Source organism: Pseudoalteromonas sp. APC 3250, from assembly GCF_030407915.1.
In the GTDB taxonomy this organism is placed as follows: Bacteria; Pseudomonadota; Gammaproteobacteria; order Enterobacterales; family Alteromonadaceae; genus Pseudoalteromonas; species Pseudoalteromonas tetraodonis.
In genome coordinates, this window is the sequence record NZ_JASDCM010000013.1 from 1 (window position 1) to 57,671 (window position 57,671).

The 57,671-nt window shown below is 40.5% G+C and carries 46 protein-coding genes and 3 pseudogenes (1 of these 49 running past the window's edge); 22 read left to right on the top strand and 27 right to left on the bottom strand.

The window, feature by feature from the left end:
- Positions 1-10: 10 nt before the first annotated feature.
- On the top strand, positions 11-91 hold the full coding sequence (locus QL986_RS18870) for an IS3 family transposase (RefSeq protein ID WP_356736069.1): 81 nt from the start codon (positions 11-13) through the stop codon (positions 89-91).
- A 138-nt stretch (positions 92-229) separates the two neighbouring features.
- On the opposite strand, the gene QL986_RS18875 is transcribed toward QL986_RS18870, so the two are convergent.
- Positions 230-364 carry a hypothetical protein gene (locus QL986_RS18875; protein ID WP_356742204.1) on the bottom strand — a complete coding sequence of 45 codons (135 nt, stop codon included), beginning with the start codon at positions 362-364 and terminating at the stop codon, positions 230-232.
- A gap of 72 nt (positions 365-436) precedes the next feature.
- Between QL986_RS18875 and QL986_RS13215 the strand changes: the two genes are divergently transcribed.
- The 4 genes from QL986_RS13215 (at position 437) to QL986_RS13230 (ending at position 6,654) form a co-directional block, all read left to right on the top strand.
- A complete protein-coding gene (locus QL986_RS13215) occupies positions 437-1,609 on the top strand; it encodes a DUF1343 domain-containing protein (RefSeq protein ID WP_138764479.1) in 1,173 nt (390 codons plus the stop codon).
- Between the two features lie 30 nt (positions 1,610-1,639).
- Positions 1,640-3,280: a penicillin binding protein PBP4B gene (gene pbp4b, locus QL986_RS13220; protein ID WP_138764478.1), complete on the top strand. Its 1,641-nt coding sequence runs from the start codon at positions 1,640-1,642 to the stop codon at positions 3,278-3,280.
- Between the two features lie 80 nt (positions 3,281-3,360).
- Positions 3,361-4,737, top strand: coding sequence for a Na+/H+ antiporter NhaC family protein (locus QL986_RS13225; protein WP_138764477.1), 1,377 nt, complete (start codon positions 3,361-3,363; stop codon positions 4,735-4,737).
- 174 nt (positions 4,738-4,911) lie between these two features.
- Entirely contained in the window at positions 4,912-6,654 is a 1,743-nt protein-coding gene (locus QL986_RS13230; RefSeq protein ID WP_138764476.1) for a potassium/proton antiporter, read from the top strand.
- A 376-nt stretch (positions 6,655-7,030) separates the two neighbouring features.
- Here the strand turns inward: QL986_RS13230 and QL986_RS13235 are convergent, their stop codons facing one another.
- The 5 genes and pseudogenes from QL986_RS13235 to QL986_RS13255 form a co-directional block, all read right to left on the bottom strand.
- A complete protein-coding gene (locus QL986_RS13235) occupies positions 7,031-7,519 on the bottom strand; it encodes a hypothetical protein (protein ID WP_138764475.1) in 489 nt (162 codons plus the stop codon).
- 168 nt (positions 7,520-7,687) lie between these two features.
- Positions 7,688-8,339 (bottom strand): annotated as a pseudogene (locus QL986_RS13240) (hypothetical protein).
- Positions 8,326-8,517 (bottom strand): annotated as a pseudogene (locus QL986_RS13245) (sigma factor-like helix-turn-helix DNA-binding protein); the annotation flags it as partial. The pseudogenes QL986_RS13245 and QL986_RS13240, both read right to left, overlap by 14 nt.
- Before the next feature lie 272 nt (positions 8,518-8,789).
- The gene (locus QL986_RS13250) at positions 8,790-10,121 is read right to left on the bottom strand and encodes an MFS transporter (protein WP_013465793.1); all 1,332 of its coding nucleotides are present in this window, start codon (positions 10,119-10,121) and stop codon (positions 8,790-8,792) included.
- A 113-nt stretch (positions 10,122-10,234) separates the two neighbouring features.
- The gene (locus QL986_RS13255; protein ID WP_024601439.1) at positions 10,235-11,011 is read right to left on the bottom strand and encodes a hypothetical protein; all 777 of its coding nucleotides are present in this window, start codon (positions 11,009-11,011) and stop codon (positions 10,235-10,237) included.
- Positions 11,012-11,266: 255 nt separating this feature from the next.
- Between QL986_RS13255 and QL986_RS13260 the strand changes: the two genes are divergently transcribed.
- Positions 11,267-11,977 (top strand): VC0807 family protein, encoded by a 711-nt coding sequence (locus QL986_RS13260; RefSeq protein ID WP_016900505.1) that lies wholly within the window; start codon positions 11,267-11,269, stop codon positions 11,975-11,977.
- Positions 11,978-12,048: 71 nt separating this feature from the next.
- Here the strand turns inward: QL986_RS13260 and QL986_RS13265 are convergent, their stop codons facing one another.
- From QL986_RS13265 to dps, 3 genes are all read right to left on the bottom strand, one after another.
- Complete coding sequence (locus QL986_RS13265; RefSeq protein ID WP_024601438.1) at positions 12,049-12,492, bottom strand: c-type cytochrome; 444 nt, start codon at positions 12,490-12,492, stop codon at positions 12,049-12,051.
- A gap of 579 nt (positions 12,493-13,071) precedes the next feature.
- Positions 13,072-14,814, bottom strand: coding sequence for a SulP family inorganic anion transporter (locus QL986_RS13270; protein ID WP_028835689.1), 1,743 nt, complete (start codon positions 14,812-14,814; stop codon positions 13,072-13,074).
- A 185-nt stretch (positions 14,815-14,999) separates the two neighbouring features.
- Positions 15,000-15,524 (bottom strand): DNA starvation/stationary phase protection protein Dps, encoded by a 525-nt coding sequence (gene dps / locus QL986_RS13275; RefSeq protein WP_016900503.1) that lies wholly within the window; start codon positions 15,522-15,524, stop codon positions 15,000-15,002.
- A 348-nt stretch (positions 15,525-15,872) separates the two neighbouring features.
- Here dps and corA point away from each other — a divergent pair, with 348 nt between their 5' ends.
- On the top strand, positions 15,873-16,829 hold the full coding sequence (gene corA, locus QL986_RS13280; protein ID WP_024601436.1) for a magnesium/cobalt transporter CorA: 957 nt from the start codon (positions 15,873-15,875) through the stop codon (positions 16,827-16,829).
- Positions 16,830-16,862: 33 nt separating this feature from the next.
- Here corA and QL986_RS13285 read toward each other — a convergent pair whose 3' ends face one another.
- The 3 genes from QL986_RS13285 to QL986_RS13295 form a co-directional block, all read right to left on the bottom strand.
- On the bottom strand, positions 16,863-17,225 hold the full coding sequence (locus QL986_RS13285) for a DUF2237 domain-containing protein (protein ID WP_016900500.1): 363 nt from the start codon (positions 17,223-17,225) through the stop codon (positions 16,863-16,865).
- 164 nt (positions 17,226-17,389) lie between these two features.
- Positions 17,390-17,809, bottom strand: a complete 420-nt coding sequence (locus QL986_RS13290; protein ID WP_024601435.1) for a CBS domain-containing protein — start codon at positions 17,807-17,809, stop codon at positions 17,390-17,392.
- 177 nt (positions 17,810-17,986) lie between these two features.
- A complete protein-coding gene (locus QL986_RS13295; protein ID WP_290191628.1) occupies positions 17,987-18,766 on the bottom strand; it encodes a DUF2189 domain-containing protein in 780 nt (259 codons plus the stop codon).
- Between the two features lie 226 nt (positions 18,767-18,992).
- On the opposite strand from QL986_RS13295, the gene QL986_RS13300 reads away from it, so the two are divergent.
- On the top strand, positions 18,993-20,873 hold the full coding sequence (locus tag QL986_RS13300; RefSeq protein ID WP_290191629.1) for an MFS transporter: 1,881 nt from the start codon (positions 18,993-18,995) through the stop codon (positions 20,871-20,873).
- 61 nt (positions 20,874-20,934) lie between these two features.
- Here the strand turns inward: QL986_RS13300 and katG are convergent, their stop codons facing one another.
- Positions 20,935-23,202, bottom strand: a complete 2,268-nt coding sequence (katG, locus tag QL986_RS13305; protein ID WP_290191630.1) for a catalase/peroxidase HPI — start codon at positions 23,200-23,202, stop codon at positions 20,935-20,937.
- Between the two features lie 315 nt (positions 23,203-23,517).
- Positions 23,518-24,858 (bottom strand): L-cystine transporter, encoded by a 1,341-nt coding sequence (locus tag QL986_RS13310; protein ID WP_024601432.1) that lies wholly within the window; start codon positions 24,856-24,858, stop codon positions 23,518-23,520.
- 291 nt (positions 24,859-25,149) lie between these two features.
- On the opposite strand from QL986_RS13310, the gene QL986_RS13315 reads away from it, so the two are divergent.
- Positions 25,150-25,677: a hypothetical protein gene (locus QL986_RS13315; protein ID WP_058155204.1), complete on the top strand. Its 528-nt coding sequence runs from the start codon at positions 25,150-25,152 to the stop codon at positions 25,675-25,677.
- A gap of 69 nt (positions 25,678-25,746) precedes the next feature.
- On the opposite strand, the gene QL986_RS13320 is transcribed toward QL986_RS13315, so the two are convergent.
- Positions 25,747-26,934 carry a GGDEF domain-containing protein gene (locus tag QL986_RS13320; protein ID WP_290191631.1) on the bottom strand — a complete coding sequence of 396 codons (1,188 nt, stop codon included), beginning with the start codon at positions 26,932-26,934 and terminating at the stop codon, positions 25,747-25,749.
- Positions 26,935-27,191: 257 nt separating this feature from the next.
- Positions 27,192-28,334 carry an alkene reductase gene (locus tag QL986_RS13325; protein WP_290191632.1) on the bottom strand — a complete coding sequence of 381 codons (1,143 nt, stop codon included), beginning with the start codon at positions 28,332-28,334 and terminating at the stop codon, positions 27,192-27,194.
- A 110-nt stretch (positions 28,335-28,444) separates the two neighbouring features.
- Here QL986_RS13325 and QL986_RS13330 point away from each other — a divergent pair, with 110 nt between their 5' ends.
- Positions 28,445-29,329 carry a LysR family transcriptional regulator gene (locus QL986_RS13330; RefSeq protein WP_290191633.1) on the top strand — a complete coding sequence of 295 codons (885 nt, stop codon included), beginning with the start codon at positions 28,445-28,447 and terminating at the stop codon, positions 29,327-29,329.
- Between the two features lie 3 nt (positions 29,330-29,332).
- On the opposite strand, the gene QL986_RS13335 is transcribed toward QL986_RS13330, so the two are convergent.
- A complete protein-coding gene (locus QL986_RS13335; RefSeq protein ID WP_290191634.1) occupies positions 29,333-30,601 on the bottom strand; it encodes a mechanosensitive ion channel domain-containing protein in 1,269 nt (422 codons plus the stop codon).
- A gap of 119 nt (positions 30,602-30,720) precedes the next feature.
- On the bottom strand, positions 30,721-32,610 hold the full coding sequence (locus QL986_RS13340) for a propionyl-CoA synthetase (protein WP_290191635.1): 1,890 nt from the start codon (positions 32,608-32,610) through the stop codon (positions 30,721-30,723).
- A 203-nt stretch (positions 32,611-32,813) separates the two neighbouring features.
- Between QL986_RS13340 and QL986_RS13345 the strand changes: the two genes are divergently transcribed.
- Positions 32,814-33,224 (top strand): NUDIX hydrolase, encoded by a 411-nt coding sequence (locus QL986_RS13345; protein ID WP_096038737.1) that lies wholly within the window; start codon positions 32,814-32,816, stop codon positions 33,222-33,224.
- Here the strand turns inward: QL986_RS13345 and QL986_RS13350 are convergent.
- Positions 33,221-33,982, bottom strand: coding sequence for a transporter substrate-binding domain-containing protein (locus QL986_RS13350; RefSeq protein WP_024601316.1), 762 nt, complete (start codon positions 33,980-33,982; stop codon positions 33,221-33,223). The genes QL986_RS13345 and QL986_RS13350 overlap by 4 nt on opposite strands.
- Positions 33,983-34,075: 93 nt before the next feature.
- Positions 34,076-35,074, bottom strand: coding sequence for an AraC family transcriptional regulator (locus tag QL986_RS13355; RefSeq protein ID WP_290191636.1), 999 nt, complete (start codon positions 35,072-35,074; stop codon positions 34,076-34,078).
- 96 nt (positions 35,075-35,170) lie between these two features.
- On the opposite strand from QL986_RS13355, the gene QL986_RS13360 reads away from it, so the two are divergent.
- Positions 35,171-35,620 carry an SRPBCC family protein gene (locus QL986_RS13360; protein WP_013465770.1) on the top strand — a complete coding sequence of 150 codons (450 nt, stop codon included), beginning with the start codon at positions 35,171-35,173 and terminating at the stop codon, positions 35,618-35,620.
- Positions 35,610-36,434, top strand: a complete 825-nt coding sequence (locus QL986_RS13365) for a sterol desaturase family protein (RefSeq protein WP_058155200.1) — start codon at positions 35,610-35,612, stop codon at positions 36,432-36,434. Before QL986_RS13360 ends, QL986_RS13365 begins: the two co-directional genes overlap by 11 nt.
- 70 nt (positions 36,435-36,504) lie before the next feature.
- Here QL986_RS13365 and QL986_RS13370 read toward each other — a convergent pair whose 3' ends face one another.
- From QL986_RS13370 to QL986_RS13380, 3 genes are all read right to left on the bottom strand, one after another.
- On the bottom strand, positions 36,505-38,694 hold the full coding sequence (locus tag QL986_RS13370; protein WP_290191637.1) for a fasciclin domain-containing protein: 2,190 nt from the start codon (positions 38,692-38,694) through the stop codon (positions 36,505-36,507).
- A 143-nt stretch (positions 38,695-38,837) separates the two neighbouring features.
- A complete protein-coding gene (locus tag QL986_RS13375; protein ID WP_008111424.1) occupies positions 38,838-39,221 on the bottom strand; it encodes a hypothetical protein in 384 nt (127 codons plus the stop codon).
- Positions 39,218-39,523, bottom strand: coding sequence for a hypothetical protein (locus tag QL986_RS13380; protein ID WP_008111425.1), 306 nt, complete (start codon positions 39,521-39,523; stop codon positions 39,218-39,220). The genes QL986_RS13375 and QL986_RS13380 overlap by 4 nt, the downstream gene beginning before the upstream one ends.
- A 283-nt stretch (positions 39,524-39,806) precedes the next feature.
- On the opposite strand from QL986_RS13380, the gene QL986_RS13385 reads away from it, so the two are divergent.
- Entirely contained in the window at positions 39,807-40,229 is a 423-nt protein-coding gene (locus QL986_RS13385) for a VOC family protein (RefSeq protein WP_024601311.1), read from the top strand.
- Between the two features lie 24 nt (positions 40,230-40,253).
- Here QL986_RS13385 and QL986_RS13390 read toward each other — a convergent pair whose 3' ends face one another.
- Positions 40,254-41,720, bottom strand: a complete 1,467-nt coding sequence (locus tag QL986_RS13390) for a diguanylate cyclase (protein ID WP_290191638.1) — start codon at positions 41,718-41,720, stop codon at positions 40,254-40,256.
- 260 nt (positions 41,721-41,980) lie between these two features.
- On the bottom strand, positions 41,981-42,859 hold the full coding sequence (locus QL986_RS13395; RefSeq protein WP_036956599.1) for an AraC family transcriptional regulator: 879 nt from the start codon (positions 42,857-42,859) through the stop codon (positions 41,981-41,983).
- 183 nt (positions 42,860-43,042) lie between these two features.
- On the opposite strand from QL986_RS13395, the gene QL986_RS13400 reads away from it, so the two are divergent.
- The 5 genes and pseudogenes from QL986_RS13400 (at position 43,043) to QL986_RS13420 (ending at position 50,502) form a co-directional block, all read left to right on the top strand.
- A complete protein-coding gene (locus QL986_RS13400; RefSeq protein ID WP_013465765.1) occupies positions 43,043-44,188 on the top strand; it encodes an iron-containing alcohol dehydrogenase in 1,146 nt (381 codons plus the stop codon).
- Between the two features lie 189 nt (positions 44,189-44,377).
- Positions 44,378-44,703, top strand: a pseudogene (locus tag QL986_RS13405) (hypothetical protein).
- Between the two features lie 173 nt (positions 44,704-44,876).
- Positions 44,877-46,130: a TolC family protein gene (locus tag QL986_RS13410; RefSeq protein WP_036956598.1), complete on the top strand. Its 1,254-nt coding sequence runs from the start codon at positions 44,877-44,879 to the stop codon at positions 46,128-46,130.
- Positions 46,127-47,356 carry an efflux RND transporter periplasmic adaptor subunit gene (locus QL986_RS13415; protein WP_128583330.1) on the top strand — a complete coding sequence of 410 codons (1,230 nt, stop codon included), beginning with the start codon at positions 46,127-46,129 and terminating at the stop codon, positions 47,354-47,356. The genes QL986_RS13410 and QL986_RS13415 overlap by 4 nt, the downstream gene beginning before the upstream one ends.
- Before the next feature lie 8 nt (positions 47,357-47,364).
- A complete protein-coding gene (locus tag QL986_RS13420) occupies positions 47,365-50,502 on the top strand; it encodes a CusA/CzcA family heavy metal efflux RND transporter (RefSeq protein ID WP_290191639.1) in 3,138 nt (1,045 codons plus the stop codon).
- 347 nt (positions 50,503-50,849) lie between these two features.
- On the opposite strand, the gene QL986_RS13425 is transcribed toward QL986_RS13420, so the two are convergent.
- Entirely contained in the window at positions 50,850-52,085 is a 1,236-nt protein-coding gene (locus QL986_RS13425) for a TMEM143 family protein (protein ID WP_013465759.1), read from the bottom strand.
- Positions 52,086-52,273: 188 nt separating this feature from the next.
- Here QL986_RS13425 and QL986_RS13430 point away from each other — a divergent pair, with 188 nt between their 5' ends.
- The 3 genes from QL986_RS13430 (at position 52,274) to QL986_RS13440 (ending at position 56,508) form a co-directional block, all read left to right on the top strand.
- Positions 52,274-52,858: a VTT domain-containing protein gene (locus QL986_RS13430; RefSeq protein ID WP_013465758.1), complete on the top strand. Its 585-nt coding sequence runs from the start codon at positions 52,274-52,276 to the stop codon at positions 52,856-52,858.
- 71 nt (positions 52,859-52,929) lie between these two features.
- The gene (locus tag QL986_RS13435) at positions 52,930-53,829 is read left to right on the top strand and encodes a GGDEF domain-containing protein (RefSeq protein WP_128583331.1); all 900 of its coding nucleotides are present in this window, start codon (positions 52,930-52,932) and stop codon (positions 53,827-53,829) included.
- Positions 53,830-53,904: 75 nt separating this feature from the next.
- Positions 53,905-56,508, top strand: a complete 2,604-nt coding sequence (locus QL986_RS13440) for a DUF2339 domain-containing protein (protein WP_128583332.1) — start codon at positions 53,905-53,907, stop codon at positions 56,506-56,508.
- Positions 56,509-56,550: 42 nt separating this feature from the next.
- On the opposite strand, the gene QL986_RS13445 is transcribed toward QL986_RS13440, so the two are convergent.
- A protein-coding gene (locus QL986_RS13445) for a PAS-domain containing protein (protein ID WP_036956595.1) crosses the window boundary here: on the bottom strand, positions 56,551-57,671 show its final stretch. The gene runs 2,320 nt beyond the window's last position; only the last 1,121 of its 3,441 coding nucleotides appear in the window; its start codon lies beyond the right edge, outside the window — the gene reads right to left on this strand; its stop codon occupies positions 56,551-56,553.

Here is a 57,671-nt window from a genome sequence, read left to right on the forward strand (position 1 = left end):
TCGCTTTTATATCGAAAACTACTACAACTCAGTAAGAATGCATGGCACGCTAGGAAATGTGAGTCCCATGCAATACGAGTTAATGAATTAAAAACCCGTGTCTACTTTATCGGGGTCGTATCAACCTAAAACCTAAAACCTAAAACCTAAAACCTAAAACCTGCGCGAGGTAAACTCCCGCCTACAATATAAAAATTGCGCTTGCAAAAGGCTCGGTGTTTTATTTTTATTACCTGACCGCTGACCGCTGACCGCTGACCGCTGACCGCTGACCGCTGACCGCTGACCGCTGACCGCTGACCGCTGACCGCTGACCGCTGACCGCTGACCGCTGACCGCTGACCGCTGACCGCTGACCGCTAATTCTTAAAACCTAAGCTGCTCTTTAAACTTAGCTGTGTTATTTTAAATGCCTTGTTTAAAAGGATCTTGCTGTATGTTTAAAACCGTGTTTTTTACCTTCTTTTTTATACTAAGTGCACTTTTTACCGTTGCTACACATGCAAATGAGACTAAACATGCAATCGCCGTAGGTGCAGAGCAATTTGCTTTGTATGCACCCCAATTAAAAAACAAACGTGTAGGGCTGGTGGTTAACCAAACCTCTCTTGTGGGGCAAACGCATTTAGTTGATAGCTTGTTGGCTAAAAACATCAACATCACTAAAATTTTTGCACCTGAGCATGGCTTTCGAGGCGATCACGATGCCGGTGCTCATGTACAAAACGCCGTTGATAGCAAAACCGGTATTGCGCTTATTTCTATTTACGGTAAAAACAAAAAACCAACCCCCGAGTCATTGCAAAATGTAGATGTAATTATTTTTGATATTCAAGACGTGGGCGTACGTTTTTATACCTACATAAGCTCTATGCATTACATGATGGAGGCCGCGGCAGAGCAAGGTGTTGAATTTATAGTACTCGATAGACCAAACCCAAATATTGCTTATGTTGACGGCCCATTATTAGAACCAGAATTTAAATCGTTTGTGGGTATGCACCCAATCCCTGTATTGCATGGTATGACGGTAGGCGAGCTTGCTAAAATGATCAAAGGTGAGGGGTGGATCAATCAGGCTCGTGATTTAAAGCTAAACGTGATCCCTGTTGCAGGCTACACCCGCACAACGCCATACAGTTTGCCGGTAAAGCCAAGCCCTAATTTACCCAACGATCAATCAATTGCGCTTTATCCATCACTTTGCTTTTTTGAAGCCACTCCTATTAGCATAGGTAGGGGAACTGACTTTGCCTTTCAGGTCATAGGTTACTCGCCGGTGGCGCTTGGAGAATTTAGTTTTACCCCGCGTTCAATAAAAGGCGCAGCGCTTAATCCAAAGTTTAAAAACCAAATGGTGAAAGGGATTGATTTACGCCATAGTAATATCACAGGTTTAAACTTAAATTATTTAATTAATGCTTACCAGCAGCTTACACAGGCTAAACAGCTGTTTTTTGAACGTGCCGATTTTATGGATAAGCTCGCAGGAACTGATAAATTAAGGCTCGCCATAGAAGCAGGGCACTCAGCTGAGGAAATCAAACAAAGTTGGCAAGCCGGGCTAAAACAGTTTAAACAGCAAAGAGCGCCATATTTGCTGTATTAATAAAAGGGATGCGTGCATTGGGCTTTAAAAATGATAAATAATAAAACGTACTATAAAGTAGTTATATTGCTGCTGAGCATTATTATTGCGGGCTGTAGTCGCTCTACAGCAATTAAATCAGAGCGCCCTTTAACGGTTAATCATATCAACGCGTTAGCTAATGCGCAGGTAATTGCTACCTTTCCTGAGCCCAACCCCAGTAGCAGAGAATATGTAAATAACCGCGGCACTTTTAAAGCCTACCGGGGCCGTGGACAACTATTGCTACAAAATGTCAGTGCGGTTAGCGCCGATATATACATCAATAATAAAAAGCTCTCACTTAATGAGCCTTTACGCGCTAACACCGAGTACGACTTTAATTTAGGGCACTATACGCATAACGGCGTGAACACCTTTAAGGTAGAGAACATTCAACCTGCTGGCGGCAGTTTAACCCTGCGCTTTGCATTTGCTACCTTAGAAAATAGCGCCACAAAAGAAATCGACTTTAGCCAAGTTGATACCTTAATTGAAAACGATATAAAAGCAGGCTTTCCAGGAGCGGTATTAGCGGTTGTTAAAGCGGGTAAGGTATTAAAATTAACTGCGTATGGCGATGCAAAACAATATCAGCAAAGTGATTTAATGCTTCTGCGCCCAGAGCCTATGCAAACCAATACCTTATTTGACTTAGCCTCAAATACTAAAATATTTGCTACTAACTTTGCATTAATGAAGTTGGTCAGCGAGGGGCAGTTAAACATAAATCATACGGTGCATTCATACCTAAAAGAGTATCAGGGTAATGGCCGAGAGCACCGCCAAGTAAAAGACTTACTAACTCATAGTGCCGGTTATCCGCCAGTGTTTGATTTTCATCGAAAAGACACCGCTTACGGCGATGCGTTTTTCTCACAAACAAGCGAAACCACTAAACAGCTATTATTAACAAGTGTGCCATTAACCGCTGAACCTACAGCGCCGCATGTTTACTCTGATATTGATTACATGATTTTAGGGGTTTTAATTGAGCGAATTAGCGGCCAACCTCTCGATGAATACCTAGAGCAGCATATTTACGCGCCTTTAAAACTCAATAACACCTTATTTAATCCGCTTAAAAAAGGTTTTAATCGTCAGCAGTTTGCTGCCACGGAGCTTAGCGGTAATACTCGAGATGGGCGTATTCATTTTGATAATATTCGCACCAATGTACTGCAAGGGCAGGTGCATGACGAACGTGCTTATTATTCGCTTGACGGTGTTGCAGGCCATGCGGGATTATTTAGTAACGCTCCCGATTTAGCTGTGCTGTGCCAAGTTCTACTTAACAAAGGTGGTTATGGCGATACGCAAATTTTTAACGCCAGTAGCTTAGCGCAATTTTTAACGCCACAAAGCAGTGATGAAACCTACGGGTTAGGCTTTCGTCTTGCGGGAAATAACCAAGGGCGGCGCTGGCACTTTGGCCCTTATGCCAGCGCTCAGGCCTATGGCCACACAGGGTGGACAGGCACAGTTACCGTGATTGATCCGGCTTACGATTTGGCCATTATTTTACTCACTAATGCGCGGCATACTCCTATTAAAGGCACTGAAAAGCGCTATCAATTCGTAGGGAAAAATTTTGAAACAGCGCAATACGGCTCTATTGTGTCGCTTGTTTATGAGGCATTATTAAATCAATAAGCGTTAGTAAGTGACTTAAGTGCTTATATCTATTAAGTTAAGTAAAGCGTCGTCATTATAAAAATAAATAAGGTTTGTTTATGCATTGGTATTCTATTTTACCGCCACTGATTGCCATTGCTATCGTGTTTTGGCGTAAAGAAGTGATTATGGCGCTTTTGGTGGCAGTGGCTTCATCTGAGTTCTTACTGGCCATTCAGGGCGAAGGAAATAGCGTATTTAATACATTTTTAAATACCATAGAGCGCATTATTTCGGTAGCAAGCTCGCCAGGTAATACCCGTATACTCATATTTAGTATTTTAATAGGCGCATTACTGGCCTATATTCGCGAGTCTGGCAGTGTTGTTGCTACCGTTAATTTGCTAATGAACAAAGGTGTTGCTAAAAGTAAGCGCCAAGTAGGCTTTTTAACTATGTTTACCGGCGTAGCGGTATTTATAGAGTCAAACTTAAGTGTGCTTACCTCGGGTATTTTATCTCGCGGTCTGTTCGACAAATTTAAAATGAGCCGCGCGCGTTTAGCCTACATAATCGATAGCACCAGCGCCCCTGTGTGTATTTTAATATTACTAAACGGCTGGGGTGCATTCGTACTGGGCTTGTTAGGTAATTACGAATTAGGCGAGTCGGCGGTATCGGTATTGTGGGGCAGCGTAGGCTATAACTTTTACGCCATAATCACCTTGGTTATTGTTTTTTATACCATTGCCTTTGATAAAGTACACGGCCCAATGAAAGAAGCCGAGCAAAAGCTAGAGCTGCAAAAAACCGAACTAAAAGAAGAAGTAAAGGGCTCTAAAGCGCGTTACATGCTAGTGCCATTACTTACCCTAATTGTGAGCATGGTAGGCTTTATGTTTTACACCGGCAACGGCGTACTTGCCGAGGGCAGCGGCTCTAAATCGGTTTTATACGCAACGGTATTAGCCATTGTGGTTGCATATGTTTTAATGATTAGCTCGCGCCAATTTACTCACCATCAATTAGTAGATACCGGCTTTAAAGGCATGGGCGAGTTATTACCGCTGGTGAGTATTGTACTGCTTTCACTTACACTGGGCGCAAGCTTAAAAGAGCTAGGCACGGGCGTATTTGTCGCATCGCTAGTGGGCGATTACCTACCTATTTACTTAATTGTACCAGTGCTGTTTTTAACTGGCGCGGTTATGTCGTTTACTACAGGCACCTCGTGGGGCACGTTTGCCATCCTCATCCCCATTGGTGTACCGCTTATTCAAGCGCTTGGTTTACCGCCATCGCTGGTGGTAGGCGCTATTTTAGGCGGCGGTATATTTGGCGATCACTGCTCCCCAATATCCGACACCAGCGCGGTATCTGCCATCGCCTCGGGGTGTGACTTACTCACCCACGTTAAAACGCAGCTACCGTATGCGTTATTTGGCGGCGCACTGACGTTTATAGCGTACTTAGTAACAAGCATAATAGTGTTATAAAATTTGCTCGTTTAAATACTCAAAGGCCTGCTTAATCGCAGGCTTTTTTGTTTTAAATATGCAGTTAAGTACCCGTATTTATATTTTTTAGGTTATTGTATGGCATGAGCTTTAAGCTTTTTAATAGCTATAAATTCTTACTTTTTAACTTATACAAGGCAGAAAACTCACACTATGTTTGTAATAGATAATATCATTCTTGTTAGTGCCATTTTAATTTTACTAGGGGTTATCTCGAGCAAGCTATCTGCGCGCGTTGGCTTACCCGTGCTGGTGCTATTTTTACTGGTGGGCATGCTTGCAGGTGAAGACGGTATTGCCGGCATATCATTCGATAACGCAGAGGCTGCGCATGCTCTGGGCACGCTAGCACTGGCTATTATTCTATTTGATGGTGGGCTACAAACGCCAACCAGTTCAATTAAACAAGTGTGGAAACCTGCTTCGGCTTTAGCAACGGTCGGGGTGCTTTTAACGGCTGTAATTACCGGCCTTGTCGCCACTTATATTTTAGACTTACCCGTATTACAAGGCGTTTTGCTGGGCGCTATTGTGGGCTCTACAGATGCCGCTGCCGTATTTGCACTTTTACGTAGCGCCGGTATTCACCTAAATAAAAAGCTTAAATCAACCCTTGAAATAGAAAGTGCCTCGAACGACCCAATGGCTATTTTTTTAACGGTTGGTTTGCTCGAAATGCTAGTGAACGACATGCCAATAGGGCTGGGTTTACTGCAGTTATTTGCCCAGCAAATGGGCGTAGGCGCCGTTTGTGGGTTTTTAATTGGTAAGGTGTCGGTGTGGTTTATTAATCGAATAAAATTAAATGCATCAGGTTTGTATTTAGTAATGGTAACCGCATTTGGGCTGCTTTCTTTTGGCCTTTCTGCAACGCTTGGCGGCAGTGGCTTTTTAGCTGTATTTATAACCGGCGTTATTTTAGGTAACAGTAAATTTGTATATAAACGCGGTATTTTTCTGTTTCATGACGGTTTAGCGTGGCTTGGGCAAATAACCATGTTTGTTGTGTTAGGGCTTTTAATTAATCCCTCGTCGTTGGTTGATGTATGGTTAGAAGGGTTGTTAATTGCACTGGCACTTATTTTTGTTGCTCGCCCACTAGCGGTAGCGCCAATTTTGAAATTATTTGGCTTTAAAAATCGCGAAACTTTATTTGTATCTTGGGTGGGGCTAAGAGGCTCAGTGCCGATTATTTTAGCTATATTCCCACTGTTGTTTGGCCTTTCAGGGGCGGAGCTTATTTTTAATGTGGTTTTTTTCGTGGTGTTAATCTCGGCCACATTGCAAGGCTCAACTATGCCTTGGATGGCTAAAAAGTTAAGTTTAATAGAGCCGCCACCCGATTTAGCAGCTGCAACGCTCGAAATTACCGCCTTAAATGATATTGATATAGAAATTGTAGAGTACACGTTAAGTGATGTTTCTCGCGTTTCTGGGCGCAGTTTGTCTCATGCTGCACTGCCAGAAAGTGTAGTTGTAGCCATGATCACACGAGGGCCTTCAATCATACCGCCACGCGGCTCAACAAAACTAAAACCAAACGATCATTTATTTGTTGTTTTAAAACCCGATAACAGACCTTTTGTTGATTTAGTTTTTACAGCAACCGATAAAACAAACCACCAAGACAGTCATTTAGCGCGCAACGAACTTAAAGTGAAAGGGGTTACGCTAGTAGGCGATATATTTTACTCATACCACATGAAAATAGACGCGCCAGAGGGTATAAGCTTGGAAGAGGTGATCAACCAAAAGCTCTCAGGAGAAATCAGTAAAGGCTCAATTGTGGTTATTGGTAATGTTCAACTACGCGTTATAACAATGGTACATACACGTATAGTGACCATCGGCTTAAAATACTTACACAATCCAGAACAACGACTTTTAAAGCAGTAGTCATTAACGCTGATTTATAAGATATTAGTGACGTAGGTTGGGTTGAGTGACACGAAACCCAACGTATCGCCAATATATTTCACCGCTTTAAAGCCAAGTATATACACTGTTTTGTAGGCGCTTAGCTTGCTAGCGCGTCGGGCGTTTACCGGAAATAAGTGCGAAAAACTTAATCAGTTTTTGCTTGATTGATGAACGCAAGTCTACGTTTTAAAAGCTACCCTTTTTATATTCTTCGAATCTATTTGTTGTAACTAAGGTAAAGTCTTTTAGGCCCAAGCTATCTGCATATTTTTCTATAATTTTCTTTGATGATGAATGATCATCTTCTTTTTCTGAATTTCTAAGTAAGCTGATATCATCATTAAGTTCTTCACTAGATATACCAAGCTTTATATTTTTTATTGTCAACTATTGATTCGAGAATCTTTTCTCTATTTCTAGGTTGTATGAAATCATAATATTTTTTGAAATTAATAATATCTGATATGGAGTACGTTTTTACAGAAGTATCTATCCCATTACTTTGTAAAAAACCTTCAGCTTCGCTTGGAAATTTTTTCTGATCACCTTCTTCTTTGTGGATTAAATCTTGATACATACTTAAGCGATTGTTGTACTCTCTGATAATCTGATTCAATATAAATATAGATACTAAGGTTTCGATAAATTCATTTTCTTTTTGATATTTAAATTGGTCAAACCAAGAGTTTCCCGCTATGTAAGCCGCGACCAAAAGTAATGTAGTTGTGTACGCTATTATGAAAGTGAACGTAGCTATAATAACATCGCTTAATGTCCCCCACTTTCCGTTAGGTACCCAAAGAATATAGGAAATAAATACTAAAAGTAATAAAATTAGCAAATGTTAACCGTTGAAACCATATTTTAAAATTATCCATAGTTTTCCTTTGGCTTATTCATACTTTATTCTGTTTTCCTTTATCTTACACAAATTAAACTTTTTAATCTTCTCGAACCCTTGGTATACCTATGCTAGAAAATAGATTCAGATGAATAAACTCATTGTAATCTAAACCCCACACTGCCTAACTCCAGTTCCCGCATGTTTAAGCGCAATAATCTGCCCTTTACCGTTATGCGCCATAGCGAGCATATCACCGGTATTTATATTACTTTCCACTGCGTGCCTTCCCTTTAAATCACTTAAGAGCGACTGCTTAATTTGTACCAGTACCTCGTCATTACAGCTGGCTATGTACCAGTCGTTATCAACCTTTACGAGAGTGCCGTATTCTATGTGGCGTTGTTGGTGTAAGCGCAAGCTATTAGCATGTTGAGTGTCGAGTGCGTGTTTTTGCTCGGTAATGGCGCTTGTGTAACTGCCCGATGGGTTTATTTCGTGGGTTTTAATAATTGAATAGTCGTGAATGTCTATAGTTTTAAATGAGCTGTTAAGCACCGTTTTAGGTGCGTAGTTAATGCCCTCGTTACTATCAAACACAATAAATGCGAATACGCCCAGTGCGCAGGCAAGGCTGGTTAACTGTAGCGTAAAACTAAGCCTTGAGGGCTTTTTATGGCTGGCATTATTAAGTAACGCTTTTTGCTGGGAAGCGCTGAGTGTAGTGCGTGCTTTTCGCTCTTTGTAGTGTAGTGCGTGCTTTTCGCTCTTTGTAGTGTTGAGTGAGCTTTTGATCAAACTGCTCATCAGGCTTGTTCATTGTTTGCTCCTAATAAACGTTTAAGGTTTTGCTTGGCATAGCGCAGCCTTGTTTTTACGCTCTCATGGTTGCTTTGCGTTATAAGCTCTATGTCGGCAAGGCTAAAGCCTTCTTGTTGTAAGGTAATGGCTTCGCGTTGCACAAAGCTCAGTTGCTTGAGTGCGCTATCGAACGCTTGGAGATGTGTTTACACTGATAAGCTTATGACATTGTTCAAGAATCCGTTCCGAGATCATTTATAAACAAAAAGTGGTTAATATGTAATTATTATTGTTTTTAATTGTAAACAGCGTTAATTGTTAGGTGTTTGTTATTGCTATTATTAGCTTAAAAATTATTGATATTTTCTCTAATTTTGTTGGCTAACTTTTGAGACGCTTCATTTAATTGAGGCTGAAAGTGAAGCGCTATTGAGCGTTCATTAGTTGTTGTTAGTTCATAGCGTAAGCGCTATGCACTTTTTTGCTCGTTTCCTAGATCTTTAAACAGCTCCCCTTGGGGATGTTCAAAAAACGCATCATTTATTTCTTCATCATCCACAACCAACATTTGATCTTGTGCGGTGGTTTCTTCAATACGCGGATCCATAGTGGCAGCAAGTGGTGAGTTAGTTACATCGGACGTACCGACTACATAATCACTGGGTTCAGGCTGCTCTACTTTTTGTTTAGAATTAATAAACGTGAGTAATAAATACATGGTTACGGTTAATAGCGAAATAGACGCATACAATGCTTGGTGACCAAAGTAGCTCATGATCTGTGCGTTAACTGTTGAGCCTATTGCCGCACCAGCGCCAAAAGCAACCAATAACGCTGATGACACGCCTACGCGTTCTTCGTCTTCAACTCGCGAATTGGCCAATGCCGAACAAAGCGGATATAAAGTAAAGGCAAACAAACCAAATATAAAGGTGAGTATGTAAGCAATTAACTGTGAGCTTGGTAATAAAAACAATGCCAAACTCACAATGCCTATGGCTATGGCATTAGTACGAATTAATAAACTACGGCGAATACGGTCAGAAAGCATGCCCATTGGCCACTGGGCTAGCAGGCCGGCTAAAATAGTTAGCGACATAAAAATAGCAATTTCAGCGGCGTTAAAGCCTGATAGCTTAGCAAAAATAGGTGCTAGACCATAAAAGCTACCATTGATAATGCCTGCAAAGTGCACCGCAGTAAGCGATTGTGGCACTTTTTTAGCGTAATCAAATAGGCTCATTTTTATCGGTTTTAAGGGTTTTGGGTGAATTCTGCGGGTGATAGAAATAGGAATAATACCGATTGCTAACGCCATGCAGACTAAAAATAGCGGCGCATAACCTAACTCAGGAAATTGTGCGAGCGCTAATTGCCCTAAAATCATCCCCAAGTATGAAGTGATCATATAAAACGAGAATACGCGGCCGCGTGATTCGGGGGCTGACTGTTCATTCAGCCAGCTTTCTAGCACCATGTAATTACACATCATACCTAAGCCAACAAAAAGCCTAAGGCCTAACCATATATAAAGATTATCACTCACGCCGTGAGCAGCCACACAGGCTGTCACTGCAGCAGTACTGGCGGCAAAGGTTCTGATGTGACCTACCGATTTAATAAGATGATAGCCAAGTTTTGAACCCAGTAATAAGCCAAGGTAATAACACGAGGTCATTAAGCCTATCCAAAACGTAGACGTGCCTTGTTTACCTAAATAAAGCGCTAAATAGGTAGTAAGTAAACCGGTACCAATAATTAAAAATAAATTGGCAAAGTACAGTGACGGAAATGATTTCATTAAAATGCAAATTATGAGCTAAGACAACTAGATACTAGAGCAAGCGAGAAGGTTTTCCAAGCTGTAAAAGGGAGTTTTATATGGCGCAACCCTATGCAGGCTTTAAATAGAGGTTAATGAATAAAATAATCATTTAATAATATTTTCATTTCACCGTTTTGCAGATATTCGGTAATTTTTTTGTTTATTTTTTCAAAGTCTTTTTTATAGCTTGGGTGGCAAATAATATTATCGTTAATGCTCACCGGTGAGTAGTTATTACTATAGGGTAGATGGGGGTGTATATTTAACGCTTTATAGGCAAAGTTAATATCGGGGTAAAACGCTAATATTAAGTCTACTCGCCCGAGTAATAAAAGTTGTAAGCTTTCCATTTCGCTATTTACTTCAATTACTATTTTGGCTTTTTCTTTTATTCTATCTAGCTCACGACTACTGGGCACCCCTCGAACAATGCTAATAATATCGCTGTTATTAATTTGGCCTACGTTTGAAATAACTCGCTTTGGGTTATTAGAAACCACTTTGATCAGTGCTTTGTTAAAAGGTGTGCTGTGTAAAATGTTTTTAGGTAATGTAATCCCTTCTGAGCCATCAAAGGTGTCCTCACCTGGTGCATAGCAAGCAACAGTTTGTTTTAAAAACTCAAGCTTAGCGCGTTTCATTGGCATGACTTCAATTATGTATTGATCACTCAGTTTTGTATCTGCGAGTGCTTTGGTTAATAACGCATGATAAACCCCTTGGTGTTGATTATTAGCAGCGTGTTGAAACAGTCCACTTAATTCGGCAACAGCAATAATTTGTTTGGCAGCGGCCTTTTGATGCACACAAACCATCAATAAAAATAACCAAAAGTACGATGTAGATAAATACTTACTACTGAGCATGACTTTAAACTAATTTATTTTTTGTAGCTTTAATATAGTCTTTGAGGGCTGAAAATACGACTGGTGATTTAATTAACGCCTCAATTTATACCTATATTACTGCAGAGTAAGCGCGACATAATAAAATAATATGACTAAGTGCCATGCTAGAATAGCGAGCGTATTGCGGGTATTATGCAAAGAAGCAATGTTTAGCATTATTTATTCCACATTAGGGGAAATTAATGGCAGCAGTAATATTTTTTGGAACTAAAAATGACCAGTAATAATCAAGCTACAAATAAGCGTAAAAAAAATAATCCGCTTATCGAAATAGTCTTTAATATCATCATCCCTTCAGTCATTTTAATGAAGTTTTCTGGCCCTGAATATTTAGGCAGTGTGGCTGGTTTAATTGTCGCGCTTATATTCCCCATTAGCTATGGGATTTATGATTTTATTAAAGCTGGCTCATTAAACTTCATCTCGCTTTTAGGCTTTTTAAGTACTTTGCTTACCGGTGGTATTGCCTTGTTTGAGCTAAACGTTGAGTGGTTAGCTATTAAAGAAGCAGCTATTCCGGCAATCATTGGTTTTACCGTGCTGATGTCGGGTTTTTTTGGTAAACCCCTGCTAGCCAAACTTTTATTAAACTCACTTTTATTTAAGCTAGATACTATTTACGATGCCTTAGATGCACGAGGCAATACACAAAGCTTTAAACAAAAAATCACCAATGCTAATTACCTCTTAGCGCTGACCTTTGTGTTTTCATCTACGATGAATTACATCCTTGCTAAATGGATTGTTACCAGCCCTGCAGGCTCCGTTGAATTTAACGAACAGCTTGGCGAAATGACGTTACTGAGTTATCCGGTAATTGCTATTCCGTCTATGCTCATGCTCATTGGTATTTTTGTTTATGTAATTAAAGTACTGACTAAATTAACCGGTATGAAGTTTGAAGACATGGTTAATGCTGAATAGGGTTATCCATAATCTATAATAAAAAGCCGTTGTTTAATAACGGCTTTTTTTTGATGTTTACTTATAAGTATTTATTTGTAATCAGAGTACTTCGTTCTATGATAAGGAATAAGCTTATAATTTGGTTGTAAAAAGGTCACTAAATCAGTGAGTTCAGAAACGGTCATGGTGTCGTTAAATACCGTCATTTTAGATGCTCCATCGGGGGTTCTAGCATCAGCTCTGTAAGGCCTTGAAAAGCGGTGAGAAGGGTTAATAACCGATGTAACTAACTCAGCATAAGTGACTATTTTGGTTTTATTAACGCCTAGTCTGATAGAAATATCGTCATGTTTTTTTATACTGTCATCTTCTACGCCTGCAAGTGTATGGCATGCCAAACACTCATACTTTATAAAAACGGCTTTACCTTTTTCAGCATTTCCCTCTGGTAAGCTAAATCCTCTTGGAGAATCAACGCCTCTATCGCAACCTGCAAGTGCAATTAAGCATAAAATTATTAATGTATATTTCATGGTAGCTCCTTTGTCTTTCATTGGTTTAGTGTGCGGCAATTGATAAACCATAGCCATAAACAACTTATGGCTAATTAGCTAAAACTAAAAGCGACCGCATTAGCGACTAAACTATGTATTTACTGCGCTGTATGATATTTGCATCTGGCTATTGTTTGTATTTTTAAGGTTTAGTAAGTAGCAAGAAAAGGCAATAAGGCTACGCTTATTATTAAGTGTTGATTTATTAAAATGCTTGAACACTCTATTGTTTTTATAAAGAGTCATTCACAATAAATGACTCATCTAGGGTCTGTTGACCTTTCAAGGTTAAATTTGCAGCAGTCTGTTTGGTATTTAGGCAAGACAGAGCCTATGTGGTGTGGTTATTCCCCATAAATAGGCGATAACGTAGCATCAATGCCAAACAGGCGCTGCCCGAAGGGTTCTGCCTAGGGACGATTTACTCTTTATTACTCGGTTTTTACTTAGCCCACTAGGTTACAAACCTCGCGCCGCGATTAAACCGCCCCTAGTTTGAACAAATTTTAATCCACAAAGGTCAACAGACCCTAGTGTAGTTGAGGAAAAATAATAACCCTAATTATTACCTGCATTTATCTCTTCGGAGTTTTGCGATTGAAACATCGTAACCTCGTCGACATGCTGACTGACGCTGTTTTTTTGTAAGGCAATGTATAAGTCTGAATGAATATAAATACCGTCTTTACCTGAGGCGATACCAGCGGTTTTAAACCAAGAAAGTAGCTGGCGTTTTCTTCCCGCTAGCTCTAATCGAATACCTCGTTTTTTAAATATCACATCTAGGTCTGCGAGCATGGCCATAACGCTTAAATCAAGATGAGTGAAGCAGGGCACAGCATCAATAATGACACATTGTGTGTCGTCTTTTTGTCTTGCATATTGCTCTAACAAGCGGCGTTTAAAATAACTGGCATTAAAATAGGTTAAAGGAGAATTAAAGCGATATATAAAAACCCCTTGTACTGCTTTGGCTTTATCTGTTTCGTCTAAGCTTCTTACTACGCCTTTTATATCCACACCTAAAATGGTGTCTGATGGGCGCATAACAGTTCGAATAAATTGAAATAACCCTAGTAATACAGCAAGGGTAATTCCTGGTATAACACCAATAAACAGCACAGCAAAAAGTGTGGCTGAGGCTAAGTAAAATGCCTGCTTATCTTTAAATTTTAATTGCCAGACTGCCTTTAAATCAAGCAGGTGAACAGAGGCAATTATTAATACAATCCCGAGTGCAGCACTGGGAATAAATTCAAGCGGCGCCGTTAAAAAAAGAGCGATAACGCCAATAATAGCGGCAGCTATAATCGAAACTAATTGGGTTTTTCCGCCAGAGTCGTCGTTTACGGCTGTGCGTGAGTCGGCACCACTAACGGCAAAGCCTTGTGATAATGCTGACGCTAAATTAGCGATGCCCAAGGCTCTAAATTCTTTATCGGCATCGATGTCGTAGCCATTCTTTGCTGCAAAGCTTCGCGCTGTTAGCATCATGCTGACAAAGCTAACTATGGCTAAGTTGAGTGCCGGTACAACAAGTTCTCGAATAATACCCACATCAAATACTGGGGTGTTAAACACAGGCAAACCACCGGTTACTGTGCCTATGGTTTTTATTTCAAACTGCTCTAAATTAAATAACCAAACGAATACCGCACCTAGTGCAATGGCAAACATAGAGGCTGGCCATGTAGGTTTTAAGCGCTTTAACACAAAGTAAACGCCGAGGGTAAATAAAGCCATTAGTAAGGTGGGAATATGAGTTTGCGATAAATACGTAGGAACGCCACCTAAACGCTCAAGCAAGTAGCGCTCATCAAAGGTAAAGCCAAATACTTTAGAAAACTGACCAACAATAATGGTAATAGCCACACCGTTTAATAACCCCATTAAAATTGGTTTAGATAAAAAGTCGGCTAATACACCTAGCTTAAAGCGGCTGGCAATAAAGCACCAAAAACCGGTCATTGCGGTCATGGTGATCACTAATTGCCAATGTTTAAAGCTATCGCCTGCAGCGAGTGGAGTAACAACTGCAGCAATAACCGCACATGTTGCGGCATCAGGGCCAATAATAAGCTGTTTAGAGGTACCAAAAAGTGCATAAAGCATCATAGGTAATACGCAAGAATACAGGCCAACTGCAGCATTAACGCCTGTAAGTTGCGCATAAGCTATAGCAACAGGTAAAGCAACGGCTGCAACCGATAATGCCGCCCTCACATCATCAGAAAACCATTGGCGTTGATAATTAAATAAGGTGTGTAAACCTGGCATAAAGCTATATAGACGCGACAACACTTCAAATTCCCTGCTAATAATTAGGAGTCGATAGTAAGTTCTCTTTAATAATAAGTATAGTAACTAAACGTGTTAGATGCGCTAAATAGGGGGATTTCTAGTATATTAATAAGAGGAATATAGTTTAAAAACAAAAAAGCCCAGCAAGTTACTGGGCTTTGTAAGTCAAATGACTGCTTTAAAAATTAGCTGTTCAATTGACCAGTAGATGATTCTATGTGGGCGCGAACAAACCACTGATATTGCTCAAGCTCTGCAAGTTGCGCAATGATCATATCTTCAGATACCGGATCAAGCTCAGCAAGTGATTCTATGGCTTTACGGTGATCACCGTTAACGCCGTTATATACTTTGTCTAATGCGGCTAAGTGTTCAGTTACTAAGCCTTTACCTATGGCGTAATCTTCCCATGTACGACGCTCAACAATCGATTTTGGTGTGCCAACTGGGACGCCGCCTAAAGTGGCAATACGTTCTGCTATGGTGTCGGTCATTTCACGGACGGTTTCTACTTGTGGGTCTAGCATTTCATGTACGCCAATAAAGTTTGGACCTACTACATTCCAATGAATATGTTTTAAAGTTAGCTGTAAATCAATTAGCGCTACCATGCGATTTTCTAGTACAGATATTGCTTTATTTGCTGATTCGTTTTCTACACCGGGAGCGGTAAATTCAGCGACTTTATTTGCATTATTACTGTTACTCATGATTCCTCCTACTATTTCAAAAATAGTGCTCGCTTTACTCTAGTGAGTATTTAAATTGCGATAACGAACACCTCTTGTATTTATAGAAGCAATCGTCATGCCGATAGTGACATAGTTTTAACTAACTGAAAAATAGCAGTTTAATTTTTATTTATAGTACTTGATAAAGCAGCAAGATTAAGTGCATATGAAAAATATGCACTTTTTTGTAAATTCTGCAAAACAGCAGTACTTTAAAGTGTTAGCGAATAGCGTGCCCTTTATAGTGGTTATAATGAAGGTATTATCATTGTTGATTAATGTCCTGTTACATATACTCAACTTAAAGATTCATTAAAGGAGAAGTGTATGTTGAGATTTTTTTCCATCGAGCAAGGAGTGATCAAAGAGTTAGAGCCTTTACCTGATACCCCTGTTGAAGTATCCATAAAGAATGCACATTGGATTGATACTATTAATCCAACACCGCAGGAGCAAAATGCGCTTGCAAAAACGCTCAATATAACTTTTCCAGATTCGGTAGATGTAGAAGAGATTGAAACGTCGTCAAGGTGCTTTATCGATAATGAAGGTTTACATGTGCATGCATTGTTTATGTCACCTAATGAAGGGCGATTTAATACTGTAACGGTAGCTTGTTTGTTGCAAAACAATTGCTTACTTACTATTCGTGATGAGGAATTGGCTGATTTTAGACTACTGCGCTTAAGAGCGCGAAAAGGTCAGGTGGCATGCGATACAGCAAAACAATTATTAATCACTTTATTTGATCAAAAAGTTGAAAACCACGCGGATATGCTCGAAGACATGCACCATCAATTAGAGAAGCTCAGTGCTTATGTACTTGAAGAAGATAACTCAGACTTAGAAGAGGCGGTTGGTCGCATAGCTCGCTTAGAAGATGCTAATGGTAAAGTGCGTTTATGTTTAATGGATACGCGACGCAATATTTCGTTCTTAATACGCCGTATAGGCGCGCAAAATGACGAGCGCGAATCTCTTCGAGAAATTGTACTCGATATAGAAACTTTAATGTCGCACTGTACCTTTTTGTTCGACAAGGTGAACTTTTTGATGGATTCAACACAAGGCTTTATTAATATTGAACAAAATCAAATTATTAAAACCTTTTCTATTGCCTCAGTGGTTTTCTTACCGCCTACAGTAGTGGCTAGTGTGTATGGTATGAATTTTAATATAATGCCTGAGCTACAATGGGAATGGGGTTATCCATTTGCAATTGGCATTATGTTGCTGTCGGGCTTTGCCCCTTATTTATTTTTTAAACATAAAGGGTGGTTATAATACTTTAATATTGCAAGCTGAGCGCTCAAATCATTACCCAGTATATTGATGTGCTTTTAATACTTCAAGGGGAATAATATCTAGCGCTTTTTGGTTTGTTGCTTCAAGTACAACAGGAGGAGCAACATTTGCAGCAATGGCATGATACCAACGAATCGCACATAAGCACCACTTATCGCCAGCTTTTAAGCCCGCAAAATCATACAAAGGATTAGGGCTAATTAAATCGTTACCTTGCGCCTTAGAAAATTGCAAAAATTCGTCGGTCATAATGGCGCACACACTGTGATTACCAAAGTCTGAATCTGGCACATAGCAAAACCCTTCGCGAGTATAGCCGCCATTGCCACAACATAGCTGTAGGCGAGTTCCCAATACATTTAATTGATTAGCCATATGACAAATTACCTTTTAGTAATAACTGCTGAAAAGAGCTGTTTACCATAACAGGCTGTTAGTGACTTAGCTATATACGAAGAGGCTTCTGGGTAGGTATTTGTTTATAAAAATAGCTGCGCTTTGCGTAAATTCAAAACGCAGGTTTTTTATTGTGCTATTAATTAAGATAATAGCGCCGCAGCTAAGCGCACAAAATCAGAAGAGGTTAAAATACCTACCAGCTGACCTTGCTCGCTAACCACAGGCATACAGCCATGGCGATTCTCTACAAAAAACTTAACCACATCTGATAATGGCTGGGCTGGAGTGACACTAATAAAGTCACTCACCATAATATCTTCTACTTTTGTGAGTTTTTCTTTGCGTTGTAGTGCATTTGCGCCAAAAGTAGCCATGATCCCCATTACTTTGGCGATCATAATTTTTTGCGTAAGCATGCCAACAAATGCGCCATCTTCGTCGATAACGGGAATGTGACGAACATTTTTTTCTTTCATTAAATTATGTGCGTCGTGCAAAGTACTTTTTATATTCACTGAGAATGGGTTAGGTGTCATTAAGTCTGCAACGTTTTGACTCATGTTTATTCCTTTATAAAGCGTGTGGTATATCACATTATATTAGCGCGCTTTTTAAGCTTTGCACCTTATTGAGATCAAGGTTTTTGCAGATTTAATTCACAGGAGGGAAACAGGCATCACTTAATAAAACACCCTAAAGCGTTTTATTAAGTGATAAAAAATGACGATGGGTGAATGTTATTCGTAACCACGTTCTTTTTTAGTTTTAATAACCGCAATGTAACCGTGCCAACTAGCGTAACTAAGTAGTGGCATAATAATAATGAATCCAGCGGCACCCGCAGCAAAGCCCAGTGCCACAAGTACAAATATACAAATAGACCACACCAGCATGGCTGCAAAGTTTTCTTTAACTGCATGGATTGAAGAAACCACGGCAGTCATTATATCAACGCGTCTTTCCATCATAATTTGCGGGGTGAACGCCGAAATTGAAAACACACTAACCAGTAAAATACCGCCAATAATACTGCCTATGGTTAAAAACGCCGAAAGCTCTTCAAATGTTGGGTTTGCATGGCTTGGGTACAATGCATGAACAATTGCGGCTAAGCGCATCCAAATAATCATAATTACCATAAGTAACACGGCAAAACCCCACTCACCTACAGGGTTACGAAACATCGATTTTAATGAATGGCTTAAAGTAGGTTTATGGCCTTTCTCAAGCTCCCAAGCCACATCGTACAAACCAACCGCAAACACAGGACCTATTAAGGCAAATGCAACCGTGGCTGGCAGTATGGCAAGGTGGCTGTCGGTAAGTACAACAGAGTAAACAATCGCTACGGGAATAAGTGTGAAGATTAAACCGTAAATTAAGCTCAGCATGGGCGCGCGCGCCATATCCTTAAACGCTAACGAAAGCCAATGAAAAGCGGCAAATGTATTTACTTTGTTGCACTCTAAACAACGTGCGAATTTGGTGTCTTTTTCTATTGTGTTTGTAGTTGGCATAAAGATGCTCCTTTTTTAGTCACCTTTTAGTTTTAGAACATAGATGTTTTATTTACAACTCATAAACAACTTATACGCAAGATTTAGTTGCATTGTTCATTTGTTAATCATTTTTATTGTGTGTTAGCGATTAGGTATATTTTTGAGCACGTACTTAAAAAAGTGGGTTCGTATTTCTTTTACACAGTGGTAATCTAAACGCTGTAGCTAATTTGAAGAGACCGTAATGAAGGAAAATAAACAACAATATCAAGGAGCTTTACTGAGCAGTAAACGGTTTTTACCTCTGTTTGTGACACAGTTTTTCTCCGCTTTAAATGACAATATTTATAAGCAATCAATCCTGCTTATTTTAATTTTTCAGGCTGCTACGGTGGCCGATGGTGCTTTTTATTCTAACGTGGCTGCGGGATTATTTATTTTGCCATTCTTTTTATTTTCGGGCATGGCTGGTCAAATTGCAGAAAAGTTGGAAAAATCAAAGTTGATCAGCATCGTAAAGTTTTGCGAAATTCCAATAATGCTGGTGGGCGTGGTATCTATTTTAACCGAGCAGGTTTGGTTAATGTTAGGTACTGTGTTTTTAATGGGTTTACAAAGCACTTTTTTTGGGCCACTTAAATACTCTATTTTACCGCAGCATGTGGCTCCTCATGAATTAACCAAAGCTAATGGGTTAGTTGAATCTGGCACCTTTGTGGCTATTTTATTGGGCACCGTATTTGGCACTTATTATATAACCCAAGCTGCAGGCCCTGTTTATATCAGTATCGCGATAGTGAGCTTGGCGGTTATTGGTTATTTGAGTAGTCGTTTTATACCAAAAAGTGCTGCGAATGATGCTAATTTAAAGGTATCGCTTAATCCTATTTCCTCGACCAAAAGTGTATTTAATGTGCTTAACGCACAAACCGAGTCAGTGGGTAAATCAGTATTGGGGATCAGCTGGTTTTGGCTGATTGGTGCAGTGATATTAACCGCGCTCCCTAACTATGTAAAACATGTAATGGGAGGCGATGAGCTGGTGGTTACCTCAGCTTTAGTGGTGTTTTCGTTGAGTATTGCATTGGGATCTTTACTTTGTGAGAAGCTATCGCGCTCACGTATTGAGTTAGGCATTGTGCCTTTTGGGGCGCTTTTAATTAGTTTGTTTTTATATTTATTAAGCCAAGAGCCAAGCATTGAGTTTTATCGCCAAACTAATGAATCGCTGCTTACCCTTGAACAAGTGATTAATACCGGCGATATGCTCTGGCACTTTATTTGGATGGCTGGTATTGGTATAGCTGCAGGTTTTTATACGGTGCCACTGTATGCACTTATTCAGCAGCGTACTCACCCAGATAGCCGTTCACGAGTGATTGCTGCCAATAATGTACTAAACGCCTTATTTATGGTGGGCAGCGCTGTTTTAAGTATTGTTACCCTAACGCTTTTACACTGGGAGATTTCACAATTACTGTTGTTATTAGCAGGGCTTAATTTACTGATATCGCTGTACATATATAGCAAAGTGCCTGAGTTTTTCTTACGTTTTATTATTTATATTTTAGCGATTTGTATGTATCGAGTACGCACTAAGGGAACGCTTAATATGCCCGATGATGGGGCTGCCGTGGTGGTGAGTAACCATGTTAGCTTTGTTGATTGGATGTTTATTTTAGCCGCGTCACCTAGGCCAATTCGGTTTGTCGTGTTTGCCCCTATTTATTATTCACCAGCACTTAATTGGTTGTTTAAAATGGCCAAAGCCATTCCAATTGATAGTGAAAAAGCAAATCCTAAGGCGTTTAATAAAGCCTTTGACGATATCGCTCAGGCACTAGAGCGTGGAGAGCTGGTGGGAATTTTTCCTGAAGGCAAGCTCAGTGGAGATGGCGAAGTTGATGTATTTCGCCGTGGCATTGAAAAAATAATTCAGCGCACACCGGTGCCTGTTATTCCTGTTCATTTAGATGGACTATGGGGCAGTATGTTTAGTCGAAAAACAAAGTGGCGATTGCCTAGACCAAAGTGGTCGTTGGTCAGTGTGACTATTGGTGAAATGGTGGCTGCACAGAACGTTAATGCCGATGATTTGCGCGAGCGAGTGGTTGCTTTAAAATAGCTTAATAATAAAAAAGCGCTGCAATTAATTGCAGCGCTATGGTTGTATTACTTAATGGTAATTAACGGTCTAAGTTCATTACTTTAGTCCATGCCGCAACAAAGTCTTCTACAAACTTTTGCTTTGATGTATCAAAGGCATACACCTCAGCAACTGCACGTAGTTCTGAATTTGAACCAAAAATCAGATCAACCGAAGTAGCAGTGTACTTGTGCTCGCCTGATTGACGATCAAAGCCTTGATAAATCCCCGCATCTGATGACTTTTTCCAAACCGTCGACATATCTAATAAATTAACAAAGAAGTCGTTATTTAGAGTGCCTGGCTTGTCAGTAAATACGCCGTAGTCAGTGCCTTTGTAGTTTGCATCAAGCGAACGTAAACCGCCTACTAACACGGTCATTTCTGGCACGGTTAGGTCAAGCTGATCCGCTTTATCTATTAGCATTTCAGTTGGCGATTTATAGCTTTGTTCAGCATCAAAGTAGTTTCTAAAGCCATCGGCAGGCAGCTCTAATAAACTAAATGCATTAACGTCAGTTTGCGCTTGCGTAGCATCGCCACGGCCAGCATTAAACGGTACATCTACTGTGTAACCTGCATCTTTCGCTGCTTTTTCAATCGCTGCATTACCACCTAACACAATCAGGTCGGCTAGTGACACTTGGCTTTTGCTAAAGAAACTATCATTAAAGTCGGCTTGAATCGCTTTTAATACGTTAAGTACTTTTGCGGTTTCGGCTGGATTATTTACCGCCCAATCCTTTTGAGGAGCAAGCGCAATGCGTGCACCGTTGGCACCGCCTCGCATATCAGAGTCACGGTAACTGGCAGCAGAAGCCCAGGCTACACGTACTAACTCAGGTACACTTAAGTTTGAGTCTAAAATAGCGGCTTTAAGCTTTTTCACAGCACCAGCATCAATGTTTGATTTAGTCTCTGCTGAAATTGGGTCTTGCCAAATTAAGTCTTCTTTAGGAACTTCTTTCCCTAAAAAGTTACGTGGTGGTCCCATATCTCTGTGAGTCAATTTGTACCATGCTTTAGCAAAGGCCAGTTGATACTCTTTAGGGTCATTTAAAAAACGCTCAGCAATTTTGCGGTATTCAGGATCAAATTTTAACGCTAAGTCGGCCGTGGTCATTACTGGTGCGTTAAACTTACCTTTAATATGAGCGTCAGGTACAGCGTTGTGTAACGATTCATCTGTTGGGATCCACTGAATAGCGCCTGCAGGGCTGCGAGTTTGTTTCCACTCAAAGTTAAGTAGGTTGCTTAAGTACAGTGATGACCAGCGGGTAGGTGCTTGTGTCCATGCGCCTTCTAAACCACTAGATACGGTATCTTCAGAGTGGCCTTTACCACATTTGTTTTTCCAGCCTAACCCTTGCTCTTCAATACCTACTGCTGCAGGCTCTGCACCCACACAATCTTTAGGTTTGTGCGCACCATGCATTTTACCAAAGGTGTGGCCACCGGCAATAAGTGCTAGGGTTTCTTCATCGTTCATCGCCATGCGAGAAAACGCCACACGAATGTTCTTAGCTGACCCAATTGGATCAGGAACCCCTTTAGGGCCTTCAGGATTTACGTAAATTAAACCCATGTGCGTTGCACCTAATGGGCGTTCTAATTTGCCGCTAGCATCTTCACGGTCGCTGGCAAGCATTTCTACTTCTGGACCCCAGTAAACCATGTCTGGTTCCCAGTCGTCAGTTCGCCCGCCGGCAAAACCATAGGTTTCAAATCCCATGTTTTCTAGAGCAACGTTACCTGCTAATACGATTAAGTCTGACCATGAAAGTGCTTCTCCGTATTTTTGTTTAATTGGCCAAAGTAAACGGCGTGCTTTATCTAGGCTTACGTTGTCTGGCCAGCTGTTAAGCGGTTCAAAACGTTGTTGACCACCGCCTGCGCCACCACGGCCATCAAGCGTACGGTAGGTGCCTGCGCTGTGCCATGTCATACGAATAAAAAATGGGCCATAGTTACCAAAATCCGCTGGCCACCAGTCTTGAGATTGCGTAAGTAGGGCGTCAATATCACTTTTTACTGTGTCTAAATCTAGGCTGTTAAATGCCTCTGCATAATTAAAGTCTGCACCATAAGGGTTTGAACGTAGATCATGATCACGAAGAGGAGATAGGTTTAGTTGATCTGGCCACCAAAATTGGTTTGTTCTGGTTGCGCCCATTTTAGCCTCACCCATGCCAACAGCACCTTGTGGCTTAGACATTTGTGGTTTTTCTTGGCTAAAAGCAGAGCCAGACATAAGTGCCATACTTATAAATCCAACAAGTGCTTTTTTAGTAAATGATCGGTTTTTCATTGTCAGCTTCCTTAAAGTTAACGAATTTCGTTATATACAAAGCGTATTACTATTATTAAAAATAGAATCTAATAATTTAAAAATTAGTGAGCTTTTACTCCATTCAAGTTGTTGTTTACCAAGCTTGAATGACTAAGCAGTGCGAATAGTATAGTAGAGGGGCTAAAAACCGTGTGCGAAATAAACCGATTGATACAATCTATAAAAATGATTTATTAAAGTTAAATGATTAAATAAACAAATCATTAAAGAGCTTTGAAAGTGGCAGACATAAAAAAGCCCAGCGTAGGCTGGGCTATTAGATTAAAATCTGTGTTATTGATTTTTCATTAATTTGCTGGTGATCACACCTGAGGTCATAGAGCCTGATACGTTGAGCGCAGTGCGTGCCATATCTATTAAGGGTTCAATAGAAATAAGTAAAGCCACAACCTCTATAGGTAATCCCATGGTAGGCAATACAACCAACGCTGCGAAGGTAGCACCACCACCAACACCTGCAATACCAAACGAGCTAATAACTACAATACCAATTAACGGTAAAATAAACTCAAATGTAAGTGGGTCTATCCCCACACTTGGCGCAACCATCATTGCGAGCATCGCAGGATAAATACCAGCACAGCCGTTTTGACCAATAGTGGCACCAAAAGAAGCCGATAAGTTAGCAATTGCTGGTGGTACTTTTAACTGGTTAATTTGCACATCGACATTCATAGGAATGGAGGCCGCTGAGCTACGTGAGCTAAATGCAAAGGTCAGTACTGGCCAGATTTTTTCAAAATAATGCTTTGGGTTTACACCCACAAAGCTAAGCAATAAGCCATGCACAACAAACATTAATAAAATAGCCACATACGAGGCAACAATAAAGGCAAGTAAATTTAAAATATCGTTACTGCTAGAGTTTGCCACGACGCTTGCCATTAAGCCCGCAACACCATAAGGAGTGAGTGCAATCACCATGCGAACTAAGCTCATTACCGTAGCTTGTAGGGCGTTTACACCGTTACGAATTGGGCTGGCAAGTTCTGTTTTTTCCAGCATTACTTTACGTGCAGCTATACCAACAAGGACACCAAATATAACCGTGGCAATAATAGAGGTTGAACGTTGATTACTTAAATCCGCAAAGGGGTTTTCAGGAATAAAGCTCAGTAGCATTTGCGGCACGCTTAAGTCGGCTACATTCGCAGCTTTGCTTTGTAGGGTGTCCATTCTAGCGGCTTCTCGAGTACCCGAAACAAGCCCTTCAATGCTCAAGTCAAATCCATAGGTGACAGCAATACCCACCAAAGCGGCAATTGCTGTGGTAAAGAGTAAAACAGAAATACTAATAAATGATATTTTACCTAAAGAGCCTTGGTTTTCGAGCTTTACCACTGCGGCAATCATAAAAATTAATACCAATGGCATGATGATCATTTTTAATAAACCGACATAGCCTTTACCCACCACGCTTACCCAGCTGAGTATTTCTTTAATCGTCTCTGGAGAGTGGGCAAATAAAAACTGTAGGGCTAAGCCAAAGGTGCTACCAAGCACTAAGCCAAATAAAACGGTACGAGATAAAGAGCTGCTTTTTTGCGAAAAAAGATAAATCGCGAACAGCAAACCGACAAATAATGCCAACATTAATAATACAGCAAGCGACATAGTACCCTCTTTTATAGCTGTGAATTAGCGCGGCACTTTAACGCTTTGTAAGACGTTAACAAAATACGCTTTCGCTATGGTATAGAATTAAAATGAATATAGTAATAATATTAAAGTATAACGAATGAGCACATTGTTGAAAAAATTAACCCATATGATTGTATTTTCTTTAATTTATGGCGTTTACTAGATGAAAGTAAGATCTTAACTACAGTTAAAATCGTAACCTTAGTACGCGGTAATAAGTTAATTTGTTCACTTTAGTTTTTATTTAAAAGAGGGAGTAGAGGTATGTTAAAGGCAATAATGGCACTGGTGATGGTTTTAGTGGTTAGTGGGTGTTCAACCCAATACCCAAACCAAGCACTACTTGGTAAGCAATTTCCTACTGTGACGGGAGAAAGCTTAGAGCAACAGTCATTCACCATTCCTGAGGACTTTAACAACCCCAATACGTTGCTGTTAATTGGTTATAAACAAGATAGCCAGTTTGATATTGATCGTTGGCTTATTGGTTTAGATATGAGCGCAGTGGATGTGACCGCTTATGAGTTGCCCACTATTCAGGGGATGGTTCCTCGTATGTTTAGTACCTTAATTGATAGCGGTATGCGCAAAGGGATCCCAAAAGAGTTGTGGGGTGGGGTGATCACAATTTACAAAGATGGCGATAAAGTTCAAGCATTTACTGGTAACGAAAACCCTAACAACAGCCGCGTAATACTGCTTGATGAGAGTGGCAAAATTATTTATTTTTATGACCGTGGCTTTTCGGTCTCCGCGTTAAATAATTTAAAAGCGGTGATTGAAAAGCAATAGGTTGCAGATAAAATTAGTTGCCTTTGGGCACGCTATGACTAAACGTTAGCGTGCCACGTTATAAAAGCATTATTCGCTTACGTTGTTTCTGCCTTTCTTTTTAGCTCTATAAAGCGCTAAATCAGCATTTTTTAAAGCCTCGTCAAAGGTTTGTTTTGCTGTTCTTTGTGCTACGCCAATAGAAACAGTCACGTTCACCGTTTTATTGTCGCTTGGCTGTTTACCTTTGCGAGATTTTTTATCTGTGCGTTTTGGGTTTCTGATCACCATGTCGTAAGTTGCAATATTTTGACGCAGTGTTTCGAGTTCAGGAATTGACTGCTCAGCTGTTTTTCTTGGAAATACAACGGTAAATTCCTCTCCGCCATAACGGTAAATCTTGCCACCCCCTTTAACGCCACTCATTTTTGCTGCTACTAGCTTAAGTACTTGGTCGCCAATATCATGGCCATAGGTGTCGTTGAATTTTTTAAAGTGGTCAATGTCGAGCATAGCAACGGTGTATTTTCGCCCTAATGATAGAGCAAGCTGATTAAGTGCGCGGCGCGTTGGTAAGCTCGTTAAATCGTCTCTGTAAGCTAAATAATAAGAGTCGGTACTCACCGCTAATAAATACAAAGAAGCCATAAGCACAGCAATGACAGACCAAGGAAAATCAATAATATGTTGTTGGTTAAGGCACCACACAATAAAAGTAATGAGTAACGCCGTTTGCGTCAGGTTATGTGTTCTTACGCTTTGCCAAATGAGTAAGCAGCCAATGAGCGACAGTGGTAAAGCTATGGGTAAATAAGGAAGCAGTGGCGTATAAACAGAAGGTTGTAATGATAGCCCTTGTAAGTGCAAACTCAGTGCCAGCCACGCAAACGCTGCGCCGCCACATAGAATAATTAATAAGGTTCGGGTCGCAGTGTGTATTGATAAAAGTGCGCGATCTTTTATCACGGCTAACAACATTAATAAACTTGCAGCGCATAATAAAACCCAATCAGATTGCGTTTTAAGCCAACTTGACCACGGCAAAGCATACTCAAGTGAACATAAATAAAGTAACCAAAACGCGCACAAAATAGCAACTCGACTTCGATTAAACTGAGTGGCAAATATAGCGGTAATAATCAGTAATGGATAAACAAGATTATTAATAAGAGAGAGCTTACTTTGCCATTGGGTTTGAAATTGAGTTAATAACAAAAATAATCCACACACGGCTAAAAGACTCAAAGAAGTTGATTTAACTCCTGCTAATTTTAACAACCCATGCTCCAAAGACCGATGCCTAAAAAAATAAAAGCTTATTGTATTGATATATAAAAAACATTACTACTTTAATGCTTGTTAATTATTTAAAAACAATACTTTAAAACTAATTTTAATGCTTTTTATCGACATTTTTTAACCAAATGTATGACATTTTAGTAAATGTAAAAATAGTGAGCAGATTAAATTCAACAAAGTGGGAGACGATGTAAAAAGCGTTTAAACATTGAATAAGGCCATCCATGGCCTATTAATTAATCGTTTTTGTAGTAAGGGTAGTCACTGTAACCTTGCTCAGTCCCGCCATACATAGTGGCTGCATCGGCTTCATTTAATGGCCATTGATTTTTTATGCGCGCTGGTAAATCAGGGTTTGCAATAAAAGGGCGACCAAAAGCAAATAAATCACCGTAGCCTTTAGCTAACATCGCCACCGCTTTTTCAACAGTGTACTTACCAGCGTAAATAATACGCCCAGAAAATTCAGCTCTAGCTGCTTGATAAAATTGCTCTGGTAAATTAGGGGCATTGTCCCAATCAGCTTCTGCAATTGAAAGGTAGGCAATACCGGCTTGTTCAAGTACTTTAATCGCTTCAATGTAGGTATGGTGCGGGTCTGATTCTACTAACCCTAAATAAACACGGGTTTCATCAGTACTGCTAAATAAGGGCGCAAATCTAACCCCTAAGCGCTCAGGGCCTACTACTTCACTTACTGCCGCGACAATTTCTTTTAAAAAGCGCAGGCGATTAGTAAGAGAGCCGCCGTATTCATCATCTCGTTTATTGGTGTGCTCAGAAATAAACTGATTTACTAAATACCCATTAGCACAATGCAGTTCTACACCATCAAACCCCGCTTCTAGCGCATTACGGGCAGCTTGTGCATACATGCCAACAAGCTCTTTTACTTCATCGGTTGTTAAAGCTTGTGGTTCACTTGGGTTGGCTAAAGCGCCTTGAGCCGGTCCTGTTTCAATAAAGACTTTAACGCTATCAGCTGTTAGAGCTGAGGGAGCAATAGGTTTGGCTTCATTAGGCTGTAAGCTGGTATGTGAAACGCGGCCAACGTGCCAAAGCTGGGCAAAAATAATTCCACCTTCTGCATGTACTGCATCAGTTACTTTTTTCCAACCAGCTATTTGTTGATTAGAATGAATGCCCGGTGTCCAGGCATACCCTTGTCCTCTTGGTTCAATTTGAGTGCCTTCGGTAACCATAAAACCAGCACTAGCACGCTGTGCATAATATGTGGCCATCACCTCGTTGGGGATATTGCCAGGAACTGTGCTGCGTGAGCGGGTAAGTGGCGGCATTACAATACGGTTTTTAAGTGTGTATGGGCCTAAATTGATTGATGAAAATAGACTGTCGATATTTTTACTTGGTTGACTCATTTTAATACCTTTTAAATTAATAATGCTGTTTAGCGCCAATTACAATGTTGGTGAGCATAGGGATTAAAAGGTACAATTTGAAACAATGCTTTTTTGTTTAAGATACAATTATGAATGGTATATCTCGGCTTGATATAAAACAATTACGAATATTGAGTGCATTACTTAAACTAAAAAATGTGTCGGATGTGGCCCGCAAAATGGGCTTAACCCAGCAGGCTATTAGTGAGCAGCTGCGAAAATTGCGTGACTTATTTGACGATCGGCTTTTTATTCGCCAAGGCAATACAATGGTTGCAACACCTAAAGCAATTGCACTAGAGAAGCCCATTAATCAAATATTAACTCAGGTAGAAGCGTTATTAATACCTAAACAATTTACCCCAAGTAGTTACAAGGGCGTATTTACAATAAGTGCGACTGATTACGCTATAGCAGCTCTTTTGCCACAATTATTAGAAATAACAAGACGTGAAGCGCCAGGATTAAAGCTGATTATTCGTGACTTTGCCTCTGATAATGTTAATCAATTAATAAGTGCAGGAGAGCTGGATTTATTAATTAGTTTTCCTGAATTTATCCCTACAAACTTAATCTATGACACATTATTTGAAGAACAACATATTTGTATTGCGGGGAAAAACACGGTGTTTTCTACATCGACGTTGAGCCTTGCTGAAGTGGCGGCACACCCTCAATTAGTGGTTTCAGCGTCACGTGCTAACTTACGAGGCTCTCACGACCAATGGTTTGCTGATAAGGGCTATGCGCGCAATATTGTTATGTCAGTGCCTGGCTTTTCATTTGTCCCCGATTTGCTCTGCAGTACTGACTTAATTGCTTTTTACCCATCGCGTTTACTGCCAAACGCCAAAGTGAAACAGCTTGAAGTTGAATTATTACCACCGCCATTTAAGGTGATTGCAGCGTGGCATCCACGTTCAAATAACAGCGATATTCACCAGTGGTTAATAGCGCAATTAAAACGGATTTAGTGACTATTTAATTAGTTGACGAATATCGTTCCCTGTTGGTGCCTCATGGGCACGTAACGAAAAGGCGGGTAATATCGCTAATATATGGTCAAATATATCTGACTGAATATTTTCATACTTACCCCAATTAGTTGTATTGGTAAATGCATAAATCTCAATGGGTAAGCCATTTTTAGTTGGCTCTAGCTGCCTTACCATCAGTGTCATTCCCTGATGAATATATGGATGCTGTTTTAATAGCGCGACTAAATAATGACGAAATGTGCCAACATTAGTGAGCCGACGACCATTTAACGTACAGCTCATATCTATTTTTTTCGTGGTATTTTGCTCGTTAATAGCCGGTAGGGTAATTTCGAGGTAGTGACTTAATAAATCTGCTTTTTTCAGCGCGGTGATTTCTTGTTCATCTAAAAAGCGCACACTGCTCATTTCTATATGGATACTCCGTTTTATGCGCCTGCCACCGGATTCTGACATACCGCGCCAGTTTTTAAATGAGTCAGAAATTAGCGCATAGGTTGGAATAGTGGTAATGGTTTTATCCCAATTTCTTACTTTAACTGTGGTCAAGGCTATATCAATCACATCGCCATCTGCGCCGTATTTGGGCATTTCTAACCAATCACCAACCGCAAGCATATTGTTTGCTGAAAGCTGAATACCGGCCACCAGCCCTAAAATAGCGTCTTTAAACACCAGTAGCAGTACAGCCGATAGCGCCCCTAAACCACTGAGTAATATTAACGGGGATTTATTCATTAATAATGAAATCGCTAAAATACCGGTTAATACGCTGGCGATCAGTTTAATTGTTTGTAAAAAACCACGTAATGGAAAGTGAGCTGCAATGGGTTGCCTGTCAGATATTGCTTGAAAAATATTGAGCATAGAGAACAGCGAGAGCAGTGCAAATAAAATGATCCACTGATCAGTAAACATCTCAATGATATGTAAAAAAGCCGTTCCTTCTGGAACCCAGAGCCTAGCTTGTATAACAACCACTGCACCTTGTAAAACAAAGGAAATATTACGTGTTAATTTAAGCGCTAAGTCGGCAGGCGTGTGGGTATCGGTTTGAACAACTTTATCACTAAAGCGGCCTTTAAGTAGTCGTTTTGAAACTGACCTTAAGATGAGGTGCAATATGAGCGCAAATAAGCCAACCCAGCACAGTACTAATATGTTGTACCATAAATGCGCACTCCCAGGAAAATAAAGACTAAACCATTGCAGTAAAAATTCTCGCAGCTGCGATCGTATTTCAGTCATTTATATTCCCAAGAGATTTATTTGCGTGAGTTTCATCTATTTAATGAAATCTAGTTAAGCAGATGGGGCGAGAAAAGTCTATTTAAGCCGCGCTTAAATAGACTTTTTAAAAATAATATTTATATTTTATTTTCAGCAAGTTGCAGAGTTAACTCCTCAAAAATACTCGGATCGTCAATGGTTGATGGAATTTGCAGTTCTTCACCATCAATAAGTTGACGTAAGTTTTTGCGTAAAATTTTACCTGAGCGTGTTTTTGGTAAGCGCTCTACACACATAATATTTTTAAGACACGCAATAGCGCCGATTTGATTACGCACGGTTTGCACCAATTGCTGCTCTACTTCTTTATGCGATCCATGAAAATCATTTTTTAATACCACCATGGCCATGGGGTTTTGACCCTTGAGCGCATCATTAACACCAAATACGGCACATTCAGCAACCGCGGGATGAGCGGCTACAATTTCTTCCATTTCACCGGTTGATAAACGATGCCCCGCGACATTAATCACATCATCGGTGCGGCCCATAATAAATAGGTAGCCATCATCATCAATATAACCGCCGTCGCCAGAGAGATAATAGCCTTCATATTCACTTAAATAACCGGCTTTAAAGCGTTCGGTATTTTGCCAAATAGTGGGTAAACATCCTGGCGGTAAAGGCAGTTTAATAACGACTGCACCTTGTTCATTGGGGGCGCATTCGTCACCATTCATATCTAAAATACGTACGTCAAACCCAGGAGTCGCAACCGTTGAACTGCCTGCTTTTGTAGGTAGGTGCTCAATGCCGACAGGATTACAGGCTATCGCCCAACCAGTTTCTGTTTGCCACCAATGATCAAGCACAGGTAGGCCTGTTTTTTCTTTGAGCCAATCGTAGGTGGGGGGATCTAAGCGCTCGCCTGCTAAAAACAAGCGTTTCAGACTTGAAGTATCGTATTGTTTAAACCCATCGGCATTGGGATCTTCTTTTTTTATCGCTCTAAAGGCTGTCGGTGCGCTAAATAAAGCCGTTACTTTATACTGTTCAACCACTCGCCAAAATGCGCTAGCATCTGGAGTTCTAACCGGTTTACCTTCAAATAAAATAGTGGCGCAGCGGTACATAAGCGGGGCATACACTATGTACGAATGGCCTACAACCCAACCAATATCCGAAGCGGCCCAAAACACGTCACCAGGTTTCATTCCGTATACGGTTTCCATGCTGTAATGCATGGCCACGGCATGGCCGCCATTTTCACGAACAACCCCCTTGGGAGTACCCGTTGTGCCTGACGTGTATAAAATATAAAGCGGGTGATCGCCACTTACCGGAACAGGATCAACGCCAGTAGCTGTTTGCATTGCAACAGCCCAGTCAATATCACGCTCAGGCATAAGTGGTGCAGTTACTTGCTCACGCTGATAAATAATACAATGCTCTACTTTATAAGAGGCTGATTCGAGCGCGTTATCAAGTAACTCTTTGTATTCAATTACGGTATTAACTTCCACACCGCAAGAAGCACTGAGTACTAACTTAGGCTTGGCGTCATCAATTCTTACGGCAAGCTCATGCGCTGCAAACCCGCCAAATACGACCGAATGAATAGCGCCGATGCGGGCGCAGGCTAACATACCAATTACGGCCTCGGGGATCATGGGCATATAAATAACCACGCGGTCGCCTTTTGTTACGCCTAAAGACTGCATTACTCCTGCGAATTTAGCGACCTCTTGTTGTAGTTCAAAGTAGCTGTAGCTGCGCGCGGTATGGGTTACGGGTGAGTCATAAATTAACGCTGTTTCATCACCATGGCCTGCAATAACATGCTGATCTACCGCTAAAAAGCAGCTATTAAGTTGGCCGTCGGCAAACCAGTGATATAAACCGTTTTCATCTTGTGTGTAAGCTGTTTCGGGAGCCTGGTACCAAGGGAGGCGTTTACTTTGCGATAACCAAAACGCTGCCGGGTTTTGTTTAAACTCATTGTAGTGTTGTTTGTATTCACCTGACATAAAGGCTCCTGAGCAAAATTTAATATAACTTTATTTAAAACTAAGCGCTTTTTATCAGGAGTGATATTCGACTATGGTCGGTTAAATAATAAACGGATTGTGTGGTTTTTAGCTAACGCTATGGTTTATAACGAACTAACGACTAGTTTGATGATTTAAATGAGGTAACATATAAAAATGATGAACTATTTAATGTGGTAATAATGAGTCAAGTTGTCAGAGTAGGCGTTGCAGTGATAGTAATGCATGATAATAAAATTTTACTCGGTGAGCGAATAGGCGCACATGGTGCAAATACCTGGGCAACCCCTGGGGGGCATTTAGAATTTGGTGAAACGGTTGAGCAATGTGCAGTGCGCGAAGTAGCAGAAGAGACAGGGCTTACTGTTACTAATATTCGTAAACTCGATTTTACCAACGATATTTTTAGCGCCGAGAACAAGCACTATATTACTTTATATGTACGGGCAAAGTATGAAGGTGGCGAGCCTGTGAATAAAGAGCCTAACAAATGTTTACAGTGGCGTTGGTGCGATATTAATAACTTACCTTCACCTTTATTTACTTCATTGAAAAATTACTTAACGCAAGGCGTTTTACCTACTCAATACTAAAGGCGCGTTGGAATAGGGAGTTGCCATTTATTTAAAATTTGTTGGTATTCACCGCTTTCTTTTATAGCGTTTAATCTATCAGTAATAATTTTCGCTGTTTGCGGGTTAAGCTGCTTACTTGCTGCAAAGTGAAGAGAAGAAGGTAGCTCATCTAAATGTATACGCTTAGTAATTAAGTTTGGGTCGAGCCCTGCTCGCTTTAACTCGTTTTCAAGGGTGAGGGTGTTAGTCACCACAAAATCGATACGATTTTTATACAGCATTCTCCATAGCTGCTGGTAGTAACTGACTAAGACTAAATTCTCACTTTCAGTAAAGCCTTGAGCTTCTAAATAAGCTTGTGCAGAATAACCGCGAATAGTGGCTACTTTGTATTCTTTGGCAAAGTTTAAGTGAATCACTTCATCGTTATGACTGCGTAAACTTACTAGGTATGCATCTGCAAAATACACTTTTCCCAGCCACTTAAACTGGCTGTTTCTGTTTGGCGTTTTTAACAGTGACAGCATGATGGCATTAGGATTAGCTTGTTGTTGTTGAAACATACGCGCCATCGGCATTATTTCAAACGTTGCTGTTAAAGCCGTGCCTTTTAATACTGCTTTAGCGATATCTACTAAGGCACCCTGCGCTTCACCTTGAGGGTTTTTAAAATGATAAGGGGGCAAATCTTCAGCGATGAAGGTAACCGGGTTTGCGTGACAGACCGCACTATAAAAAACCAATACAAAAACAGTTAACATCATACGCAAACGCATAAATAATTGTCTTTAAAGCAATACATGAGGCTAGTGTAAATAAAATCAATAAAAAGGTACACGTTAAATGTGTGTTTTAGGTAATCAAATTGTTTAATTATTGTTTTTTATAAATTGACGAGGTGAGCATTGATACCAGCGCTTAAAGGCGCGATTAAAAGAGCTTTGATCATTAAACCCCAACATAGTTGCAATACTGCTTAGCGAATAATGAGGAATATATGTTAACAAACGGCGTTTTTGCTCTTGCTCAAGAAGAGCGGCAAAATTGGTGTTTTCTTGCTTTAGATGACGTTGCACTGTGCGCGGGGTCATATTTAAAGCACTAGCCGTTCTGATCAGTGAACAGTCCTGCAAATCGTATTTAGCCATTAAAATATGATTAATTTTTTCTGTTAATAATTGCTGACTTTTAAACTGGGATAGCTGTTGCTCTGACATTTGCTTTAGCACAGCGTTAATCTGGGAGTTATCGGTTTTAAAAGGAAGGGTTAAGTAACTACTTGGAAACTCTACTTGATTAAAGTTAGCGCCAGCTTTTACTGGGCAATTAAACCATTGCGCTAATTGTTGTAACTCACTGTCTGAAAAATGTGCTGTAAAATAAACGCAACTAGGCGAAAGCTGAGGATTAAGCAGTTGGCGTATAACACTTACCCACGCGGTCATATTTCGTAATACGGCTTGTGGAGTGCACTGTGGGTCTGCTAACCAGGTTACCTTGCAAAGTGTTTGTTGCTGTTCAAACTCAGCACGCCCTATGTTAGCCACTAAACTGTCGTAGCTCAGTAATGCAGTAATGGCACTGGCTAGATTAGTACTCGATTCAATTAAATACCCAAGTACACCAAAATCAGCGGTACGTATTTGTTTTCCTAATTCAAACCCGAATAAGGAGTCATTTAGCGTTTGCTGTGCATAACTAAGCAGCGCATTATAGCTTTTTAAGCTAATACGAGGCGCTAATTGTTGTGTTTGCTTATTTGTATATTCATCAAATTCAATGGCAGTTAGTATCTCTTGGCTATCTAATCCTGTGCTTTGAAGATAATCCAAACAGCTAGAAAAGTAATGATCGGCTAAGGTTTTCATTTGTCGCCTAAAGCTAAAAAATAGTCATCTAATCGCAAGTTTGCCATGCAATATTTTTATATGCTAGAGATCTATAAAAATAATATGGGGCACACAATGATTGAGATAAACGTTAAACATAGTGTGGCAGCAACGCCTGAACAATTACGCACCTTATTATTAGCGCATGCTGATTTGGGGCGCTTTTTTAATGCGCAGTTTGAAGTGTTAACACCGCAAGACTCGGGTGAAATAAGTGGTGGAAAAGGCACCATTAGACAAATAAAAATGCAAGGTACAACATTTAAGGAGCAAATAATAACGGCCGATAATAGCCACATTTGTTACTGCATTTTAGGGGATAAACCCGTTGCACAGCACCGTGGTGATATTTACTTAAAAGCCAATAATACTCAGCCATCACTCACCGAGATCAGCTACCATATTCGTTGTATTGCGCCTTTGTGGTTACCCGACTTTATACTGGTTTTTTTTATAAAAAAAGATGTTAGCCAAGCACTTAAAAAAATAGCCAGCTATTTTCAGGAGAAAGGTCATGAGCATTGAAATTATTTTATTGGCACTGAGCCCTATTTTTTTGCTGTTTGTAGGGGTTGAGTTTATAAAATTTAGACGTTACTACGATATAAAAGACAGCTTAGCCAACGCGTTACTTGCTTTATTACATCAAGGCGCTGATGCCATTGCGTTATTATTATTAATGCCGTTTTTTTATTGGTTGTATCAGTTTCGGCTATTTGATATTGAATTGACGCTATTTACTGTATTAGGCGCTTTTTTACTGCAAGACTTTTTATACTATTGGTTTCATCGTGCATCACACCATATTCATTGGTTATGGGCCGCTCATGTAGTGCATCATAGTTCTACTAAAATGAACTTTACCACGGCATTTAGGCAAAGTTTAATGTATCCGCTGGCGGGAATGTGGCTATTTTGGTTGCCGATGATATTAATAGGCTTTGAGCCTGTGATTGTTTTTGCGGTGGTGGCACTTAATTTGGCTTATCAATTTTTTGTACACACGCAAGTGGTAAAAAAGCTCGGTTGGTTTGAAGAATTATTTAATACCCCATCGCATCATCGGGTGCACCACGCTATAAATAATGGCTACTTAGATAAAAACTTCGCTGGCGTTTTAATTATTTGGGATAAATTATTTGGCACTTATGTAGAAGAGGATGAAAACAAGCCCTGTAAATACGGCATTATTGGTCAATTAAACAGTAATAACCCAATCAAAATCACCTTTCATCAGTGGCAGTATTTATTTAAAAGTACTTACCAAGCTAAAGGGTTAAAAGCCAAGTTAAACGTGTTGTTTGGCTACCCAACAAGCTCTCAAAGTAGTAATAAGTAAGCCTATTTTTATATAAAAAAAGCCAGGAGCAAATAGCATCACTCCTGGCTTATCTCACAGTAAAATTTAGTTATTTGGCCGTTGTGATCACTGTATCAATTAAGTGTACAACGCCATTACTAGTGTAAATATCAGTGGTTGTTACATTGCTGCCAGCTACTTGTAGTGATGTAGCCGGTAAGCTTACTTGCCACCAAATATCGTTCACAGCTTGACCATTATTCTGACCAAATGCCGTATCACCTGAGAAGGTATATAAAGGGCGGCCAAGGTAAGCTACTTGCATGCTGTCATCTGAGCGAGCAATCAATGATAAACCCGGAATATTTTCAATCGATGCCGCAGTGCCTAACACGGGTGGCCACGTTGTTGCACAAGCTGCTTCACATACGCTCATTGCCTCACCTAAGTCGTTATCAAATACATACACGGTTTTACCAGGCATTGCATCGGCCATACCCGTTACTAAACGATTATTTGTTGCATCATAAGCTACGCTGTCTGTTGCTGTATTTTCGATACTGGTAAAATCTACCACGTTTACGCTTAGCATATTATCAGCAAGTGTAGTGACCATTTTACCATTGGCTGCAAATGCATCGGTACTTCCAACTTGAGCGCCTAATACATGTTGAGTCAAAACACCTGTTAGTGCAGCGGTGTCAGCCAATAAGGCATCTAAATCAGCGGAAGGGATTTTACTAAATGCCGCATTTGTTGGTGCAAATACAGTAAATGATTGAGTGGTATCGTTAAACGTATCAACTAACCCTGCTGCTTGCAGTGCAGTTACTAATGTAGATAATGCAGGCGTTTCTGTGGCAACTGTTGCAATAGTTTTAGTCGGTGTGCCGACTTCAGCCGGTGGCATAATCACTTTATTTAATACATGAATAACGCCGTTGCTAGCGGTTACATTTGCCTCTGTGATTGTCGAATCATTGATAAATAGCGAGCTATTTACATAAGAAATAGCAGCCATGTCGCCATTGGCCATTTCTACTTTGTTACTATTGCTATTAGCAATGGCTACAGCGTCATCAGATAAAACAGTGGCGTCAGGGAATACATGGTAAAGCAAGATATCACGAAGTGTATCTGTATCAGCTAACAGCGCATTAATTGTATCCTGACCGAGCGCTGCAAATGCATCATCCGTAGGAGCAAATACACTAAAAGTGTTATCTGGATCAGCAACTAACGTATCTAAGCCTGTTGCCGTTAGCGCAGCAAGAAGTGTAGTAAAGTTACCATTTGCACTGGCTATATCAGCAATTGTTCCTGCGCTTTGCGGTAAGGTTACATCAGAAATAATAACCGAATCGATTACATGGATAACACCGTTAGAAGTCATAATATCTTTAACAATGATGTTTGCACCGCCAAACGACAACATATTTGTATCTGCGTTTATCGCAATTGGAAGTGTATTGCCTAATAGCGTTTCAGCTGATTGGCCGTTTAAAGACATTGCAGTGACTGAATCAACTGACCCAACAAGTACATGCTGCTTTAAAACATCCGCTAAAACGGTTGGGTTTGCCAGCAGTGTATTTAAAAAACCACTACCAATTGCTTCAAATGCAGCGTCGGTAGGCGCAAAAACGGTGAACTCTTTCGACGTATCCGCCAGTGCCGATGTTAAGCCTGCAGCGTCAAGTGCGGCAAGCAAAGTACTAAAGTCGCCTGCTTGTTGAGCTGTTTCAACAATATTGTTGGTTGGCGGTGTTTCTGACACTGTTTTGGGTGTAAGTACTGCGTCAATAACATGAATAATACCGTTGTCGGTTTTAATGTCGGTCATTGTTACCGTGCTGGTATTAACTAATAAGCTTTCACCATTTAAAGACAGTGCAATACTTTGTCCGTTTACCGTTTCAACGGTTGACCCAGCCAAACCAATTGCTGCTTGCGCATCTACTCTGCCAGAGATCACATGGTAAGTTAAAATTGAGCTTAAAGTATCAGGATCAGCTAATAAATTATTGATAGTTTCTTCACCTAATAACGCAAATGCATCATCAGTAGGAGCAAAAACGGTATAGCTGTTAGTTAAATCGTCTAGTGTTTCATCTAGACCTGTTGCTTCTAAAGCTGCAACAAGGGTAGTGAATTCTCCAGAGTCCTGCGCGGCATCAAAAACAGAAACGGCTGGTTGTGGATCTACAGTGACAGGGGCGTTGTTATCGTCGTCGCTACTACAACCTTGAATGAGTAACAAGGGAAGTATGATAGCACCGAGCTTAAATACTTTATTCATAATTTTTCCTTTAATTGAATGTTACAGTGTTACAGCTTTGTGAACTCTACGTAGCCAAACTCTGTATTGATCAAAAAAAGGAGCGTTATTTTTGTACGATTTAATAGGTGTAAGATTTAATTGAACTTTTATTCCAGTAAGTCTTAAATTTTAGTTTTTTTACTGCGAGGCGCACCCAGTAAAATAAAAAGGTGGCAAATACACACTGATAAAAATGCACTAATTCCCAAAGCGCCACCAAAGCCATCAAGAATGGGAACCAAATAGGCAAAAAACAATGAAAAGATAATTGCTGAACTGGCAAGCGTATAAACACCAAAGCGGTGAGGGGCGCTCATGCCAATAAAGGTGCCGCCAAAAAAAACGATACTATAGAGTTCTGCGTTGAGGCTCAGCTGTGCAAAAATCAAATAGGCAATAATTGAGAGTGCAGCTGAGGCTCTTATAGCATCAAAGCGGTTATGCTTTGCTAAATAAAAGGTAAAAAAAGCACCAGCCAAGGCTAATACTGGGTATGTAATAGTCATATCAGCAATCCTTTAGCTAAAACAAACAGGGCTACACTGGCAAATGCAATACTGCCTAATCGTCCGCCAAATCCTGCAAATACATTAAGTGTTAGTGTATATAAAACAGCGCCAATGGCAGAAATAATAGCGATTTCCCAATAGTTGCTAATTAAGCTGGTGGAACACATACCGGCAAAACTACCTGCATAAATGGAGGCATAAGGGTGGTTTTGATAACGTGCAGGAAACGGAATAAATGAGCCGATAAGGCCTGTTAAAGCAGCAGACACAACAATAGGTAATGCCAATGTGGTATGCATTATAAAGCACGACAAGCAGCCGATAAAAAAGGTGATGAATTTTAAAAGTATGAATTTAGTCATAAGGCGCACATCATAAAGGTTCAGTTTTAGCTTTAATAGTTAAAATCGACGATTTAAGACTAAAAGCGATATATGGCTTCCAAAAGAGCAAATAACCGTGGCTTTAAATTAAATGTACGCAATGAATGACTAAAAATAATGCCGTTAATGTTCTATAAATTACAAATTATGTATAATGCAGCATATTTCATATATTAAAAGTTATAACCTAAGGTAATTTATGTCTAACTGTTTGCATTTGGCTATTCCAGCTGGTGATCTTGAAAAAGCGAAAGCGTTTTATTGTGACGTGCTTGGTTGTAAAACGGGTAATAGTGAAGCTGGGCGATGGGTAGACATTGATTTTTGGGGTAACGAGTTAACGCTTCATCAAAGCACAGAGCGCTTACCAACAGTGCGTCATGATGTTGATATGGGCGCAGTAGCTGTACCGCATTTTGGTATTCACTTATCTGAAGATGAATTTCAGGCGTTAAAAACTCGGATTGCGGCTGCTGGTCTCGAATATTTAGATAAGCCTTACCGCCGTTTTGTAGGTGATGAATTTGAGCAAGAAACGTTTTTTATTGAAGATCCAAATGGTAACGTTTTAGAAATGAAAACCATGGTAAACCCAGAAGTCTTATTCAAAAAAGGCGAGTAATGATTATGCGCCTAAACGATTACTTTAGGCGTTTTCTCTAGTGTAGGTTTGCTTAGCCTGCGCTTTTCGTAATGACTTTTTTTGATACATTGCTTCATCACCGGCTTTTAAAACCTCATCTAAATTTTTAGGCGCTTCGCTATAGTTTATTTGCCCTACGCTTGCGTAAATAGCGATGGTGTTGCCTTGGTGTTCTAAGCTAAGCGCATTTAATTTTTGTTCAAGGGTCGCAACTCGCTGGTTAATTTTATCTTTGCTGGTAAATAATGCCATAGCCACAAACTCATCTCCGCCTAAGCGGCCAACTGCGTCTTCACTGCGCATATGCTGACTAATTGACTCTGCCACCGTGCAAAGTACTTTATCGCCAACATCATGGCCGTAGGTATCATTTATTGCTTTAAATCGGTCTAAATCGATATATAAAAAACACAATACGCCACCACGTTGAGCGTGTTTTTTTAATAACTCATTGGCTTTTAAACTCCAGCCTCGGCGGTTATAAATATGACAAAGATGATCGTAATTAGCGTGCTGTTCAGCCTGTTTTTTAGCATAACTGAGTCGTTGAATTCGCCTACCAACTGCAATAGCAAGAAGCAGAGATTCAATCGTAAAAGCAATCACAAACCCATAACGCTGTATAAAAGGACTGTATTCGGTTAGTAACACTCTAAATATCATGCTGATAAATACACAGCTTAAGGCAATAAATACCAAGCTGGCTTCGTTAACGCCTTGTTTAGCTTGCACAGCTGAGAGTATAAAAATGGTCATCACAATCAGTAGTGACAAATAGCCAGTAACGATTGTGGTGATATTAGTAATAGCGGGTAAATCTAAAGCTATTTTTTGTAAGCACAGAGTCAGTACACATAACGCGATAATTTTTAATGCATAACTTAATTTGCGCCAATACTCAGGTAGCTCTAATAGTGCGCTCATAAACCAAGTAGCACTGACTATAGTTAAACCAATGCTTAATGTATAAAGGTGGCTGATATATGCAGAAAAGTAGCCATTGGTAAATAAATAGGGCTGGCCTTCTTGTAAAAAAATAAAGCTAGCGATACAAAAAAGATAGATGCCATACAGTTTAAAAATAGCGTCTTTAATGCCATAACCTATTATTAAAGCATAAAAAATAAGCGTTGCGCATAATCCATAAAACACCCCAAATATTAAATTGTACAACTGCACCTTTTCAATAAATTGCTGTGAGTCTAGCCAAGTAAACCGGGGGTTATAGCTGGCAGTAGTGGTTAAAGTTAGCTTTGCATTAAAGCTGCCTTGTTCCATTAAAATAGCCATTTGATTTGTTTTTAAAGGGGCTTTTAATTGGTTATTTTGTTGCCACGAAAAACGTTCAAGTGCAGGGCGAGTAAACGTAAAAACACCGCTTTGGTTTAGCGTACATACCAACTCAAATTGGTTAATGCCTTTTTCTAGTTTTATGTCTGCAGCAATACCTTGCGATAAGGGAATGGACACGCTGTTTGCGATAGATTTTAAATTGCAGCTATCTTTTGCAATAGCTGTATTGCAGATAAGAAAAATAAAAAATAAAGCACCGCAAAGTTTAATACATAAGGAGGTGGTTGTATGTAAGTGCTTCCTTATTGTTACGGTGTTATTGAGCATAGTAGGGTTATAAAAATGGCAGTTACCCTATATTAACAAAACGTGTTATCTTTGCTAGTAAAAGTTAATAATAAAGTTTGATATAGCGCATGAATGGGTAAATCTTATTTTTATAACTGTATTTCACTCGGAGTTTTATTAAAGTGGCGTTTAAACTCACGGCTAAACTGTGATGCACTGGTGTAACCTACCTTAAAAGCAGCTTCATTTGCTTTGCTGCCCGCTGTGGTAATTAACTCTTTTGCTTTAGCTAAACGTACTTTTTTTAAGTATTGTAAGGGAGATTCAAACGTTACCTGCCTAAATGCACGATGAAAAGAGGAGACACTCATATTGACCTCTTCAGCTAAACCTTCAACAGTAATAGGGTTTGCATAGTCCTGATGCATCGTTGCTAGTGTGCGAGCTATACGCGCATAATGGCCATCATGCATAGCTAGGCCTATTAAAGTATTCCCTTGGGGGCCGCAAAGGACACGATACACAAGCTCTTTTACTATATCTTCGCCGAATATCTCAGCTTCAAGTGGATTATTTAAAACTGTTAATAACCTATACGTCACTTGCTCCATTGCGCAGTCTAGCTTGGCGGATTGTACTGCACCAATGTGCGCGCTGGAGACTGATAAAGGCTGGTGCTGCATCATCTGATTAACTAGCTTGTGCAACATGGCAGGATTTATATCTATAGCAATGCCCATAACCGGTAAGTCATTATCAGTAAACGCTTCACACTCTAATGGGACAGGTACACCTAGTACCAAGTAATCACCTTCGCCGTATTTTATTTGATGTTCTGGGAAATGAATTATTTTATGGCCTTGGCCAACCACGATTATGCCTGAATTATAAATAAGCGGTTGGCGTGGTGAGCTTTTGGTAGCGCGATGAAAATACACCCCAGGAATAATTGTTTCCATGGTGCCCTCAAAGCTTAGTAAATTATTGTGCTCGGCGTATTGTTGCAACATTTTGGCTATGATGGGCATAAAAGTATCTGTAATTAAAATATTTTGCGTAAAATAACAGTGCTGGTAGTTTTAGGCAAGCTTCTGGCAGTTATTGGGCTTTTTATATATTAACTTTGCCACTAATATGCATTCATCAAAGCTTTACTTGATATGTAACTAAGTAAAGCATTATAAAATTAACCGTCACCTAGGAGCAAAATAATGAAATTTAGCTACGTAAATCCCACTCTCATCCAATTTGGCCAACAGCAAATTGCCGCACTTAGCGACTTGATCGCAAAAGATCAAAAAGTATTGGTTGTTTATGGCGGCGGCTCAATTAAAAAGAACGGCGTGTATGACCAAGTTGCTGCTGCACTTGAAGGTTTTGATTGGGTCGAATTCTCGGGTGTGGGTGCTAACCCAACAATTGAAGTACTTGACCAAGCGGTTAAAATTTGTAAAGAACAAGATATCGACTTTGTATTAGGTGTCGGCGGCGGCTCTGTAATAGACGGCGTTAAATACATTGCCGCTTCTGCAGTATACGACGGCGAAGGTTGGGACATTCCTACTGGTAAGCATACAATTACTAGCGCATTACCAATTGGTGCCGTATTAACGCTACCAGCTACAGGTTCTGAATCTAACCAAAACTCAGTGGTAAGCAAAGAAGCGACTAAGCAAAAATTGCCGTTTGCTTCACCAGAAGTACTGCCTAAATTTGCGATTATGGATCCTGATGTAATGAAAACATTACCACAGCGCCAGCTTGTAAATGGCTTAGTTGATGCGTGGGTGCATACGTGTGAGCAGTACCTTACGTTCCCTGAAGGCGCATTGGTACAAGAGGGATACGCAGAGGCACTGTTAAAAACGCTCAAAACACTGGGCGATAACTTTGAAAACCAAGACGATGCATGGCGTGCAAACCTTATGTGGGCAGCTAACCAAGCACTTAATGGCTTAATTGGTTCAGGCGTATCGCAAGATTGGGCAACCCACATGATTGGTCATGAGCTTACTGCTGCCTATGGTGTTGACCATGCGCGTTCGCTTGCTATTGTTCAGCCTTCTTTATTGCGCAATCAATTTGCAGTTAAAAAAGCGAAACTAGAGCAAATGGGTAAAAACGTATTTGGCCTTGAGCAAACAGATGATTTAGCAGAGCAAACAATTCAAGCGATTGAAGCGTTTTACCACAGCCTTGAGGTTGCAACACAGCTAACTGAACATGGTGATGATAAAGCGGCTGCCATTGATAATATTATTGGCAAACTAGAAGCACATGGCATGGTTGCCCTTGGTGAAAACCAAGCGATTACGCTAAAAGAAAGCCGTGAAATTTTAGAACATGCGGTTGCTTAAGCGTTAATTTTAAAAAACCACTGGCTATTAAAGCCGGTGGTTTTTTGTTTTATAGTTAACCTCAGTAAACGCAATTGGCGCCATTAATTGATAAAAAGCCCTTTATTGTCGTTTGCCGCTAATATACTATGTGGCTTTAATTGGTTAGGTTTATTTAAGTCAATTTTAGGCTGAGAAGATAGCTAAATTATGCGCTCAAATCGTTTGTTAATGGTCATGTTACTCGTGCTTGTGCACAGCTTTATAAGTTGTGATGGCGCTGCATACCATTTACAAGAAGACGTTGAGCATGTAAGTAACGCATTATCACAAAACACTATAACCGCTGATAATGACCATGGACAAAGCGATAATCAGCCACCGGTTGAGATTCATGCACACCAACATTGTCACTGTGGCTATTACAGCACACTTAGTCACGCTATTATTCCTCAACAAAGTAAACCACAGTACTTGTGTATTACCATAGTTTAAATTATCCACCTGATGTACCTCCACCGAATTCATTTAGCTAGTTTTTAATTTAATTTCAATTAATTATTGTGCTTTTAGCTGCCTGCGCGTAAGCGTTTTATGGGCTGTTATGGCATGTTTAAATTGCTAGCTATTTTACACTGTCGCTATTTTTTTGCGAAGGTTGAGAATGGTTTGCAAGTGAACTCTGTTTATTAAAAAACGGACAAGCTATATGAATAAAAAATCAATTATGTTGGTGGTGATGCTGTGCGCGCTGCCTGCTTTCAGTGCGTTTGCAAATGTTAAAACACTAACTCTAAAACAAGCGTTGATAAATACCGAGCAACAAAATCCGCTATTAAAACGCTACCCTTATCATCAAAAAATACTCAGCGCACTTAAATCTCAAGCTGCACTTTCGCCTAACCCTATTTTAAATATAGAAGCTGAAAACTTATTAGGGACAAACGATGCGCGTGGTGTGCAAGACGCTGAAATAACCTTGGCATTTAGCCAGCTTATAGAGCTTGGAGATAAACGCCAAAGCCGCATAAATTACGCAACGGCGAACATTAAAGCCCAAGCAATACAATATCAAAATACTCGGTTAGCTTTATTAGCAACCACTGGTGAGCGATATTACGAGGCGCTTAAATTTCAAACCTTACTTACGCTTAACAGCGAACGACATCACGTGGTGAGCCAAGCTCTAAAAGCAATAAAGCAACGGGCTAACGCCGGCGCTGTATCGCAAGCCGATGTAACCCGTATGCGTTATGCACTAAGCCAAGTTGAGCTTGAGACAGCTAAGCTAAATAGCGAATTTGAGCGAGCGCGTTTATCGCTCAATGAGCTGTGGAATGAGCAACATAGCTACACGAATTTCGCAGGGAATATGGCTACCTTAATACCGCTTAAATCTGAGCAAGCGTTACTTAATGCAGTTAACCAAGCGCCTGAGTTTGCCATGTTGCAGCAACAATACTTACAGCAAGCGGCCAACTTAACGCTGCAAAAAGCCAACGGGCAAAGCGACATTAATGTAGGTGCGGGCCTGCGCTACAATCAGCAAAGCGATACCAGTTCGTTGCTGTTTTCGTTTTCTATGCCATTGCAATTGAGTAACCCAAATAGCGGTAATATTGAAGCGGCTAACAGTCAGTTGGCATTGTTACGTGAGCAGCAAGGGCAATTACGGGTTCAGTTACGCCAACAAGTTCGTACCTTGTACACCTATTACCAAGGCAAAACGTTACAGGCGCAGTTGTTATCTGAGCAGGTTATTCCACAAGCCCAAACACTTATTGAGCAAAGTTTAAAAAGCTATCAACGCGGACAAATTTCGGTGTTGCAATTGCTCGATGCCCAACAAGCTCTATTTGACTCTAAACGCGCACTTATCAATACCTATGCAGCGCTATATCAAACGCACCTTACTCTTGAGCGTTTAACTGGCCAATCTTTAACTGAGACTTTTCAATCATGAACAACACTTTTATCGCATTATTAGTATTTCTCTCGTTTGTAGCTAGCTTAACAAGCACACATGTATTTGCCTCAGCAGAACATGACCAAACAGAGCAAACCCAAAAACAAGGTCCACACGGCGGCTTTTTATTAACTAACGAAAAGCTCACTCTTGAGTTAAAGCTGCAAGAATTGGCAGGTAAAGTTGAGCTGCGCGTATATGGTTATGAGCAAAATCAGCCGGTAGATGTAAACAATTTAAGTATAGAAATAAACTTAAAACGCTTAGTAGAAACGCCGCAAAAAATACAATTTACCCGTGAGAATGGCTACCTTGTTAGCACGCAACCTATAAATGAGCCACATTCGTTTGAGCTTTTGATTACTGCTAATTATAAAGGTGAACGCGTCAGCTTTGAGTACTCTCAGCACGAAGGCCAAACTGTGCTTAGCGAGCGAGCAATTAAAGGCGCGGGCATTAAAACAGAGATAGCACAAAGCGGCGAGGTTGATATTTCCGACACGCTGTTCGGTGTTATTACACCTACACAGCATGGCACAGTAGAAATTATGGCGCCATATACCGGATTGATCAGCGATATTTTTGTCAGCATTGGTCAAACGGTTCAAAAAGGTGAGGTACTGGCCAGTGTCACCAACCGTGAAACATTACAAAACTACAGTATTAAAAGCCCCATTAGCGGTGTGGTAACCGAGCAATATTTAAAGCGTGGCGAACTGGCAAGTACTCGCGCGTTAATGCAGGTCGTGAATCTTGATAAAGTATGGGTTGAGCTCTCAGCCTTTCCTGAAAACATCGAAAATCTAGCCATTGGTCAAAGTGCCACGGTGTACGATTTACATCACCATTTAAATGCCCAAGGTAAGGTGTTTTTTATAGCGCCTATGATGACCGGCGGGCACATTGCACGTGCCCGTATAGCGCTTAATAACCCAGATGGTCATTGGCGCCCAGGTATGCATGTTAATACTGATGTCAGTATCGATAAGGTTAATGCTCGCGTGCGTGTAAATCCTGAGGCTATTCAAGAGTTTAACGGCATGGCGAGTGTGTTTGTGCGTAAAAATAATGTGTTTGAAGTACGCCCGGTTACTTTAGGCGCAAAAAATAGCGAGTGGGTTGAAGTCATCGCAGGTTTAAGCCCCGGTAGTGAGTACGTCACTGTCAATAGCTATGTGATCAAAGCCGATATTTTAAAAAGCGGCGCAAGTCACGCTCACTAGGAGGTACCATGATTAACTGGATTGTTTCTTTTGCGGTTAAACGCCGCATGATGGTGCTTGCGCTAACATTTTTATTTGCTGGGTTTGGTGTGTATAACATCCAAAACTTAGCGGTAGATGCTGTCCCCGATATTACCAACGTGCAAGTGCAAATTAATACTAAAGCGCCTGGTTTTACACCGCTTGAAGTCGAACAGCGTATCACTTACTTAGTCGAAACGGCGATGGCGGGTATTCCTAAGCTTGATTACACACGTTCGCTTTCTCGCTATGGGCTTTCTCAAGTAACCGTTATTTTTGATGAAGGCACCGATATTTATTGGGCGCGTCAGCAAATTGGTGAACGGATTCAAAGTATTCGCGCCGATTTACCTAATAATATTGAGCCAAACCTTGGACCTATTGCCAGTGGTTTAGGTGAAATATTTACCTACAGCGTGCATGCAAAGCCCAATGCGTTAAAAAGTGATGGTACGGCGTATAACGCCGAAGACTTACGTACTTTGCAAGATTGGGTTATTCGTCCGCAGCTTTTAAAAGTAAAAGGCGTAACCGAAATAAACAGCCAAGGTGGCTTTGAGCGCCAGTACCAGGTTGCGCCCATGCCAGAAAAGCTCATTGCTTATAAGCTGACAATCAAGGATGTTATTAGTGCACTTGAGCTTAATAACAGCAACCGTGGTGCTGGTTATATAGAGCGCTTTGACGGCCAATATTTAGTGCGCTCGCCAGGGCAATTAAAAACCTTAGCCGATATAGCAAACACCGTTATCGCCAAGCGAGATGATACCCCTGTGCGAATTAAAGACGTGGCAAATGTGTATTTAGGAAAAGAGCTCAGAACCGGCGCGGCTACCTATAATGGCGAAGAAACCGTACTAGGCACGGCAATGATGCTAATAGGTGAAAACAGCCGTGTGGTTGCCAAAGCCATGGCTGATAAGTTGATAGAGGTACAAAAAAGCTTACCTGCAGGGGTTATCGTTGAGCCTGTCTATGACCGTACCAACCTGGTTGATAAAACCATTGCCACAGTTCAAAAAAATCTGTTTGAAGGGGCGGTATTAGTTATCGTCATTTTACTGTTATTGCTCGGGAACATCACTGGTGCGCTTATTACCGCCATGGTTATTCCGCTGAGTATGCTATTTGCTATTACTGGTATGGTGGGCAATCGAGTCTCGGGTAACTTAATGAGCTTAGGCGCAATCGATTTTGGATTAATTGTAGATGGCGCGGTGATTGTGGTTGAAAACTGCCTTCGTCAATTAGGGATGGCTCAACATAAACACGGGCGCTTACTTACACTCAGTGAGCGTTTAAAAGTTGTCACTTCAGCCACCAAAGAAGTGTTTAGCCCCGCCGTATTTGGTATTTTAATTATTATGTTGGTATATTTACCGCTATTTGCGCTCAGTGGTGTTGAGGGCAAAATGTTTCAGCCTATGGCGTTTACTGTGGTTGCCGCGTTAATAGGTGCACTCATTTTTGCTGTCACCTTTGTGCCAGCGGCTATTGCCGTATTTGTGCGTGGTAAAGTAGATGAAAGCGAAAACGCAGTAATGCGTGGCGTTAAAAAAATCTACAAGCCACTGCTTAACTTATCGCTTAAATTACCGTGGCTGATGGTGAGCATTGCGACGGTTTTAGTACTAGTGCTTGGCTTTAAAGTTAAAAATATGGGCGCCGAATTTTTACCTCAGCTTGATGAAGGTGACATTGCAATGCATGCGCTGCGTATTACTGGCACCGGTATTGAACAATCGGTGCAAATGCAAAAGCAGTTGGAGCAGGCTTTATTAGCACAACCCGAAATTGCGAACGTATTTTCGAAGATTGGTACTGCGGATGTAGCCAGCGATCCTATGCCGCCAAATGTTGCCGACACCTTTTTAATGTTAAAGCCGTCCGAGCAATGGCCAAACCCATCACTGAGTAAAGACGCGTTAGTGCAGCAAATTCGTCATCGCGTGAATGAGGTACCGGGTAATAACTATGAATTTACCCAGCCTATAGAAATGCGCTTTAACGAGTTAATTGCTGGTGTGCGTGCCGATGTAGCGCTGCGTATTTACGGTGACGATTTAGCCATACTTAAGCAGTTTGGCGAAAAAGCCACTGGTTTAATGCGAAATATTACCGGTGCTACTGATGTTCGTTTAGAACAAATACAGGGGCTGCCTACACTTTCTGTTACTCCAATGCGAGACCACATGGCGTTATTAGGATTAACTGTAAACGACATTCAACAAACGCTTGCCGCTGCCGTTGGTGGGGTGCAAACAGGGCTCATTTATGAGGGTGATAAGCGCTTTTCGTTACTAGTACGCTTAGATAAGCGTTGGTCTGATGATGTCTCTGCGCTTGCGCGTTTACCTATTGCATTACCTCAAAGTAGTAACCCTGAGCTTGCATTTGTACCGCTTGGAGAAGTGGCTACAATCAGCATTGAAAAAGGGCCGAATCAAATAAACCGCGAAAGTGGTAAGCGTAATGTGGTAGTAACGGCCAATGTAGCGGGGCGCGATTTAGCAAGCTTTGTCAGTGATGCCCAAGCGAAAATGAACGCACAACTTAACCTACCTAGCGGTTACTGGCTTGAATACGGCGGTACGTTTGAGCAATTACAATCGGCGAGTAAACGTTTGTCGTTGGTTGTGCCTGTGACTTTATTGCTTATTTTTGGCTTACTTTATAGTGCTTTTGGCTCGCTGCGTGATTCACTCATTATATTCAGCGGTGTACCTCTGGCACTGACCGGTGGGGTATTGGCGTTATTGCTACGAGATATGCCGCTTTCTATTTCAGCGGGTGTGGGTTTTATTGCCCTAAGTGGTGTTGCGGTATTAAACGGTGTAGTGATGTTGTCGTTTATTAAGCAGTTACGAAACGAAGGGTTAAGTTTATACCATGCAATACACAGCGGCGCATTACAGCGATTACGCCCCGTGCTGATGACCGCGCTTGTGGCAAGTTTAGGCTTTATACCTATGGCGCTCAATACCGGTACCGGCTCTGAGGTGCAAAGGCCATTAGCAACCGTGGTTGTAGGCGGTATTATGTCATCTACCTTACTAACGCTATTAATTTTGCCAGCACTTTATAAGTTAGTGCATACAAAATTTAAAAAGCCGCAAACAGCTTAGGGTCTGTTGATCTTTGCGGATTAAAATTTGTTCAAACTAGGGGCTGTTTAATCGCGGCGCGAGGTTTGTAACCTAGTGGGCTAAGTAAAAACCGAGCAACAAAGAGTAAATCGCCCCTAGGCAGAACCCTTAGGGCAGCGCCTGTTTGGCATTGATGCTACGTTATCGCCTATTTATGGGGAATAACCACACCACATAGGCTCCGCCTTGCCTAAATACCAAACAAACTGCTGCAAATTCAACCTTGAAAGATCAACAGACCCTAGCTAATTACTAATTAGGTAATAACGTAAAAAGCAGCTGAAGTGTCAGCTGCTTTTTCGTTGTTATTAAGTAAAGCGTGCAGTTTAATTATATTGAAACAGGTTATCCCAGCGTTCATCTAATATGGCTTTTGCGTGCTCTAGATTTATCGCGTTATATAGGGTGTTTGTGCAGGTTACTAAATGCATACGTTCAAGTTTTTCAAGCGCATCACTAATTTCAAAATCTAGCTCGCATTGATACTTAGTTTTAAACCACGTCTCTATTTGCTCATCAAGCGCGTGTGCGCTTAAGCCATTTTTAGATTTTAGTAAAAACGTATACGCAAGCAGGGCTTCTTTAATGTCTTCTTCTTCGGCAGCGTCTATCAGAGTGTGGAATACACCGGCGTTGTTATCTAGGTTTTTAAAGTAGAGATTATCGCTCAACGCTTTCATAAATTTAATTTTGCGGTTTTTAAATTTACTCCACTCTTTAAAAACAAAACTACCAAATACCCCAATACCAATCGCTAACGTAATAAAGTGCTGCTGAGTCATGGTAACGGCTTCATCTCTAAACCCTCCCCAAAATGCAAACAAAGCAAACAATAAAAGTAATGAGGCGCCCAGTTTGGTAACTAACACCACCGCACCGCCAATAAGTGCAGATGAGCCAATAATAATTTTATCAATCGGGCGCATCCGTACTTCGCTATTAGGAAATAGCATTTCTAAGTCAGCTTTTGGCACATTTTGAAATAGTTTTACTATGGTAGAACTTGGCTCAAACCCCATAGGTAGTTTATTTTTTGATTCAAAATAGGCTTTATCTTTAAAGCGAATAAATACCGCTACGCGGTCGTAGTTGGTAAAATGCAGTGGCTTTTTACGTAAGCCCCAAAAGCTGGTTATGGTTTCGGTGAGTTGCGATTCGCCTCTGCGATAAAAGACCACTTCTTCAAAGTCGTCAAACTCTACCTCTAGGCGTACCTTAAAAAGCGATTCTTCGTTGAGTGCATCTTGTAGGTCTTCATTGGTAATCACTTCAAAATTAGCCGCATTTAATACGTTGGCAAAATCTTTAGCAAAATCGCGTTGGCACTGGGCTTTTTGCTCCTTCGAGACAGGAGCTAACGAGCGAGTGTCGCTATTAGGATCAAACGGTGCGTAATTGTTTTTTAGTGACTCAAGGGTTGAGTGGTAATTATAATGAATCAGGCTGGCGAGCACGTCGCAAAACTGTTTGAAAGAGGTTTGTTGTGCACTATCGGCAAGCTCTTGGCTGCACATGCCTATGATATCTTGCTTTCTAAAAGGAATAAAACGCGCAGTTTGCATAATTAATAATTGTCAGAAAAGTATAATGGCATTGAGCAATAATAAAGTACTCTGGGAAGTATTACTATTTTGCCAATGTTAAATCTATAAATAATAAGGCGTTATATTTTCAGGTTAGATTAACCTAACTGTGCGATGATGCCAGTACCCGCTAAAAATATTAATCTCAGTAGTTAAAAGGATGTTTAATGGCTATACAAAAAAAGCTAAAGCAAAAAACGCGTCAGTTTATTGAGTCTAAAAATATGCTCAGCGGTATTACGTTTGCCTCATTTTTAGAATCCACCATAGTGCCCATTCCACTTGAAGCAGTACTGGTGCCATTAATGCAGGCAAGGCGTGAAAAACTGTGGCAAATTGCCCTTATGGCCACAATCGGCTGTGTTATTGGGGCGTTGTTTGGTTATGCGTTGGGTTATTATTTATTTGATGTAGTGGGCGATTGGATCATTAATACCTTTTCTAGTCCTGAACAGTTTGAAAACGTTAAGCAAAAAATGCAGGCACAAGGTTTTTGGTTTGTATTAAGCTTAGGTATTGTGCCTATTCCGTTTCAAATTGCGATGTTGGCCGCTGGTGCAACTAAGTATTCGCTGGCACTGTTTTTAGTGGCATCTGCGATTGCGCGCTCTATACGCTATTTTGGATTAGCGTTAGTGGTATATTATGCAGGCAATCAAGCTGAGCGACTTATCAGTAAACATAAAACTAAAACCATGATTGGGTTAACTATTTTAGTTGCTATTGGCTGGGTTGTTAGCACACTAATATAAATCAATCCGTTTTATAATTTGTGGTATAGTTTTTAATAGTAATTATAAAAATAATTTAAATATCGCCTATGATGAACCCGGAAAAAGTGAGTCTAAAGTTAAGCCATTTTGTTAAAATTACCAGATTAAATAAGCTGTTAATTTTGATGACGCTGGCGTTTATTATCGCTTTCTCAATTTTTTCGTTGATGTACTTTCCCCGATTAGACATAACCCAAAACCTCTATGGCTTTACCACTGATTTTATTAATTTAGTGGTGATTTTTGCTATTTTTTTTGTAGTGCAATGTTCACGGTTAGCTAAAAAAGCGTATTTATATGTCAGTATCGGTTTAATGCTATGGATTGTAGGCTCTACTGCCGATGTGCTCGATGAAGTGATACGTCAGCCTTTTTGGATAAGTAATTACGTAGAAGACTTATGTCGCACATTAGGTATGCTAATTACCGCTTATGGTTTATTTAAAACCATGCACTTTATGCAGCGAATGCATACCCGCTTGGCGCAAGAATTTATCATAGATGATTTAACCAAAGTGTATAACCGTCGCTGCTTTTATCAGCATGTGAAGGGGGTTGTTAATAATCCTTACACTGTTTTAATTATAGATCTCGACCACTTTAAACGTATTAATGATGATTATGGCCACGATGTGGGCGATAAGGTGCTTAAACAGTTTGCTGATAAAGTGAATCGTCTTTTTAAAGATGAAAATATTTTTGCTCGCATAGGGGGGGAGGAATTCGCCGCTTACCTGCCTAGTTATGAGCTTGATGAAGTACTTAACTTCTCGCAGACTATCCTAGAGACTGCTCGCACTATTACAGTACAAAATCAGCGTTCTTTAACGGTCAGTATCGGTATTGCACATCGTACAAGCGACCAGACCTTTGATAATGTAATGAAACGTGCTGATCAAGCATTATACCGCGCTAAAAAAGCAGGCCGTGATCGCCTTGAGTTTGCTTAAACATCGTAATTTTATGAAATAGACTTCGCTTGTGCTATTTTTGGGAACTCTTGTTGCGAGATAAAAAGGAATTGTATGGATGAGTTAATCGGATTAGCAATTATTATATCTATTGTTATTGTTGCAGGGGCCATATGTGGGTTAGTAGCCTTAGTGCAATTGAACTCCCTTAAACAAGAGGTTGCCGCATTAAAACTAAAACTATTTCAGTTTGAGTTAAACGCAAATGCAGCAATAAATGAAAAATCTCCCGCTGATCCTCAAATAGATAATGTAAAACCTCTACACAGCTCAGATATTCCAGCCGCTGTTTATAAGCCAACCAGCATTAAAGCTACATCAGCTCGTAAAACTATAACTAAAAAACCATCGAGTATTGCACTGCTTTTTAAACAATTACGTGCAGGCTTCGAGCAAAATTGGATGACCTGGATTGGTGCTATTGCTTTGGCTTTAGGTGGCGTATTTTTAGCAAAATACAGTTTAGAGGCTGGGCTACTTTCACCTGCAATGAGGCTCAGTGCCGGTGGATTATTTGGCATTGGCTTAATCGCCGCAGCGTATTATTTACATTATAAACGTATCGTTTTTGAAGGCTTTAATAATTACATTCCTGCAGCCCTTGCCAGTGGCGGCTTTATGACTTGCTTTGCCTTAATGTTTTTGGCCTATAACAGCTTTAGCATGCTAAGTGCTGAGTGGGCATTTATTGGCTTAGCAGTGATTGCTTTGTGCGCCAGTGCAATGGCGATTAAGTTAGGTCCTTTACTTGCTGTAATTGGCATTATAGGCGCATACAGTGTTCCTATTTGGGTAAATACGGGCAGTGGTCAGTTATTTTCTTTACTTATTTATGTTGCCCTTGTGAGTGTTGCCGCAGCGGTTGTGGCACATAAAGTACAGCGAGTGTGGTTGTGGTATTTACTGTGGGTAGGGCATATAGGCTGGTACTTGGTCGGACTCACTCTATTTAACTATGACACAGTGTGGTTAATAGGCGCTTATGCGTTACTAAGTATTTTAGGCTTAATCGCTATTGCACGCTTAGGCTTGGGCTTTAATACCCTTGAAGTGCGCCCGCACAGCTTCAAACGATTAGTTAACTTATTTCCAGATCACGGATTATTACTGGCCTTTATGGCGCCTTTAATGATTGCCATGCTATTGAGTTTGTTTAATTTACAATGGCAAATCGTGGCGTTGTTAAGCATCGCTTTGTTACTATTTTTAGTGTTAAAAAATAGCCGTTGGGATGCATGGCAAGGGGTTTCTTTAGTGATTGCGCTGTTACTAGTGGTCAGTGCTAAACAAACTTATGCCTTTGATGATGCGTTATTTATTTTTAAAAACGAATATGGGCTAGGCTTATTACTTGCTCTGGGGTTAAGTGGCTATGGACTCTATTTTGGTAATAAATACCCAAAACGATTAGCTTTTCATTTGCTTGCTTCATTAAGCGTGTTTGCATTAGTTGGCACTTTGTATGCGATGATCCCAAATACGGCTTTAGCAACCGCTTATCCACTTTGGGCGGTATTGTTATGTTTAATGAGTGCGGTGTTAATTAAATTTACGCAAAATAATACAACCTTATGGCAGCGTTTTAGTTATTGGGTGGGAGCAAACGCCAATATCACTTTAGCAATTACTATGCTACTGAGCGATAGCGGCCTTACCATTGCACTGGCTGTTCAAGTATTACTGCTGAGCTTATTAATAAAAAAATACAGTGTGGCTATGCCACACTGGCCAATAAAAGCCCTTGTGGCGGCATTACTTTTACGCCTTACCTTATCGCCGTGGACGCCTAGTTATGATGATCTAACTATCTTTGGTTTGCATTGGAGCTTAGTTGTTTACCCGCTGTGTATTGGGTTATTTTTTGCAGCGGCTAAATGTTTTAATACTTCAAAACTAAAAATATGGTTAGAGGGGGCGGCACTGCATTGTTTAGCGTTATTTGTGACAACCGAAACCAGTTATCAACTGGTAGGGCACTACCCTCAGTTGTTTTCTTTAAGTTTTTATGAGCAAGTTTTGCTCAGCTGTAACTTGCTTGCTTTAGGCTGCGTTTATTTATATCGCGCGCAAAGTGCAGGGCAGCTGGGTAAGTTATACCGCACTGCAGGTTTGATTTTATCAGCGTTAGCTGGCTTGTTATTAATCAATACAACGCTGGATAATAATCCGTTATTAATGCGTCTTTATGTTGCTGAAACGCCAATATTTAACTGGGTGATTTTAATTTGGTTGGTACCGAGCCTACTGGCGTTATGGTTAGCGAGTTTAGTTAAATCGTTAAATGCTAAATTGAGTCAAATTACACTCGGAGTGTCTGGTTTATTAGCCCTGTTAGCTATCAATACCTTGATCCGCCAATATTGGCAAGGTGGCTTTATTTATCTTGATAAAGCAACCAGTGACGCCGAACTATATAGCTATTCGGTTATTTGGTTGTTACTCGGCGCACTGGTCGTGATAGCCGGGCATTTAAAACAGCAACGGTTACTGCAAAATGTTGGTCTTGGTATTCTTGGCGCTGTAATTGTTAAGGTATTTTTAATTGATATGGCAAACTTAACGGGACTTCTAAAAGCATTATCGTTTATTGGCTTAGGGCTGTCGCTGGTAGGGCTAAGTTGGTTGTTCCAAAAACTCAGAAAGCGCAGTCATAGTTAAGTTTAAGCCCAGTACTTACTGGGCTTAAACTCTTATTAATCGTCAAGTACTGTGATTCAGCAGTGCTTTAAGTTTGCCTGGTTTTACTGGCTTACTCAGGTAATGAATATTTTCGGCTTTGGTGGTTTGTTTTAGCTCGGTGTCACGCACAGCGGTAATTAAAATAGCCGGAATATCGCTTTGCCAAATCTCGCGTAGCGCTTTAATTAATGTAATCCCATCCCAATCATTACCTAATTGATAGTCCATTAAAATAACATCAGGTGCCCTCTGTTCTTTTGCATAAGTTAACACCGCGTCTACTTTATCGAATAGGGTGTAATTTGCCTGCCAGCGCTTCATTAGGCTGGCCATGGCGGCAAGGTTTTCAGGATCGTCGTCAACGGCAATAATATTTATCGCGGCGCGGTTGTCGACTATATTTTGACTGGTTTGTTTTTGCTGTACTAATTGCGTATCACCATAAGGCACTTCAATGCTAAATCGGCTGCCTTTATTAGGTAATGAAACCACATCAATCGGCAGGCTCAATAAATCAGCCATACGTTTAACCACCCCTAAACCTAAGCCAACGCCTTTATTATCGCCCGCTTCAATTCGGTAAAAGTCGTTAAATATTTTTGCTTGTTCAATATCGCTAATGCCAGGGCCGGTATCCCATACTTCAATCCGTAAACTGTGTTTTCTGTTTCTGCAGGCAATTAACACTCGGCCATTTTCGGTGTATTTAATTGCATTAGACAGCAAGTTTTGTAGTATTCGACGCAAGTAAGTAATGTCGCTGTGTACTATTTGTTTATTTGAACGCACTTTAAATGAAAGCCCTTTATCGCTCGATAAAATCGCATATTCGCTTTTAAGGGGGTCTAAAATATCATCAATGCAAAAGTGACGAGGATTTGGGGTCATCGCCCCTTGCTCTAGCTTGGCAATTTCTAATAAAGCCGACATTAAATGCACGGTGGAATCGAGGCTATCACCTAGCTTATTAAAGTTATTTTTATTGGTGCTATCTAACTGAGTTTCATCAATGGCGGCGAGATATAATCGTGCCGCATTGAGCGGCTGTAAAATATCATGGCTAGCCAGTGCTAAAAAGCGGGTTTTACTATCATTCGCCTGTTCTGCTTCGCGTTTGGCTAAAGTAAGTGCTTGCTCTGTTT

Excerpts from the sequence above, each read along its gene's own strand:
- QL986_RS13215 (WP_138764479.1), top strand. The coding sequence starts at position 437 with ATGTTTAAAACCGTGTTTTTTACCTTCTTTTTTATACTAAGTGCACTT.
- pbp4b (WP_138764478.1), top strand. The coding sequence starts at position 1,640 with ATGATAAATAATAAAACGTACTATAAAGTAGTTATATTGCTGCTGAGC.
- QL986_RS13225 (WP_138764477.1), top strand. The coding sequence starts at position 3,361 with ATGCATTGGTATTCTATTTTACCGCCACTGATTGCCATTGCTATCGTG.
- QL986_RS13230 (WP_138764476.1), top strand. The coding sequence starts at position 4,912 with ATGTTTGTAATAGATAATATCATTCTTGTTAGTGCCATTTTAATTTTA.
- QL986_RS13250 (WP_013465793.1), bottom strand. The coding sequence starts at position 10,121 with ATGAAATCATTTCCGTCACTGTACTTTGCCAATTTATTTTTAATTATT.
- QL986_RS13255 (WP_024601439.1), bottom strand. The coding sequence starts at position 11,011 with ATGCTCAGTAGTAAGTATTTATCTACATCGTACTTTTGGTTATTTTTA.
- QL986_RS13260 (WP_016900505.1), top strand. The coding sequence starts at position 11,267 with ATGACCAGTAATAATCAAGCTACAAATAAGCGTAAAAAAAATAATCCG.
- QL986_RS13265 (WP_024601438.1), bottom strand. The coding sequence starts at position 12,492 with ATGAAATATACATTAATAATTTTATGCTTAATTGCACTTGCAGGTTGC.
- dps (WP_016900503.1), bottom strand. The coding sequence starts at position 15,524 with ATGAGTAACAGTAATAATGCAAATAAAGTCGCTGAATTTACCGCTCCC.
- corA (WP_024601436.1), top strand. The coding sequence starts at position 15,873 with ATGTTGAGATTTTTTTCCATCGAGCAAGGAGTGATCAAAGAGTTAGAG.
- QL986_RS13285 (WP_016900500.1), bottom strand. The coding sequence starts at position 17,225 with ATGGCTAATCAATTAAATGTATTGGGAACTCGCCTACAGCTATGTTGT.
- QL986_RS13290 (WP_024601435.1), bottom strand. The coding sequence starts at position 17,809 with ATGAGTCAAAACGTTGCAGACTTAATGACACCTAACCCATTCTCAGTG.
- QL986_RS13295 (WP_290191628.1), bottom strand. The coding sequence starts at position 18,766 with ATGCCAACTACAAACACAATAGAAAAAGACACCAAATTCGCACGTTGT.
- QL986_RS13300 (WP_290191629.1), top strand. The coding sequence starts at position 18,993 with ATGAAGGAAAATAAACAACAATATCAAGGAGCTTTACTGAGCAGTAAA.
- katG (WP_290191630.1), bottom strand. The coding sequence starts at position 23,202 with ATGAAAAACCGATCATTTACTAAAAAAGCACTTGTTGGATTTATAAGT.
- QL986_RS13310 (WP_024601432.1), bottom strand. The coding sequence starts at position 24,858 with ATGTCGCTTGCTGTATTATTAATGTTGGCATTATTTGTCGGTTTGCTG.
- QL986_RS13315 (WP_058155204.1), top strand. The coding sequence starts at position 25,150 with ATGTTAAAGGCAATAATGGCACTGGTGATGGTTTTAGTGGTTAGTGGG.
- QL986_RS13325 (WP_290191632.1), bottom strand. The coding sequence starts at position 28,334 with ATGAGTCAACCAAGTAAAAATATCGACAGTCTATTTTCATCAATCAAT.
- QL986_RS13330 (WP_290191633.1), top strand. The coding sequence starts at position 28,445 with ATGAATGGTATATCTCGGCTTGATATAAAACAATTACGAATATTGAGT.
- QL986_RS13335 (WP_290191634.1), bottom strand. The coding sequence starts at position 30,601 with ATGACTGAAATACGATCGCAGCTGCGAGAATTTTTACTGCAATGGTTT.
- QL986_RS13340 (WP_290191635.1), bottom strand. The coding sequence starts at position 32,610 with ATGTCAGGTGAATACAAACAACACTACAATGAGTTTAAACAAAACCCG.
- QL986_RS13345 (WP_096038737.1), top strand. The coding sequence starts at position 32,814 with ATGAGTCAAGTTGTCAGAGTAGGCGTTGCAGTGATAGTAATGCATGAT.
- QL986_RS13350 (WP_024601316.1), bottom strand. The coding sequence starts at position 33,982 with ATGCGTTTGCGTATGATGTTAACTGTTTTTGTATTGGTTTTTTATAGT.
- QL986_RS13355 (WP_290191636.1), bottom strand. The coding sequence starts at position 35,074 with ATGAAAACCTTAGCCGATCATTACTTTTCTAGCTGTTTGGATTATCTT.
- QL986_RS13360 (WP_013465770.1), top strand. The coding sequence starts at position 35,171 with ATGATTGAGATAAACGTTAAACATAGTGTGGCAGCAACGCCTGAACAA.
- QL986_RS13365 (WP_058155200.1), top strand. The coding sequence starts at position 35,610 with ATGAGCATTGAAATTATTTTATTGGCACTGAGCCCTATTTTTTTGCTG.
- QL986_RS13370 (WP_290191637.1), bottom strand. The coding sequence starts at position 38,694 with ATGAATAAAGTATTTAAGCTCGGTGCTATCATACTTCCCTTGTTACTC.
- QL986_RS13375 (WP_008111424.1), bottom strand. The coding sequence starts at position 39,221 with ATGACTATTACATACCCAGTATTAGCCTTGGCTGGTGCTTTTTTTACC.
- QL986_RS13380 (WP_008111425.1), bottom strand. The coding sequence starts at position 39,523 with ATGCATACCACATTGGCATTACCTATTGTTGTGTCTGCTGCTTTAACA.
- QL986_RS13385 (WP_024601311.1), top strand. The coding sequence starts at position 39,807 with ATGTCTAACTGTTTGCATTTGGCTATTCCAGCTGGTGATCTTGAAAAA.
- QL986_RS13395 (WP_036956599.1), bottom strand. The coding sequence starts at position 42,859 with ATGCCCATCATAGCCAAAATGTTGCAACAATACGCCGAGCACAATAAT.
- QL986_RS13400 (WP_013465765.1), top strand. The coding sequence starts at position 43,043 with ATGAAATTTAGCTACGTAAATCCCACTCTCATCCAATTTGGCCAACAG.
- QL986_RS13410 (WP_036956598.1), top strand. The coding sequence starts at position 44,877 with ATGAATAAAAAATCAATTATGTTGGTGGTGATGCTGTGCGCGCTGCCT.
- QL986_RS13415 (WP_128583330.1), top strand. The coding sequence starts at position 46,127 with ATGAACAACACTTTTATCGCATTATTAGTATTTCTCTCGTTTGTAGCT.
- QL986_RS13420 (WP_290191639.1), top strand. The coding sequence starts at position 47,365 with ATGATTAACTGGATTGTTTCTTTTGCGGTTAAACGCCGCATGATGGTG.
- QL986_RS13425 (WP_013465759.1), bottom strand. The coding sequence starts at position 52,085 with ATGCAAACTGCGCGTTTTATTCCTTTTAGAAAGCAAGATATCATAGGC.
- QL986_RS13430 (WP_013465758.1), top strand. The coding sequence starts at position 52,274 with ATGGCTATACAAAAAAAGCTAAAGCAAAAAACGCGTCAGTTTATTGAG.
- QL986_RS13435 (WP_128583331.1), top strand. The coding sequence starts at position 52,930 with ATGAACCCGGAAAAAGTGAGTCTAAAGTTAAGCCATTTTGTTAAAATT.
- QL986_RS13440 (WP_128583332.1), top strand. The coding sequence starts at position 53,905 with ATGGATGAGTTAATCGGATTAGCAATTATTATATCTATTGTTATTGTT.